Origin of the sequence: Rhizorhabdus histidinilytica, from assembly GCF_900167915.1 — a bacterium.
GTDB lineage: Bacteria > Pseudomonadota > Alphaproteobacteria > Sphingomonadales > Sphingomonadaceae > Rhizorhabdus > Rhizorhabdus histidinilytica.
This window is the reverse complement of sequence record NZ_FUYM01000006.1, coordinates 54710-109042: the sequence shown is the minus strand read 5'-3', so window position 1 is coordinate 109042 and position 54333 is coordinate 54710. Positions and strand designations below refer to the sequence as shown.

General features: G+C 68.7%; 56 protein-coding genes and 1 tRNA gene (2 of these 57 only partly in view). 35 read left to right on the top strand and 22 right to left on the bottom strand.

All coding sequences use genetic code 11. The annotated features are described in order from the left end of the window. From chrA to B5X82_RS14460, 4 genes are all read left to right on the top strand, one after another. Nucleotides 1-1003, top strand: partial view of a chromate efflux transporter gene (chrA, locus tag B5X82_RS14470; RefSeq protein ID WP_079648877.1) — the 3' portion only. The gene continues 395 nt to the left of window position 1, outside the view; only the last 1003 of its 1398 coding nucleotides appear in the window; the start codon falls outside the window, past its left edge; the stop codon is at nt 1001-1003. Between the two features lie 20 nt (nt 1004-1023). After that, nucleotides 1024-1692 (top strand): superoxide dismutase, encoded by a 669-nt coding sequence (locus B5X82_RS14465; RefSeq protein WP_235862699.1) that lies wholly within the window; start codon nt 1024-1026, stop codon nt 1690-1692. 573 nt (nt 1693-2265) lie between these two features. Continuing rightward, complete coding sequence (locus B5X82_RS26410) at nt 2266-2586, top strand: hypothetical protein (RefSeq protein WP_139385110.1); 321 nt, start codon at nt 2266-2268, stop codon at nt 2584-2586. Between the two features lie 120 nt (nt 2587-2706). Next, nucleotides 2707-3051, top strand: coding sequence for a low molecular weight protein tyrosine phosphatase family protein (locus tag B5X82_RS14460; protein WP_079648875.1), 345 nt, complete (start codon nt 2707-2709; stop codon nt 3049-3051). 918 nt (nt 3052-3969) lie between these two features. Here B5X82_RS14460 and B5X82_RS14455 read toward each other — a convergent pair. After that, nucleotides 3970-4046, bottom strand: a tRNA-Pro gene (locus B5X82_RS14455). A gap of 111 nt (nt 4047-4157) precedes the next feature. On the opposite strand from B5X82_RS14455, the gene maiA reads away from it, so the two are divergent. The 4 genes from maiA to B5X82_RS14435 all read left to right on the top strand — a co-directional run bounded on the left by maiA (nt 4158) and on the right by B5X82_RS14435 (nt 7755). Next, entirely contained in the window at nt 4158-4796 is a 639-nt protein-coding gene (maiA, locus tag B5X82_RS14450; protein ID WP_079648874.1) for a maleylacetoacetate isomerase, read from the top strand. Beyond that, nucleotides 4793-5752, top strand: coding sequence for a DNA-methyltransferase (locus B5X82_RS14445; RefSeq protein WP_079648873.1), 960 nt, complete (start codon nt 4793-4795; stop codon nt 5750-5752). The genes maiA and B5X82_RS14445 overlap by 4 nt, the downstream gene beginning before the upstream one ends. An 87-nt stretch (nt 5753-5839) precedes the next feature. After that, the gene (locus B5X82_RS14440) at nt 5840-6991 is read left to right on the top strand and encodes an LLM class flavin-dependent oxidoreductase (RefSeq protein ID WP_079648872.1); all 1152 of its coding nucleotides are present in this window, start codon (nt 5840-5842) and stop codon (nt 6989-6991) included. After that, nucleotides 6988-7755 (top strand): SDR family NAD(P)-dependent oxidoreductase, encoded by a 768-nt coding sequence (locus B5X82_RS14435; RefSeq protein ID WP_079648871.1) that lies wholly within the window; start codon nt 6988-6990, stop codon nt 7753-7755. Before B5X82_RS14440 ends, B5X82_RS14435 begins: the two co-directional genes overlap by 4 nt. A 160-nt stretch (nt 7756-7915) precedes the next feature. On the opposite strand, the gene B5X82_RS14430 is transcribed toward B5X82_RS14435, so the two are convergent. Continuing rightward, complete coding sequence (locus tag B5X82_RS14430) at nt 7916-9037, bottom strand: helix-turn-helix transcriptional regulator (protein ID WP_079648870.1); 1122 nt, start codon at nt 9035-9037, stop codon at nt 7916-7918. Nucleotides 9038-9078: 41 nt separating this feature from the next. On the opposite strand from B5X82_RS14430, the gene B5X82_RS14425 reads away from it, so the two are divergent. Further along, nucleotides 9079-9966 (top strand): alpha/beta hydrolase, encoded by an 888-nt coding sequence (locus B5X82_RS14425; RefSeq protein ID WP_079648869.1) that lies wholly within the window; start codon nt 9079-9081, stop codon nt 9964-9966. Between the two features lie 109 nt (nt 9967-10075). On the opposite strand, the gene B5X82_RS14420 is transcribed toward B5X82_RS14425, so the two are convergent. Beyond that, the gene (locus B5X82_RS14420; protein WP_079648868.1) at nt 10076-11770 is read right to left on the bottom strand and encodes an FAD-dependent oxidoreductase; all 1695 of its coding nucleotides are present in this window, start codon (nt 11768-11770) and stop codon (nt 10076-10078) included. 127 nt (nt 11771-11897) lie between these two features. Here B5X82_RS14420 and B5X82_RS14415 point away from each other — a divergent pair, with 127 nt between their 5' ends. Next, entirely contained in the window at nt 11898-12518 is a 621-nt protein-coding gene (locus B5X82_RS14415; protein WP_079648867.1) for a nuclear transport factor 2 family protein, read from the top strand. Further along, complete coding sequence (locus B5X82_RS14410; RefSeq protein ID WP_079648866.1) at nt 12518-13588, top strand: alkene reductase; 1071 nt, start codon at nt 12518-12520, stop codon at nt 13586-13588. Before B5X82_RS14415 ends, B5X82_RS14410 begins: the two co-directional genes overlap by 1 nt. Here the strand turns inward: B5X82_RS14410 and B5X82_RS14405 are convergent, their stop codons facing one another. Genes B5X82_RS14405 through B5X82_RS14395 form a run of 3 tightly spaced genes read right to left on the bottom strand, consistent with a single transcriptional unit; the run spans nt 13589 to nt 15565 of the window. Beyond that, nucleotides 13589-14236, bottom strand: a complete 648-nt coding sequence (locus tag B5X82_RS14405) for a Dabb family protein (protein WP_079648865.1) — start codon at nt 14234-14236, stop codon at nt 13589-13591. It abuts the gene before it with no gap. Further along, on the bottom strand, nt 14229-14567 hold the full coding sequence (locus tag B5X82_RS14400; RefSeq protein ID WP_079648864.1) for a hypothetical protein: 339 nt from the start codon (nt 14565-14567) through the stop codon (nt 14229-14231). The genes B5X82_RS14405 and B5X82_RS14400 overlap by 8 nt, the downstream gene beginning before the upstream one ends. Further along, nucleotides 14564-15565, bottom strand: a complete 1002-nt coding sequence (locus B5X82_RS14395; protein ID WP_079648863.1) for a quinone oxidoreductase family protein — start codon at nt 15563-15565, stop codon at nt 14564-14566. Before B5X82_RS14395 ends, B5X82_RS14400 begins: the two co-directional genes overlap by 4 nt. A 173-nt stretch (nt 15566-15738) precedes the next feature. Here B5X82_RS14395 and B5X82_RS14390 point away from each other — a divergent pair, with 173 nt between their 5' ends. Genes B5X82_RS14390 through B5X82_RS14375 form a run of 4 tightly spaced genes read left to right on the top strand, consistent with a single transcriptional unit; the run spans nt 15739 to nt 19433 of the window. Further along, nucleotides 15739-16566, top strand: a complete 828-nt coding sequence (locus tag B5X82_RS14390) for an SDR family NAD(P)-dependent oxidoreductase (RefSeq protein WP_079648862.1) — start codon at nt 15739-15741, stop codon at nt 16564-16566. 16 nt (nt 16567-16582) lie between these two features. Then, nucleotides 16583-17482 (top strand): NAD-dependent epimerase/dehydratase family protein, encoded by a 900-nt coding sequence (locus B5X82_RS14385; RefSeq protein WP_079648861.1) that lies wholly within the window; start codon nt 16583-16585, stop codon nt 17480-17482. Between the two features lie 53 nt (nt 17483-17535). Continuing rightward, nucleotides 17536-18195 carry a TetR/AcrR family transcriptional regulator gene (locus tag B5X82_RS14380; RefSeq protein ID WP_079648860.1) on the top strand — a complete coding sequence of 220 codons (660 nt, stop codon included), beginning with the start codon at nt 17536-17538 and terminating at the stop codon, nt 18193-18195. Between the two features lie 59 nt (nt 18196-18254). Beyond that, complete coding sequence (locus B5X82_RS14375; protein ID WP_079648859.1) at nt 18255-19433, top strand: cytochrome P450; 1179 nt, start codon at nt 18255-18257, stop codon at nt 19431-19433. Between the two features lie 25 nt (nt 19434-19458). Here B5X82_RS14375 and B5X82_RS14370 read toward each other — a convergent pair whose 3' ends face one another. Next, nucleotides 19459-19983: a nuclear transport factor 2 family protein gene (locus B5X82_RS14370; protein ID WP_079648858.1), complete on the bottom strand. Its 525-nt coding sequence runs from the start codon at nt 19981-19983 to the stop codon at nt 19459-19461. Nucleotides 19984-20163: 180 nt separating this feature from the next. Between B5X82_RS14370 and B5X82_RS14365 the strand changes: the two genes are divergently transcribed. Then, nucleotides 20164-21912: an N-acyl-D-amino-acid deacylase family protein gene (locus B5X82_RS14365; protein WP_079648857.1), complete on the top strand. Its 1749-nt coding sequence runs from the start codon at nt 20164-20166 to the stop codon at nt 21910-21912. 85 nt (nt 21913-21997) lie between these two features. Next, a complete protein-coding gene (locus tag B5X82_RS14360; protein WP_079648856.1) occupies nt 21998-22525 on the top strand; it encodes a VOC family protein in 528 nt (175 codons plus the stop codon). Nucleotides 22526-22603: 78 nt separating this feature from the next. Here the strand turns inward: B5X82_RS14360 and B5X82_RS14355 are convergent, their stop codons facing one another. Beyond that, a complete protein-coding gene (locus B5X82_RS14355) occupies nt 22604-23497 on the bottom strand; it encodes a hypothetical protein (protein WP_079648855.1) in 894 nt (297 codons plus the stop codon). Nucleotides 23498-23664: 167 nt separating this feature from the next. On the opposite strand from B5X82_RS14355, the gene B5X82_RS14350 reads away from it, so the two are divergent. Then, nucleotides 23665-24090 carry a nuclear transport factor 2 family protein gene (locus tag B5X82_RS14350; protein WP_079648854.1) on the top strand — a complete coding sequence of 142 codons (426 nt, stop codon included), beginning with the start codon at nt 23665-23667 and terminating at the stop codon, nt 24088-24090. 31 nt (nt 24091-24121) lie between these two features. Here B5X82_RS14350 and B5X82_RS14345 read toward each other — a convergent pair whose 3' ends face one another. From B5X82_RS14345 to B5X82_RS14335, 3 genes are read right to left on the bottom strand one after another with little or no spacing between them, the layout of a single operon-like run. Continuing rightward, nucleotides 24122-24889 (bottom strand): SDR family NAD(P)-dependent oxidoreductase, encoded by a 768-nt coding sequence (locus B5X82_RS14345; protein ID WP_079648853.1) that lies wholly within the window; start codon nt 24887-24889, stop codon nt 24122-24124. Next, nucleotides 24880-25779: an SDR family NAD(P)-dependent oxidoreductase gene (locus tag B5X82_RS14340; RefSeq protein ID WP_079648852.1), complete on the bottom strand. Its 900-nt coding sequence runs from the start codon at nt 25777-25779 to the stop codon at nt 24880-24882. Before B5X82_RS14340 ends, B5X82_RS14345 begins: the two co-directional genes overlap by 10 nt. Beyond that, nucleotides 25779-28172, bottom strand: coding sequence for a TonB-dependent receptor (locus tag B5X82_RS14335; RefSeq protein WP_079649081.1), 2394 nt, complete (start codon nt 28170-28172; stop codon nt 25779-25781). Before B5X82_RS14335 ends, B5X82_RS14340 begins: the two co-directional genes overlap by 1 nt. Nucleotides 28173-28470: 298 nt before the next feature. On the opposite strand from B5X82_RS14335, the gene B5X82_RS14330 reads away from it, so the two are divergent. Next, on the top strand, nt 28471-29241 hold the full coding sequence (locus B5X82_RS14330) for an SDR family NAD(P)-dependent oxidoreductase (RefSeq protein WP_079648851.1): 771 nt from the start codon (nt 28471-28473) through the stop codon (nt 29239-29241). A gap of 19 nt (nt 29242-29260) precedes the next feature. On the opposite strand, the gene B5X82_RS14325 is transcribed toward B5X82_RS14330, so the two are convergent. The 5 genes from B5X82_RS14325 to B5X82_RS14305 all read right to left on the bottom strand — a co-directional run bounded on the left by B5X82_RS14325 (nt 29261) and on the right by B5X82_RS14305 (nt 33349). After that, entirely contained in the window at nt 29261-29992 is a 732-nt protein-coding gene (locus tag B5X82_RS14325; RefSeq protein ID WP_235862698.1) for a helix-turn-helix domain-containing protein, read from the bottom strand. Nucleotides 29993-30175: 183 nt separating this feature from the next. Next, nucleotides 30176-30976, bottom strand: coding sequence for an SDR family NAD(P)-dependent oxidoreductase (locus tag B5X82_RS14320; RefSeq protein ID WP_079648849.1), 801 nt, complete (start codon nt 30974-30976; stop codon nt 30176-30178). Continuing rightward, nucleotides 30973-31425: a nuclear transport factor 2 family protein gene (locus tag B5X82_RS14315; RefSeq protein WP_079648848.1), complete on the bottom strand. Its 453-nt coding sequence runs from the start codon at nt 31423-31425 to the stop codon at nt 30973-30975. Before B5X82_RS14315 ends, B5X82_RS14320 begins: the two co-directional genes overlap by 4 nt. Further along, nucleotides 31422-32588: a sulfotransferase family protein gene (locus B5X82_RS14310; RefSeq protein WP_079648847.1), complete on the bottom strand. Its 1167-nt coding sequence runs from the start codon at nt 32586-32588 to the stop codon at nt 31422-31424. Before B5X82_RS14310 ends, B5X82_RS14315 begins: the two co-directional genes overlap by 4 nt. A 20-nt stretch (nt 32589-32608) precedes the next feature. Next, nucleotides 32609-33349, bottom strand: coding sequence for an SDR family NAD(P)-dependent oxidoreductase (locus B5X82_RS14305; protein ID WP_079649080.1), 741 nt, complete (start codon nt 33347-33349; stop codon nt 32609-32611). 207 nt (nt 33350-33556) lie between these two features. Here B5X82_RS14305 and B5X82_RS14300 point away from each other — a divergent pair, with 207 nt between their 5' ends. The 6 genes from B5X82_RS14300 to B5X82_RS14275 are packed head-to-tail and all read left to right on the top strand — an operon-like array spanning nt 33557 to nt 38675. Next, nucleotides 33557-34351, top strand: a complete 795-nt coding sequence (locus B5X82_RS14300) for an SDR family NAD(P)-dependent oxidoreductase (protein WP_079648846.1) — start codon at nt 33557-33559, stop codon at nt 34349-34351. Nucleotides 34352-34353: 2 nt separating this feature from the next. Beyond that, nucleotides 34354-35106 (top strand): SDR family NAD(P)-dependent oxidoreductase, encoded by a 753-nt coding sequence (locus tag B5X82_RS14295; RefSeq protein WP_079648845.1) that lies wholly within the window; start codon nt 34354-34356, stop codon nt 35104-35106. A 13-nt stretch (nt 35107-35119) separates the two neighbouring features. Beyond that, complete coding sequence (locus B5X82_RS14290) at nt 35120-36361, top strand: NADH:flavin oxidoreductase (RefSeq protein ID WP_079648844.1); 1242 nt, start codon at nt 35120-35122, stop codon at nt 36359-36361. After that, nucleotides 36351-37127, top strand: coding sequence for an SDR family oxidoreductase (locus B5X82_RS14285; protein WP_029992943.1), 777 nt, complete (start codon nt 36351-36353; stop codon nt 37125-37127). Before B5X82_RS14290 ends, B5X82_RS14285 begins: the two co-directional genes overlap by 11 nt. Then, nucleotides 37124-38212, top strand: coding sequence for a DUF1214 domain-containing protein (locus tag B5X82_RS14280; protein ID WP_079648843.1), 1089 nt, complete (start codon nt 37124-37126; stop codon nt 38210-38212). The genes B5X82_RS14285 and B5X82_RS14280 overlap by 4 nt, the downstream gene beginning before the upstream one ends. Further along, nucleotides 38205-38675 carry a nuclear transport factor 2 family protein gene (locus tag B5X82_RS14275; RefSeq protein WP_079648842.1) on the top strand — a complete coding sequence of 157 codons (471 nt, stop codon included), beginning with the start codon at nt 38205-38207 and terminating at the stop codon, nt 38673-38675. Before B5X82_RS14280 ends, B5X82_RS14275 begins: the two co-directional genes overlap by 8 nt. A gap of 157 nt (nt 38676-38832) precedes the next feature. On the opposite strand, the gene B5X82_RS14270 is transcribed toward B5X82_RS14275, so the two are convergent. From B5X82_RS14270 to B5X82_RS14250, 5 genes are read right to left on the bottom strand one after another with little or no spacing between them, the layout of a single operon-like run. Continuing rightward, nucleotides 38833-39582, bottom strand: coding sequence for an SDR family oxidoreductase (locus B5X82_RS14270; RefSeq protein ID WP_079648841.1), 750 nt, complete (start codon nt 39580-39582; stop codon nt 38833-38835). Between the two features lie 2 nt (nt 39583-39584). Continuing rightward, complete coding sequence (locus B5X82_RS14265; protein WP_079648840.1) at nt 39585-39953, bottom strand: nuclear transport factor 2 family protein; 369 nt, start codon at nt 39951-39953, stop codon at nt 39585-39587. Nucleotides 39954-40007: 54 nt separating this feature from the next. Further along, entirely contained in the window at nt 40008-40805 is a 798-nt protein-coding gene (locus tag B5X82_RS14260) for a CoA-transferase subunit beta (protein ID WP_079648839.1), read from the bottom strand. A gap of 10 nt (nt 40806-40815) precedes the next feature. Next, nucleotides 40816-41697: a CoA transferase subunit A gene (locus tag B5X82_RS14255; protein ID WP_235862697.1), complete on the bottom strand. Its 882-nt coding sequence runs from the start codon at nt 41695-41697 to the stop codon at nt 40816-40818. Continuing rightward, nucleotides 41694-42587: a VOC family protein gene (locus B5X82_RS14250; RefSeq protein ID WP_079648837.1), complete on the bottom strand. Its 894-nt coding sequence runs from the start codon at nt 42585-42587 to the stop codon at nt 41694-41696. Before B5X82_RS14250 ends, B5X82_RS14255 begins: the two co-directional genes overlap by 4 nt. A gap of 166 nt (nt 42588-42753) precedes the next feature. On the opposite strand from B5X82_RS14250, the gene B5X82_RS14245 reads away from it, so the two are divergent. The 8 genes from B5X82_RS14245 to B5X82_RS14210 all read left to right on the top strand — a co-directional run bounded on the left by B5X82_RS14245 (nt 42754) and on the right by B5X82_RS14210 (nt 51387). Further along, nucleotides 42754-43455 (top strand): TetR/AcrR family transcriptional regulator, encoded by a 702-nt coding sequence (locus tag B5X82_RS14245; RefSeq protein ID WP_235862696.1) that lies wholly within the window; start codon nt 42754-42756, stop codon nt 43453-43455. A 126-nt stretch (nt 43456-43581) separates the two neighbouring features. Beyond that, complete coding sequence (locus B5X82_RS14240; protein WP_079648836.1) at nt 43582-44595, top strand: zinc-dependent alcohol dehydrogenase; 1014 nt, start codon at nt 43582-43584, stop codon at nt 44593-44595. Further along, nucleotides 44588-45838 (top strand): sulfotransferase family protein, encoded by a 1251-nt coding sequence (locus B5X82_RS14235; RefSeq protein ID WP_079648835.1) that lies wholly within the window; start codon nt 44588-44590, stop codon nt 45836-45838. Before B5X82_RS14240 ends, B5X82_RS14235 begins: the two co-directional genes overlap by 8 nt. Continuing rightward, a complete protein-coding gene (locus B5X82_RS14230; RefSeq protein ID WP_079648834.1) occupies nt 45835-47052 on the top strand; it encodes a hypothetical protein in 1218 nt (405 codons plus the stop codon). Before B5X82_RS14235 ends, B5X82_RS14230 begins: the two co-directional genes overlap by 4 nt. Before the next feature lie 11 nt (nt 47053-47063). Beyond that, nucleotides 47064-47822: an SDR family NAD(P)-dependent oxidoreductase gene (locus B5X82_RS14225; protein WP_079648833.1), complete on the top strand. Its 759-nt coding sequence runs from the start codon at nt 47064-47066 to the stop codon at nt 47820-47822. Then, nucleotides 47819-48670, top strand: coding sequence for a sugar phosphate isomerase/epimerase family protein (locus B5X82_RS14220; RefSeq protein ID WP_079648832.1), 852 nt, complete (start codon nt 47819-47821; stop codon nt 48668-48670). Before B5X82_RS14225 ends, B5X82_RS14220 begins: the two co-directional genes overlap by 4 nt. Next, nucleotides 48663-49784, top strand: coding sequence for a Gfo/Idh/MocA family protein (locus B5X82_RS14215; RefSeq protein ID WP_079648831.1), 1122 nt, complete (start codon nt 48663-48665; stop codon nt 49782-49784). The genes B5X82_RS14220 and B5X82_RS14215 overlap by 8 nt, the downstream gene beginning before the upstream one ends. A gap of 67 nt (nt 49785-49851) precedes the next feature. Further along, complete coding sequence (locus tag B5X82_RS14210; RefSeq protein ID WP_079648830.1) at nt 49852-51387, top strand: FadD3 family acyl-CoA ligase; 1536 nt, start codon at nt 49852-49854, stop codon at nt 51385-51387. Nucleotides 51388-51437: 50 nt separating this feature from the next. Here B5X82_RS14210 and B5X82_RS14205 read toward each other — a convergent pair whose 3' ends face one another. Next, complete coding sequence (locus B5X82_RS14205; protein WP_079648829.1) at nt 51438-52511, bottom strand: Rieske 2Fe-2S domain-containing protein; 1074 nt, start codon at nt 52509-52511, stop codon at nt 51438-51440. Between the two features lie 103 nt (nt 52512-52614). Between B5X82_RS14205 and B5X82_RS14200 the strand changes: the two genes are divergently transcribed. After that, a complete protein-coding gene (locus tag B5X82_RS14200) occupies nt 52615-53472 on the top strand; it encodes a LysR family transcriptional regulator (protein ID WP_176152564.1) in 858 nt (285 codons plus the stop codon). Nucleotides 53473-53474: 2 nt separating this feature from the next. Further along, nucleotides 53475-54333, top strand: partial view of an alpha/beta fold hydrolase gene (locus B5X82_RS14195; protein ID WP_079648827.1) — the 5' portion only. 107 nt of this gene lie beyond the right edge of the window; only the first 859 of its 966 coding nucleotides appear in the window; it begins with the start codon at nt 53475-53477; its stop codon lies beyond the right edge, outside the window.

Genomic DNA, 54333 nt, shown 5'->3' with positions numbered 1-54333 from the left:
GGCGGTGCTCGCGATCGTCGTGCAGGCGGTGCTGCGGATCGCCGGCCGGGCGCTGAAGAACCCGGTCATGATCGCCATCGCCGCGACGGCGTTCGTGGCGCTGTTCCTGTTCTCCGCGCCGTTCCCGCTGGTCGTCGTCGGGGCCGGCGTCATCGGCTTCGTCGGCGGGCGCAGGGGCGTGCCGGCCTTCGCGGTCGGGGGCGGCCACAAGGCCGCGGGCGGCGCGATCGTCGCCGACGAAGACACGCTGCTGGGCGAGGAACTGCCCGCCCACGCCACGCCGACGCTGGCCCGCACGCTCGTCGACGCGCTCGTCTGGCTGGCGCTGTGGCTGGTGCCGGTGGCGCTGCTGCTCGTCCTGCTCGGCCGGGACGACGTCTTCTCCCAGATCGCGCTCTTCTTCTCGTCGATGGCGATGGTGACGTTCGGCGGTGCCTATGCGGTGCTGTCCTATGTCGCGCAGGAAGCCGTGCAGACCTATCACTGGCTGCAGCCGCGCGAGATGCTCGACGGCCTCGGCATGGCCGAGACGACGCCCGGCCCGCTCATCATGGTGCTCCAGTTCGTCGGTTTCCTCGGCGCCTATCGCGAGGCGACCGGGATGTCGCCGCTGCTCGCCGGGACGCTGGGCGGCCTGCTCGCGACCTGGGTGACCTTCGCGCCCTGTTTCCTGTGGATCTTCCTCGGCGCGCCGTTCATCGAACGGATGCGGAGCAATCGGGCGATGGCCGGCGCGCTGTCGGCGATCACGGCGGCGGTCGTCGGGGTCATCCTGAACCTCGCCATCTGGTTCGCCTTCCATACGCTGTTCCGGCAGACGGTCCGGCTGACGGCGGGCCCGCTCGCGGTCGATCTGCCGCGGGTGGCGAGCATCGACCTCTGGGCGTCGTTGCTGTGCCTCGCGGCGGTCGTCGCGATGTTCCGGTGGAAGGCCGGGGCCTTCACGACGCTGGCGATGACCTCGGCGGCGGGCATCGCGCTGCACCTCTTCGGTATGATCTAGGGAAGGGCCTTCGCATGTCGATGAATCGCAGAACCCTGATGGCGGCGACCGTTGCCGCCGGCGCGGCAGCCGGCCTGCCCGCGCTGGCCCAGGCACCGGCCGATGCGTTCACGCCCCAGCCCTTGCCGTTCGACCCGACCGCCGTTCCCGGCCTGTCGGCGAAATTGCTGACCAGCCACCACGACAATAATTATGCCGGCGCGGTCAAGCGGCTGGGGGCGATCCGGCAGGCGTTCGCCGCCCTCGACCCCGCCGCCGCGCCGGGGTTCACGATCAACGGCCTGAAGCGCGAGGAGCTGATCGCCTGGAACTCGATGATCCTGCACGAACTCTATTTCGCGGCCCTCGGCCGGCCGACCCGGCCGGGAACTGCGCTCGCTGCCGCGATCGAGCGGGATTTCGGCAGCCATGGCCGATGGGCGGCCGAGTTCGGTGCGATCGGCAAGGCACTGGGCGGGGGATCGGGCTGGGTGCTGCTGACGTGGAGCAACCGCGACCGGCGCCTCGTCAACCAATGGGCGGCCGACCATATGGCGACGCTGGCGGGCGGCACCCCGCTGCTGGCGCTGGACATGTACGAACATGCCTATGCGATCGACTATGGGGCGAAGGCCGGCGCCTATGTGGATGCCTATATGGCGGCGATCGACTGGTCGCACGCGGACCGGCTGTTCGCCCGCCTGGGGTAGCTTCCTATCCTGTTCTCCTTTGATGGTGGGGTGCCTCTAAAGAGGCACGATCACTTTCAATCTAGCCGCGCCGGAACGGATCGAAAGGTGCTGGTCGATGACCGTTTGCGAAAACCCGTAGCCTGATGGATGGAAGCTAGGCCATGTTCAGCTTCTTCAACAAGATCACTTTCGACCCGGGAAGTGGCCGACCCCAATCGCCCCGGTCTTTTGGCAGTTGATGACCTTCTATGTCGTCATGGGTTGGCTTAACGCTGTAATCATTTTGGCGGCCGCACTGCTGGTCTGAGAGTCCGAGTTATCATTAACGCTGATGGTGGCGGCTTTATTCCTGATCGGCTTTGTCGAGTGGTGCAGGCGTCAGATCAGGGGTGCCCAAAAGCGGTTTCGACAGATGGTTCAAGACTATGAGGATATGTTGGACAAAAGCCGCCTCGGATGATTGCTTTCCACCCCATTCCCGATTTCACCAGAGTGGATCAAACGGCCGGAAGCGACCCAACCCAGACATTAACCTAACTTTCTTCGATGACCGAAAGCGGACATCATGGAGCGGGGTTGCTGGGGGCCGGTATGGACGTGAAGATTATTTTTGACGAAGCTTTCAGTGGTGAGGCTGACGGAGCCGTGTGGATTATCGACACGCCATCAAACCGGCGTTGGTACGCGGCAGGCCATGGCGCTTGTCCGGGAAGTGCCATCTTCCAAACCGACCGATACCCAATCCGCGACGATGCTGTCATTCGCATGATTTGGAACGCGCAGGAGCATAACCCCGATTGGACTGCGCTCACGGTCATTGGAGCAGCCTTGACCCATCGCATCTCTGACAAAGTTGGTGGCGACGGCCGTTTAACCGAGGAGACGGCAGGTTTCACGTTGAGCCGCCCGTAAACGGACGGACAGCAATCCGCCCGTTCCAGACATTTGCCATTTCGGATCGAACGGCGGGAAGCGGGCCGGTTGTAGGCTTTCGCCCATTCTATAGGATCGGAAGATCGCTGGAGAAATAGAATGAAACGCTTCTTGTTTGTTTGCAGTCAGAACCGGCTTCGAAGCCCTACCGCTGAGCAAGTGTTTTCCACTCGCAAGGATATTGAGGTGGCATCGGCAGGCACGAACAACGACGCAGAAAACCCACTGACAAATGAACTGGTCGAATGGGCGGATTTCATCGTGGTTATGGAGCGATCTCACCGCGCCAAGGTTCAGAAACGTTTTCGCGACGCTCTCGGCAATAAGCGTATGATTTGCCTCAATATACCAGACGATTACGAATTTATGGGCTCTGACTTGGTCCGACTTCTAGAAGCACGCATGGCTCGCCATCTTCCAATGCACCAAGCGCCTGAGAACTGAAGCGGCTTTCCACCCCTCTCCGCACATCAACCACCGCAATGGATCGAAAGGCGGATGGCATGCCATTGCGGGCACTCACGAACCTAAGATAGCAATCTCCTCCTCAAGGCGCTTGAAAGGAAGCTAGTGCATTATGTGATAATCGCTGTGATCGTCGGCTTGGCTACGGCTTTTTGGGCGCGGGTAAATTATCGGCGGCCACCGGACAAGCTGTTGACCGTGGAGGGTAGCATTGCTCCCGGCAAAATCAGTGCCGCAGCGATAACATTGCTAGGGGTGGCTTTGGCCATTTTAGGGCTGGCATCGCTACTAAATGGCATTGTCATGCCAGGGGTAATTTGCTCCGCAATCGGCATTGCTCTTGCGGCTTTTATGAGCCCTTCTCTGGTCCACATACATGACGTTAGCTGGGATATGACAGGTGTGAATGGGCCGTGTCGGCTTTTCGGTCCGACCTTGGGACGACCTCGCACGCACATTCGATGGGAGGATATTACCGCCGCCGGAAAGACTGCTACCAGCTATTGGTTCATTCAGTCCAACGATGGTCGACGAGTTTATTGGAGCTACCTCTATCCAGGGTATGGGCATTTTGTGGAGAACATACGGTCAAGGCTCCCCCACCTCACGCTGCCTGACGATCTAAGATAATCGGACATACGGCAGAAAGTCGGCCGAGAAACTCGCCCGGACCTTGTGAGGCGGGGTTACGACGCTTCATCGCTATCTCAGGATGACAGGACCAATTCGCTCATTCTGAATCGGACGCAAGGGCGACGCCTCCCGAATCAATCCTAAATGGATCGATCGCGATCTGTGATGGAGCGAAAGCTGAGGATCAGAGTGCTAGGTTTATGTGCTACGTCATGCTGCGTCAGAAATCGGTTAAAATGCTGATTTAACATAATTTTCTGACAATGGTCGGGGAGACAGGATTCGAACCTGCGACCCTCTGGTCCCAAACCAGATGCGCTACCAGCCTGCGCCACTCCCCGACGCCGCGCCGCTATAGGGAGGTCGGGGCGGGCGCACAATCATTTGTGGCGTTCGCCGGGCGATGACAGCGTCGCCGCGCGCCGCTAAGGATCGCGGCGGGAAGGTAACACATGAAACTGTACAGCTATTTCCGCTCCTCGGCCGCCTATCGCGTGCGCATCGCGCTCAATCTCAAGGGCATCGCCGCCGAGCAGCAGGCGGTCCACCTGGTCAAGCCCGATCCGCTGCCGGCCTTCCGCCGCGACGTCAGTCCGCAGGGACTGATCCCGGCGATCGAGGATCAGGACGGGCTGATCGTCCAGTCGGTCGCGATCATGGAATATCTGGAGGAGCGCCAGCCCGATCCGCCGCTGCTGCCGCAAGGACTCGCCGAGCGCGCCTATGTCCGCGCCGCGGCGCTGCTGGTCGCCTGCGACATCCATCCGCTCGCGAACCTGAGGGTGCTGCGCTACCTCAAGCATGAACTGGGCCACGACCAGGACGAGGTCGATACCTGGTATCGCCACTGGGTCGAGGACGGGCTCGGCCGGCTCGAAGCGTTCGTCGCCGGCAGCGGACGCAGCGGTCGCTTCGTCCATGGCGACGCGCCGAGCATGGCGGATTGCTGCCTGGTGCCGCAGCTGTTCAACGCGCGGCGGCTGAACTGCGCGATCGACGCCTTCCCGACGCTGCTCGCCATCGACGCCGAATGCGCCGGGCTGGAGGCGTTCCGCCAGGCGCACCCGTCGGTCCAGCCCGACGCCGAATGAGCGGGACCGGGGGCGGGATCGAGGGCTGCGCGGCGGCGATCCCGATCCTCGATCCGGTAGCGCTGGGGCAGGCCGACTGGGCCGCGGCGGACCTGATCGTCCGTGCATCGGCGCGGGCCGCGCTCGATGCGATGCCGGCCGGATCGGCGCATGTCGCGGTGACCAGCCCGCCCTATTACGGCCAGCGCGACTATGGCGTCGACGGCCAGATCGGCATCGAGCCCGACCCCGACGCCTATGTCGCGGCGCTGGTCGCGGTGTTCCGCGCGCTACGCCGGGTGCTGCGCGACGACGGGACGTTGTGGCTGAACCTCGGCGACAAATATGCGGGCGGCGTGCTGCTCGGCATGCCGTGGCGGGTCGCGCTGGCCCTGGTCGCGGACGGCTGGAAGCTCCGCTCCGACATCGTCTGGCACAAGCCCAACGCGATGCCGCATTCTAACAAGCGGCGGCCGACCCACGACCATGAATATGTCTTCCTGCTCTCCAAGACCGACGACTATCGCTACGACGCCGATGCGATCCGCGAGCCGCACCGCACCTTCGGCCCCGACAGCCGGATGCGTGGCGGGCGCGGCCATTTCGGCCGGCGCGGCGGTACGCCCGAGCGGGGCAAGAACGGCGGCGACGCCAACCTCCATGACGGCCGCTGGGACCAGGCCTTCCACCCGCTCGGCCGCAACCGGCGCACCGTCTGGTCGGTGCCGCTCGGCAAATATCGCGACGCGCATTTCGCGGTCTTCCCGCCGGCGCTGATCACGCCCTGCATCCGCGCCGGCAGCCCGGCGGGCGGCGTCGTGCTCGATCCCTTCTTCGGCGCGGGGACCACCGGGCTGGTCGCGCGGGCCGAGGGCCGGCGCTTCGTCGGGATCGAGCTGAACCCCGATTATTGCGCGATGGCGCGCGACCGCATCCTGGCGGGCGGGCCGGCTGGCGCAGGCAGGGTGCCGGCATAGTCTGAACAGACGATGCCGGCCGATCCGGCGCCCTGTAGTTTCGCCTCCATGCTGCCGGATATCGGCGGGTCAAGGAGAGCGAACGTCATGAAATTCTCGATCATCTACGAAGCGCAGATGGCGGACACGTCCCCCGAATCGGAGGTGCGCTGCTTCAACGAGATCGTCGAGCAGGTGATGCTCGCGGAACAGGTCGGCTTCGACAACGTCTGGTGCGTCGAGCATACCGCGCTGACCCAATATGCCCATATGTCGGCGCCGGAGACGATGCTGGCCTTCCTCGCCGGCAAGACCAGCCGGATCGGTATCGGCCATGGCGTCGTCTGCCTGCCGCCGGCGATGAACCACCCGGTCAAGGTGGCCGAGCGGATCGCCACCCTCGACATCCTGTCGGGCGGCCGCGTCCATTTCGGCATGGGCAAGGGCGGCACCCAGCAGGAGGCCGGCACCTTCGGCTACGACCTGGCCGAGCTGCAGCCGATGATCGACGAGTCGATGTACCTGATCCCCAAGATCATGACGCAGGACGAGATCGAGCATGACGGCAAGTACATCAAGATCCCGCGTCGGCCGATCCATCCGAAGCCGCTGCAGACGCCGCATCCGCCGCTCTATTATGCCTGCACCCGCGAAGCGACGCTCGAGCTGGCCGGCAAGCGCGGCATCGGCGCGCTGGTGCTGGGCTTCTCGGGTCCCGAGGAGATCGCCCGCAAGAACGCCGTCTATCGCGAGAATTTCCGCAACCGGAAGGTCGAGGACCAGGTCGGCGTGGTGCCGACCGAGCATCTCGCCGCCTTCTGCGCGGCCTGCGTGCTTGACGACCGCGACGAGGCGCGCCGCATCGGCCTGCGCGGCCAGCGCTTCTTTGCCGAGGCGATCGCCCACTGGTACCAGGGTGGCCCCAAGCCGTCGACCGACGACCTGTCGGCGGAGGAGCAGGAGGCCGCGTTGAACCAGGGCAAGGAGGCGGTCGTCGCCTATCTCTCCGAAGAGAAGATCACGATCGGCGACGAGCATACCAGCAACTATTCGGTCGCCGAGGATGCCTATGGCAATGCCGACGACTGCATCCGCTACGTGACCCGGCTGCAGGAGGCCGGCGCCGACGAGGTGCTGTTCTTGTTCCAGATGGGCACCGTCCCGCACGCGTCGATCCTGGAGACGATCCGCAACATCGGCACCAAGGTGATCCCGCATTTCCGCGCCCAGGCGCAGCAGGCGGCGGTCGCCGCGGAATGAGCGGGGGCGGCTTCGAGGGCCAGGTCGCCCTCGTCACCGGCGCGGGATCGGGCATCGGGCGCGCCGCCGCCCGTCGTTTCGCCGCCGAGGGCGCCGCGGTGGTCGTCGCCGACCTGAACGGGGAAGGCGCCGCCGCGACGGCGGCGCTGATCCGGGAGGCCGGCGGCCGCGCGACTGCGGTCACCGCCGATATCGCGAGCGAGGCCGACAACCAGGCGATGTTCGACGCCGCCGAGCGCGACTATGGCGGCATCGACCATGCCTTCCTCAACGCCGGCATGCTGCAGCCCTATGTCCCGTTCGAGCAGGTGACGACGGCGCTGTTCGACAAGCTGATCGCGGTCAACCTGCGCGGCGCCTTCCTGGGGCTGCAGCTCGCGCTGGCGCGGTTGCGGCCGGGCGGGGCCTGCGTCGTCACCGCGTCGGCGGCCGGCCTGATCGGCTTCTCCGAGGCGGCGGCTTATGCGACGTCGAAGCACGGCCTGGTCGGGCTGGTTCGTTCGGCGGCGCGCGCCTTCGCCGACAAGGGGCTGCGCGTCAACGCGGTCTGCCCCGGCATGGTGCTGACCCCGATGAACGGGATCGCGCAGGACGACGCCCTCGCCGAGGAGCTTTCGCATCCCGGCTATCGCGGCGGCCTTTCCGCGCAGCATATCGCGGAGGTCGCGCTGTTCCTGATGTCGAACCGCGCCGCGGGCGTGAACGGACAGGCGCAGCTCGTCGATTCGGCGCTGCTGTCGTCCTTCCCGCCCTTGGACCTCTAGAGCATCGAGCGTTTGATGTGACGCATCCGTCCGCTCATCCTGAGGAGGGACTGGCCTCGGCGAAGGCCCGTCTCGAAGGATATCATGTCCTTCGAGATGCCATTTCGCCTTCGCTCGATGGCTCCTCGGGATGAGCGGTCCAGATAAACCGCACGATGCTCTAGGGCGCGGGGCGCGACAGGCTGGGCAGGCTTTGATGCACGAGCTGGACGAGCTGGCTCTGGCGCTTGACCCCGGTCTTGCCGAAGATCGAACGCAGGTGCGCGCGCACGGTGTTGGCGGAGATGCCGAGCCGGGCCGCCACCTCGGCCGGCGCCAGCCCCTCGGCGAGATGCGCGGCCACCGCCGCCTCGCTTTGGGTCAGGCCGAGCAGGTCGCGGATCGCCTCGGCCGAGATGCGTGGCCCGTGGGTCGGATCGGTCAGGAACAGCACCGCCGCCGGACCGCCGCCCGCCGACACGAATTCGGGGGCCGGCGCCTGGCCGACCACCAGCAGCAGGTCGCCGGTGCCCGACGGGCGCTCGATCCGCAGCGTCAGCGGGCCGTTCTCGTCGCTGCGGGCGAGGCGCGCCTGGAGCTGGCGGCCGATCTCCATATCGTCGAAGGCCAGGGCGTCGCCGCGCAGCGCGATCCCGTCCTGCTCCGCCAGGATGGTCGAGGCCGGCGGATTGAGGCGCAGCACCTTGCCGCGCCGGTCGAGGATGATCACGCCGACCGCCATCTGGGCGACCGCACCCGCATAGATGCGCTGCTCGGTTTCGCCAGCCGCGAGCCGCTCGAACAGTGCCAGCGCGATGCGGAGATGGGGAACCAGCTTCTCCAGCCGGCGGCGGTCGGCAGGCTCGAAGCGCGGCCGGTCGGCGGCGCGGGTCAGCCGCAGTCGCAGCTCGAGCCGGCTCGCCTCGCCGATGTCGACGCCGAGGATCTCGTCGCTGGTCTGTTCGAGGAAGGCGCGGAAGGCGGTCTTGCGGTCGAGCGTGGTGGCCGGCACGAAATCGCGGAAACGCGCGACCTTGCCCTCGGGCAGGCCGACGAACGGATCCTCGGCGAACAGGCGGCTGTTATAGTCGGCGCCGACGCCCGGATCGGCGTTGGGGGTCAGGATCATACCAGGCTGGTCGGCCTGGCGCGGGGTGAGGATCAGCGTGGCCCAGGTCGCGCCGGAGGCCTCGCCCAGCCGTTCGAGGAAGGCCGACCATGGCTCCTCGTCGAGCAGGCTGGCGAACAGCGCGGCGAGCACGCCGGGCATGTCGGGATATTCGTCGGGCAGCGGGTCCGGCATCAGGAGAGGGGAATAAAGTGATTGATCCGGTCTTGCAGCAAATGATTGAGGCGATGGCGGCGAGCGGCTTCGCCTTGCCCGACCCGCTCGAGGCGACGGCGATGCGCGCGCTGATGGACAATCCCTTCCCGACCGCGCCGGTCGAGATCGCCGAGGTGCGTGACGTGGAGGTGGACGGCGCCGCCGGCCCGATCGCGGCGCGGCTCTACCATCCCCGCCCGGGCGAGACGCTGCCGGTCGCGGTGCTGTTCCATGGCGGCGGCTGGGTGGTCGGCACGCTCGACACGCATGACGGGCTGGCGCGCGTTCTGGCGCGCGACGCGGGCTGCGCGGTGCTGTCGGTCGCCTATCGCCTCGCGCCCGAGCATCGCTTCCCGGCGCCGGTCGACGACTGCATAGCGGCGGTGAAGGGGCTGGCGGCCAGGGCGGCGGGCTTCGGCGTCGATGCCGGCCGGCTTGCGCTGGTCGGCGACAGCGCCGGCGGCAACCTCGCCGCGGCGGCGGCGCTGGCGCTGCGCGGTGGCGCGGGCGCCCCACGCGCGCAGGTCCTGTTCTATCCGGTGATCGACAATGATTTCACGACGCCGTCCTATCGGGCCAATGCCGCGGGCGGCTTCCTGACCAACGAGATGATGGCCTTCTTCTGGGACGCCTATCTCGGCGCGGGCGACCCACACGAGCTGGCCATGCCGATCCGCGCCGCCGATGTGACGGGCGTCGCCCCCGCGACGATCATCCTCGCCGGTAACGATCCGCTGCACGACGAAGGCGCCGCCTATGCCGCGAAGCTGCGCGCCGCCGGGGTTCCGGTCGACCTGCACGACTTCCCGGGCGCGATCCACGGCTTCGCGAGCTTCTTCGGCATCGCCCCGATCGCCGACGAGGCGGTCGCAGTGGCGGCGGCGGCGCTGCGCCAGGCGCTCGGCTGATCGGATCCATTTCGGATCAGAACATTCCGTTCGTGTCGAGCGAAGTCGAGACACGCTCCGAGAGCGAACGTCCCTCGACTTCGCTCGGGACGAACGGATCATTTTAGGCTCAACCCGGCTCGTTGGCGCGCACCGCATCGGCCGCCGCCAGCCAGCCGAAGGTCATCGCCGGCCCCAGCGTCGCGCCGGCGCCCGGATAGGAATAGCCCATCACCGAGGCGGCGAGGTTGCCGACCGCATAGAGGCCGGGGATCGCGCCGCCCCCCTCGGACAGGACCCGTCCGGTGCCGTCGGTGACGAGGCCGCCATTGGTGCCGATGTCGCCGAGGTGGATCGGGATGGCGTAGAAGGGCGCCTCGGCGAGCGAACCCAGGGTCGGATTGGGCGCCACCCGCGGATCGCCGTAGAGCCGGTCATAGGCGGCGTCGCCACGGCCGAAATCCTCGTCGCGGCCCTGCGCGACCATCATGTTGAAACGATCGACCGTTGCGCGCAGCACCGTCGGATCGACCTGCATCTTCGCCGCCAGCGCCTCGATCGTCGGCGCCTTGACCAGCACCTTGCGCACCGCCGCGGACAGCATCCAGTCGGGAAAGCCCGGGATCACCGGACCGGCCGGATAGCGCGCGCGATAGCGGCTGTCGAACACCAGCCAGCTCGGGTCGGTGGCCGCGCCGGGCGCGTTCTTCGCCATCATCGCCTCGCCGAACCGGTGGTAGGACAGCGCCTCGTTGGCGTAGCGGCGGCCGGCCTGGTTGACGATGATCGAATAGGGCAGCGCCCGCTCGACCGTCGACAGCCGTCCGCGATCCTCGCCGGGGATGCGGAAGACCGGCGCCCACCAGGCCGAATCGAGATTGCGCACCGCGGCGCCCAGCTTCTGCGCGGCGAGCAGCGCGTCGCCCTCGTTGTTGACCTGCGATCCGCTCGCCTGCGGCTGGGGCGCGCCGGGCAGGTGCGCCGCGCGCATCGCCGCGTTGCGCTCGAACCCGCCGGCGGCGAGGATCACCCCGCGCCGCGCGCCGATCCGCAGCTCGCGTCCGTCGTGCCGCACGGTCGCGCCCGCGACCCGCCCCTTCTCCTCGATCAGGCCGAGCAGGGGGCTGTCCAGCCAGACCTCGGCGCCAGTCCGGTCGAGCGCCTTGCGGAGCTGGGCGAGCAGCGCGGTGCCGAGCGTCAGCCGCCGGTCGCGCGGGCTGCGCAGCCGCTGCGGAATGTCGAGCCAATAGCCGGCCATCACCTTGACGATCACCTTCATCCAGCCCTTCGGCCGGAACAGGACCATGTGGGTCTCCGCCAGCTTCCAGTTGATGCGGCCCCACAGGCTCGCGGCGGGGGAGGCGCGCTGCATCGTGTCGAATGCGGCGCGGTCCATCGTCCGCGCGTCGACCTCGCCCGGCATCAGATGGGTGCGATAGCCTTCGCGGCTGCCCTCGGTCTCGGGATAATAATCGGGATAGGGAAGCGCGGCATAGTGGACGTCGGCCTCGCGCTCGACCCATTCGAGCATGCGGTGCGCATTGTCGACATAGGCACGGATCTGCTCGTCGCTGACGTTCGGCGCGGTCAGCCGGCGGACATAGCCGAACGCCTCGTCGAGGTCGTCGGGGTGGCCGGCCTGCGCCGCCAGATGGCTGCCCGGAATCCAGATGCCGCCGCCCGAGGTGGCGGAGGTGCCGCCCCACAGCGCCCCCTTCTCGACCACCAGCACCTCGGCGCCCGCCTTGGCCGCGCGCAACGCCGCGACCAGCGCACCCGCGCCTGTCCCCACCACCAGCAGGTCCACTTCCCGATCAAATGCCATGTCCCCTCCGGTCCTCTTCTTCTATGCTGCGGCGGAATCTGCACTATGCGAAATTATCTGAACGTGTATCAACGCAAAGTGATAGATTCCAGTGGAATGATGATATGGTCTGCGTGGAGAGGATGCGGTGAACGACGACATTGTGAAGCGCCTCGACCGACTCGAGTCGATCGACGCGATCCGCCAGCTGGCGGCGAAGTACAGCCTCGCGCTCGACATGCGCGATGCCGATGCCTGGGTCGGCCTGTTCCCCGAGGACGTGAAGGTCGGCAACGGCGAGACCGGCCGCGCCGCGCTCCGCACCTGGTTCGACGATACGATGCGGCAGCAGTTTGACGGTACCTCGCATCATATCGGCGGCCATATCATCGAGTTCGACGATCCCGATCATGCACAGGGCGTCGTCTATTCCAAGAACGAGCATGAGACCGGGCCCGAGTGGGTGATCATGCAGATGATCTACGTCGACCGCTACGAACGGATCGACGGCCGCTGGTATTTCCGCCGCCGGCTGCCGCTCTACTGGTACGCGACCGACCTGAACAAGCCGCCGATCGGCGGGCGCAAGATGCGCTGGCCGGGCCGCGAGCCCTATGAGGGCGGCTATCACGACTATTTCCCGTCGTGGAAGCGCTTCTGGGAACGCAGCGGCCCCGACGAATCGCCGGTGGCACCGCCCGCGCCGCTGGAGAAATTCATCGAGACGATGCGCGGCGGCGCCGGCGCTCCGAAGGTACGGGTGCGCTGATGCCGGCACCGACGCTGTTCGATCCCGTCGCGCTCGGCTCGCTCCGGCTGGCCAACCGCATCGTGATGGCGCCGATGACGCGCAGCCGTGCCGACGAGGGCGATCGCCCGACCGACCTTCACGTCGATTATTATGCCCAGCGTGCCGACGCCGGCCTGATCGTCAGCGAGGGCATCCAGCCCTCGATCGTGGGCAAGGGCTATGCACGCACACCCGGCCTCTATGACGATTCGCAGGTCGCGGCCTGGCGCAAGGTGACCGACGCGGTCCACGCGCATGGCGGGGTGATCGTCGCGCAGCTCATGCATGTCGGGCGGATAGCGGCGGCGGCCAACCGGCCGGCGGGCGTCGACGTTGTCGCCCCCTCGGCCATCGCGGCGAAGGCGACGCTGTGGACCCCCGGCGGAATGTCGGGGACGATAAGCCCGCGCGCGCTGGAGACGCATGAGATCGCCGGCGTGGTGGACGATTATGCGCTCGCGTCCGCGCGGGCGATCGCTGCCGGCTTCGACGGGGTCGAGCTCCACTGCACCTCGGGCTATCTGCCTGCCCAGTTCATGGCGACCGGCGCCAACCGGCGCACCGATCGCTATGGCGGCTCGGCCGCGAACCGGGTCCGCTTCGTGGTCGAGACGATCGAGGCTCTCGCTGGCCGGATCGGTGCGGGCCGCGTCGGCTTCCGCATCTGCCCCGGCAATCCCTTCAACGATCTGCACGACGAGGACCCGGCGGAGACCCATGCGGTGCTGCTCGATGCGATCGGCGGGCTGGGCCTCGCTTATTGCCACCTGATCGAGATGGCGACGCCGCAGGGCGTCGACCATCGCGCCCTCGCCGCCGGACATTGGCGCGGGCCGTTGATCCTCAACGAGAGCATCGACCAGGCGAAGGCCGAGGCGCTGGTCGGCGCCGGAATCGCCGACGCGGTCTCCTTCGGCCGGCCGTTCATCGGCAATCCCGACCTGGTGGCGCGCTTCCGCGACGGCCATCCGCTGGCCGATTTCGACCCGACGACGCTCTATGCCGAGGGGCCGACCGGCTACACCGACTATCCCGCCTATCGCGCCTGATCAGGCGGCGATCACCGGCCTGTCGATCGCGCAGAAGCTGTGGACGAGCAGCGGGTGGACCAGGAACTCGGTATATTCCGGGTCGAACCAGCGCTCGACATGCGCCCAATGCGCCGGGTGCATCATATAGGCGCCCTCCAGGCCCGCCCGGTCGGCATATTCCTGCTCCCAGACATGGGTCCAGCCGTGCAGCCCGCTCGCCTCGTCGGCGGTGGCGAGCTGCCAGCGGCGGATCGAGCGGATCGCGCGGGGCATGGCTGCGGTCTGGGCGCCGAAGGCGGCGAGCCGCTCCGGGGTCGGGTCGATCGCGGCGCGGAACAGCGCGACGCGATAGAGGCCGCCGCCGTCGACGAGCCCGCCGACCTTGCCGGTCGCATAGCCGACCGCGTCAAGATGGGTGGTGACCGCCGGATCGGCGAGCAACTCGGCGGCCGGCGCCCAGGCGGCGCTGCGCAGCGCCGCGTCGCAAGCCGCGCGATGGGCGAAGCTTGCCCGCCAGATCGCGTCGCCGCCATTGTAGACGCCGGGCAGGGTCGGCGCGAACAGCAGCGCTTCGGCGCCGATCGCCGCGCCCGCCTCGGCGATGGTCGCCATCGCCGCGTCGCGATGGCCTGGGGCGAAGGTCGGGATCAGCAGCCGGTTATACATCGGCGAGCGCCTCCAGCGCCTCGGCGGGGGCATAGGTGCCGCGCCTGCGCGACAGGATGAAGGGCGGGGCCTGCTCGTTCCACCAGCGGGCGACCGCCGCGTCGCCGCGCGCCCGGTGCTTGGCAGTCCAGACCGCGCCGGCATGGTCGGCCTGCCACACCAGCAGCAGCCGGTTGGGCGCGTCGTCGAGCCACATCGCCGGCTCGACCATGCGATGCACCAGCTTCAGCCCGCGCGCCTCGTTGCCCGGCGCATAATGGGTCATATAGGCGTCGAGGAACGCCGCCCCCATGCCGGGTTTGGTCTCCACCTCGTCGACGATCCAGATCATGCCAGCGTCTCATCGACGGCGAGCAGCAGCTTGCCGCGGACATGGCCGTCGGCGACGCGGCGCTGCGCCTCGCTCGCCTCGGCGAGCGGCACGACCTCGATCTGCGGCGGCCGGATGCGGCCGGCGGCGAGCGCCTCGACCAGCGCGGCGAGCTGGCGCTCCTGCCGTTCGAAGCTGGCGATGGTGGGGACGATCCGCACGCCGCGCTCGGTGGCGCGCGCCGGATCGGGCATCGGCTCGTCGGCGATCAGCGTGCCGATCGGTGCGACGATGCCGCCGGGACGGACCATCTCGATCGAATCGAGCAGGCTGCCCTGGCCGACCGTGTCGACGACCAGATCGACCCCGTCGGGCGCCCAGGCGGCGACTGCCTCGCGCACGCCACCCCGGCGATAGTCGATCGCGAGGTCGGCGCCGAGGCCGCGGACATAATCGAGATTGGCGGGGCCGCAGGTCGCCGCGACCTTCGCGCCCGCCATCCGGGCGAGCTGGACCGCGAAGCCGCCGGTGCCGCCCGCGCCGCCGTTGACCAGGACATGCTGGCCGGCCTTCGCTCCGCCCACGTCGAACACCGCTTCCCAGGCGGTGATCGCCGCGGTCGGCAATGCCGCCGCGTCCTTGAGGGCGACATGGTCGGGCAGCTTGACCACCCGTTCGCGGTCCGACCGGACATATTGCGCATAGGAGCCGCGCTCGCCCTTGCCCTGGTTGGAAGCGGTGACGACGCGGTCGCCGACCGCCAGGCCGGTCACGCCCGCGCCGACCTCGGCGACGATTCCGGCAGCGTCGAAGCCAACGACGAAGGGAAAGACATAGTTGAAATAGCGCGACAGCCAGCCCTCACGCGCCTTCCAGTCGGCGGGGTTGACCCCGGCATAGGCGACCCGGACAACGACCTGGCCCGGCTCCGCGCGCGGCCGTTCGATCGTCGCGAGCTCGAGCACCTCGGGGCCGCCGAAGCGGTTCAGGACCATCGCCTCCATGGTCGAATCGGACATCGCCTCATTCCTCTCTGGATCGCTTATTTCGCAACATTGTGACTGTATGAAAACGCAAATGCAAAGATAAAGTCATATTATATCACATGATGCGTTGTGGAACCTTGCATCGGGCGGCATCTCATATTAGCCAATGGCCGACCGCCGGAGAGCGGCCGCGAGAGGAGACGCCGATGTTCGACTTCACAGGCAAGGCCGTGCTCGTCACGGGCGGCGGCGCCGGCATCGGGCGCGCCACGGCGGAAGCGTTCAAGGCGGCCGGCGCACGGGTCGCGACGATCGAGATCGATCCCTCCCGGGCCGAGGAGGCGCGCGCCGCGCTGGGCGACGACGCGCTGGTCGTCGTCGGCGACGTCACCGACGCCGCGGCGGTGGCCGATCTCTCCGCGCAGGTCGACGCCGCGTTCGGCGGGCTTGACGTCCTCGTCAACAATGTCGGCGACTTCCTGATGCTCGCCAAGCCGTTCGACCAGCTTTCGGACGCCGAAATCGCCCGGCTCTACGCGACCAACCTGGGCCAGGTGTTCGGCGTCACCAGGGCGATGATCCCGCTTCTGCGCCGCAAGGGCGCGGGCGGCAGCATCGTCTCGGTCTCCTCGATCGAGGGGTTTCGCGGCATCCCCCATTGCGCGGTCTACGCCGCGTGCAAGGCGGGGCTGACCGGTTTCACCCAGAGCCTGGCGCTCGAACTCGGCCCGGAGGGCATCCGCGTCAACCTGATCGCGCCCGAGACGACCGATACGCCGCAGGTGCCGGTGTCGCTGATGATCCCGGAGGAGCATCGCCGGCACATCCCGAACTGGATCCCGCTCGGCCGCTTCGGCACGCCGCAGGACATGGCGTCGGGCATCCTGTTCCTGGCGAGCCCGCACGCGGCGTGGATCACCGGCACCGCGCTCCACATCGACGGCGGCGCGTTGGCGGCGGCGGGCTGGTACCGCGATCCGCGCGGCACCTGGACCAACCTGCCGGTGCTGTCCGGCAACGGCCTCAATTTCTGATCCGAAAGGGATAGGCATGAAGATTCTCGTCGTCGGCGGCGCCGGCATGATCGGCGGGCGCACCGCGCTCTACCTGCAGGGCAGGGGGCATGAGGTGGCGATCGCCGGCCGCAACGCCCCGGCCGCCGGGACGCCGCTCGGCCGGCTGCCCTTCCTGCGGGTCGACTATGTCGCCATGGATTTCGACCGCGCCGCGCTCGGCGCCTTCGACGCGCTGGTGTTCGCCGCCGGCAACGACGTCCGCCACCAGCCGCAGGACGGCGGCGACGCCTATTGGCACGAGGCCAATTCGATCGGCGTCCCCCGCTTCTTCGAGGCCGCCCGGGCGGCGGGCGTCCGCAAGGCGGTCAACATCGGCAGCTTCTATCCGCAGGCCGCGCCCGAGCTGGTCGCGACCAACGCCTATGTCCGCTCGCGCAAGGTTTCCGACGAGGGCGTCGCCGCGCTCGCCGGCGACAATTTCGTCGCGATGAGCATCAACGCGCCGTTCGTCGTCGGTTCGGTGCCCGGCCTCGTCGTGCCGATGTTCGCGGCCTATACGCAATATGCCGAGGGCAAGTTCGCGCCGATGCCCGAGTTCGCGCCGCCGGGCGGCACCAACTTCATCTCGACCCAGTCGCTTGCCGAGGCGGTCGAAGGCGGGCTGGAGCGGGGCGCTGCCGGCGCCTCCTATCTGGTCGGCGACAAGAACATGTCGTTCCAGGACTATTTCGGCGCCTTCTTCGAAGCGGTCGGGCGCGACAAGCCGCCGGTGCGCGACGAGGAGCATCCGATGCTGCCCGACGGCGCGATCTTCTTCGGCCGCGGCAACAATCTGTTCTACGAGACCGATCCGCAGGTCGCGACGCTGCTCGGCTATCGCCGCAACGACGTCGTTCCCGCGATCCGCGAGATCGTCGCGCAATATCGAAGCTGAGTTGAGGCGGTGGGGGTGCTTGATTCCCGGCGCCCGAGCGGGACAATAAGGGGGTGAACGCCGATCCCAGTCCCGCCCGCCAGGCCGGCCGCCCCCGCCGGCTGACCCTCGACCGCCTGCTCGACACCGCGATCGAGCTGGGCCTCGCCGACCTCAACATGAAGGAGCTCGCCGCCCATCTCGGCGTCGGGATCGCCACGCTGTACCGCTATGTCGAGAATCGCGACGCGCTGATCCGGCTCGCCGCCGGCCGCCAGGCGACCCGTTCGGCGCCGGTCGACAGCGGGCAGCCCTGGCGGGAGATCGTGCTCGATTATGCCGCCGCGCTGTTCAGCTCGGTCGGGCAGCAGCCCTCGCTGATCATCGAGTTCGTCGAGGCGCGCTGGGGCATCGCGGTCGAGCTGGAGTTCGTCGACGGCTTCCTCGGCGCGCTGGAACGGCGCGGCTTCGCGGCCGACGAGGCGATGGCGCTTTATCGCGCAACGGCGAAGATCGTGCTGGGCGCGGCGGTCGCGGCGGGCCATTTCGCCGCGCTCGCGGCGCGCGGCACGACCCAGGCGCGCGAGCTGCGGCTGGCGCTGGGCAGCTTCGAGGCCGACGAGCTGCCCCACCTGCGCGCCGCCGCCGATGATTATGCCGACGAGGCCGCGGCAACCGCCTGGCGGCCGATCCTGGAGGCGGTCCTCGACGCGATGGAGACGCGGCGCGGCTGAGCCGGTTGTCCGCTTCGGACAATAATGATAAATCGGTTCCGATATTGGGAGCCGATGCCATGGATCCGACGATCTCACCCGACGAGCGGCGCACCGCTTTCGGCCGAATCCCGTCCCGCGTAGCGGTCGAGCGCGACGCGGCCGGGGTGTGGCATGTTCGCGGCTTCGCCGCCGCGCGCGCCCTTCTGCGCGGTGATTCGACCCGGCAGGCCGGCTTCAAGGCCGAGCTGGTCGAACGGGTTCCCGGCCGGGGCAAGGTCCCGATCCTGTTCCTCGAGGGCCGGCCGCATCATGAGCAGCGCCGGCTGACCGCACCTTTCTTCACGCCGCGCGCCGTCGACACGCGCTACCGCCCGCTGATGGCGCGGCTGGCCGACCGGGTGATCGCCGATTTCCGCCGGCAGCGGCGCGCCGAGCTCAGCGCGATGGGGATGGAGATGGCGGTCGGCGTCGCCGCCGAGGTGGTCGGCCTGACCGACAGCCGGCGGCGGGGCCTCGATCGGCGCATCAACGCCTTCTTCGCTGGCGGGCTGGAGCAGGGCGGCGGGTGGCTGCGCCGGATCCGGCAGGCGCTGGTGGCGCAGTTCCGCCTGCTGCGCTTCTACTGGATCGACGTGCGGCCGAGCATGGCGGCGCGGCGCGCGCGGCCGCGCGAGGACGTGATCTCGCACCTCCTCGCCCAGGGCTATCGCGGCACCGAGGTGCTGACCGAATGCATCACCTATGGCGCGGCGGGGATGGTCACGACGCGCGAGTTCATCACGGTCTGCGCCTGGCACCTGATCGACGATGCGGCGTTGCGCGCCCAGTATCTGGCGGCCGACGAACCCGCACGCCATGCGCTGCTGGAGGAACTGCTGCGACTCGAACCGGTCGTGGGAACGCTGTTCCGGCGGACGACCTGCCCGGTGACGCTCGGCGAGGCGGAAATCCCGGAAGGGGCGATGGTCGCGGTCGACGTCCGCGCGGTCAACGCCGACCCGGCAGTGAGCGGCGAACGCCCGCTCGCCAAGCAGCCCGGCCGCTGCCCGGCCCAACGTGCGGGCGCGCCGGTGCTGAGCTTCGGCGACGGCGCCCATCGCTGCCCCGGCTCCTTCCTGGCGATCCAGGAGACCGACATCTTCCTGACCAGGCTGCTCGCCGTCCCCGGCCTGCGCTTCGAGCGGGAGCCGCGGGTCGGCTGGAACGACCTCGTCACCGGTTATGAGCTGCGCGAGGCGTGGTTGGCCTGCGAGTGAGCCTGAGCCTGAGCAGGCGTCTTCGTCAGCCCGCCACCACCGCCGCCGGCCCCTCGGTCAGCGCGACGGTGTAGACGCGGCGCGCGACGCGCCAGCCGGCGGGGGTGCGCCGCAACTCGTCGGCATATTGGCCCCACATCGAATAGAGCGCGCCCTCCTGCGCGCCCCGGCCGCGATGGACGGCATAATAATGGACCTTCGCCCGGGCCTCGTCGCCGTCGACGCCGATGCGGAAGTTGAGGACATTGTGGTGGGTCGCGCCGCAGCTCGACTGCGGACCCAGATTGGCGTGCATCGATGCAATCAGGCTGGCGCGGTTCGGGCTGATCACGCCGGGGCCAAGCGCCTGGCTATAGTCGCCGACGCAATCCTCGGTGAACACCTCGTCCATGCGGTCGAAGCTCTTCGAATCGACGATCTCGCAATAGCGGACATAGACCTGCTCGATCGCGTCCTTGTCGATCAGCTCCTGCAGCGACATGCCTTCCCCTTCCTCCCTACTGCGCAGAATATCGGCGCGATGGCCGCTGCGGTTGGCGACATGGATCATCTGATGATCGCTTATGCGTCGCGATATGATCCTCTGATGTCCGCATCATGGGGCGCTTTCTTGTCGCCTGTCCAGCCGGGGGATAGCCTTTGAACCCAGAGCAGAAGCCGATGGGCGCGGCAGGTGACCGCATCGGCATCGTCAGATGAGACGACACACCGAAAATATGGGAGAGGGTCCATGTCCAGCATGCTGATCAAGAATGGAACGATCGTCGACGGCACCGGCGCGCCGCGGCGTGCGGGCGACGTCCGCATCGAAGGCGACCGCATCGTCGAGGTCGGCGCGGGGCTGTCGCCCCGGCCGGGCGAGGAGCTGTTCGATGCGACCGGCTGCTACGTCACGCCGGGCTTCATCGAAAGCCACACCCATTATGACGCGACGATGTGGTGGCAGCCCGATCTCGATCCGCTGCCCGGCAACGGCGCGACCACGGTGATCCTCGGCAATTGCGGCTTCACCGCCGCGCCGCTGTCGAAGGAGAAGGCCGCGCAGCTCGAGATGATCAAGATCTTCTCTTTCTTCGAGGACATCCCGCTGAAGCCCTTCCTCCAGAACGTGCCGTGGGATTGGGAGAAATGGTCGGAATACAAGGCGTCGATGGCCAAGAACATCACGCTGCCGGCCAATTACTCGGCGTTCGTCGGCCATATCGCTCTGCGCCTCGCCGCGATGGGGATCGAGGCGTGGGAGCGGGCGGCGACCGGCGAGGAGATCGCCCGGATGGCCGAGCTGCTCGAGGATGCGCTCGCCGCGGGCGCGCTCGGCCTGTCGGACAATCTGCACGACCATGACGGCGATGACCGCGCCATCCCGACGCTGCTCGCCGACGACGCCGAGTTCGAGGCGCTGTTCGCGGTGATGGAGCGCTATCCGGGCACCACCTACCAGTGCATCATCGACACCTTCATGCGGAAGACCGGCCCGGAGAGCCTGGTGCGGCTCGGCCGGCTGACCAAGGGGCGCGGCATCCGCATGCAGATCGCCGGCGCGGTCCCGACGCTGGAGTTCCAGAAGGACATCCTGCCCGCGCTGGAGAAGACCCTCGGCGAACTGCGCGCCGACGGGGCCGACATCTGGCCGGGCTATGCCCATGTCTCGCCGACCAGCACGCTCAGCCTGATCAAGTCGCTGATCTTCGCCCAGTCGAACGACTATGTCTGGCACGAGGTGGTGCTGGCCGAGACCCATGAGGAGAAGGCCCGCCTGCTCGCCGATCCCGATTGGCGCGCCCGTGCGCGGGAAAGCTGGGACACCAAGGCCTGGCCGCATTCGCCGATGAACAACCCGCAGGACCTCTACCTGCTCGACAGCGAGAACGGTACCGGCCCGGTCGGCGGCACGCTCAAGGAATTCGCCGACAGCCGCGGCCTGCACCGGTCGGATGCGATGGCGCAGTGGATCCTGGAGAACGGCACCCGCTCGACCGTCCACATGGCGCCCTTCCCCAAGGACGAGGAACTGACCGTCCAGCTGATGAACGACCCGAAGTCGGTCGGCAACATCTCCGACGCCGGCGCGCATCTGCAGATGCTGTGCGGCGGCGGCGAGAACATCCTGCTCTTCACCAAATATGTGAAGGAGGAGATGATCTCGCTCGAACAGGCGATCCACATCAAGACCGGCAAGCTGGCCGACTTCTTCGGCCTGCACGACACCGGCGAGATCAAGGCCGGCCGCCGCGCCGACCTGGTGGTCTTCGACCTTGACGAGATCCGCTATCGCGACATGGAGAAGCGCTTCGACGTGCCCGACGGCGACGGCGGCACCACCTGGCGCTTCACCCGCCAGGCCGCGCCGATGAAGCTGACCCTCGTCAACGGCGTCAAGACCTTCGCCGATGGCCAATATACCGGCAACCGTCCGGGCCAATATCTGGCTCCGACCGAGGCGCCGGCCGACCAGCGCGCGTTCGAGGCGGCCGAATAAGCCGACCTTACCCGCGAGCCACGACGAGACCCGGAAGCGGGGGGCGGAAGCCTCCCGCTTTTGGGCGTCCATGGAAAGGATAGACATGAGCCAGGCCCGTTTCGGCGCCTTCGACCAGATCGGTTTCCTGGTCGACGATCTCGATGCGGCGATCGCAAGGTGGATGGCGCATTCGGGGGTCGGCCCCTGGACCGTCTTCCGCAACGTCATGCTCGAAGGCGCGTATCGCGGCGTGCCGACGACGGTCGGGATCGACGTGGCGCTCGGCTATCAGGACGACATCCAGATCGAGCTGATCGAGGCGACCGACGCCGCCGCCTCGCCCTATCGCGCGGCGGACGGCAGCCGGCTGCTCGGCCTCCATCACCTCGCCCGCATCGTCGACGACCTCGACGCGGCGGTGGCGACGGCGCGGGCCGGCGGCATGGTGCCGGTTTTCGCGGCGCGGAACCCTTCGACCCGGGTCGCCTATCTCGAAGTGCCCGGCGATCCCGGCACGCTGTTCGAGTTCATCGAGGGGCCGGGCCTGCGCGAGATGTGCGATGCCGGGATCGCGGCGGCGCGCGCGTGGGACGGCAGCGCGGCGGTGACGGTGATCGACCTGGCGAGCTGAGGGGCGGCGAAGACCAAACGACAGGGGCGGCGCCCACCCCCCTCGTGGACGCCGCCCCGCTGGTCGCCGAGATAGGGACTATTCGGCGGCTGTCGCCATCGCCTGGTCGTCATTGGCGATGCGCGGATCCTCGCTGACCGCGGTCGTCCAGGCCCATTCGCCGGGAGGCGGCGGGTTGGTGATGCCATATTCCTCGCGGATGTCGCTGACCTTCCAGTCGAGATAGTCGCGATAGGGGATCAGGAAGAGCGGGTGCTTCCACGCCCGGCCCTGCGCCGCGCCGATATCCTCGGCGTCGAGCTCGACCTTGAACGCCTCCGGGTAGAAGAGGCCGCTTTTCATCGTCGTCTTCGCCTTCAGATAGGCGCTGACCCGGTTGAAGAAGGCCGCCAGCTCGGGCCGGAAATAGCGGTAGAGCGCGCGCGCATTGGCCGCGAGCAGCGCGACCTCCCCGGCATGGTTGGTCTCGAAGCCGGTGATCATGTGCTCGATGTCATGGGTGTGGGTCCGTTCCTTCATGTAGAAGTCGAAGTCGGTCTTGATCTCCATCCCCTGATAGAAATGGTCCATGTTGTAGCCGCTGTGGACGACGAAGTCGTAGATCACCGCGCGCAGCGTGCCGGGCTCGGCGCCCTTGAGCTCCTCCGTGGTGAACAGCGAGACCTTGCGGCCTTCGAGCCAGGTCTTGAACTCGGGCAGGCGCGCCTTCTCTTCCTCGAACAGCTGGAAGATGCGGGGCCAGTCCTCGAGCTCCATCAGGATCTTGACGACATTCGGGATGAAGGCGGTGTTGGGCAGGTCCGGCCCGTTCCGGCGCAGCATCTCCTGCGCGATCAGGGCGCGCAGTTCGCCATGGTTGAGATAGGGCGAGGAGCTGATCAGCGTCGAGCTCTGCGTCGTATATTGGATGTCGCTGGCGTTGTAATAGGCGAAGTCGGCGTCGCTGACCTTCGAGGCGATGTCGTTGTCCATGTCCGCTCTCCTGCAAGCTGTCCGCCGGCCTCTCCATGCCGGCGTCGCGCTATTTCGGAACCTATTTCACTTATTCCCGCCGGGCAAGGAAAATGCGTCGTGCGGATGGCGAAACGCGTCGATATTTCCTAGGATTTCCTGCGCAAAACGGGAAAATGGAGAGAATCATGGAATGCGACCGGCTGGCCATCGGCAACCAGCTTGCGCGATTCGCGCGGATCGTCGACTCGCGCGATTGGGACGCGGTGGGGGAGGTCTTCGCCGAGGATGTGAGCTTCGACTATGGCGACGGGCGCGAGCAGAGCGGGATCGCCGCGATGCGCGAGCAGTTCCGCGTCTTTCTGGGCGGCTGCGGGCCGTCGCAGCACCTGATCGGCAGCATCGCGATAGAGCTGGACGGCGATGCCGCGATCAGCCGGGCCTATGTCCAGGCGCGCCACCAGGGGCGCGGCGACAAGGGCGACCGGATCTTCGATACCCATGGCGACTATGTCGACCGCTGGGCCCGCACCCCGGCCGGCTGGCGCATCGTCCGGCGCGACGCGCACTGGTCGATGCATGTCGGCGACCCGAGCGTGCTCGGGCCAGGCTGAGGGGCGGCGCCGACCGGACGCGGGACGATGGTCAGGGGCGGATCGACGCGCCGCCGTCGACCGCCAGCACCTGGCCGTTGATCCATTCGCCGTCGGGCGAGAAGAGCATCGCCACCATGGCGGCGATGTCCTCGCTCTCCCCCAGCCGCCAATGGCGGTGCGCGGCGAGGACCTGTTCCTGGAAGGCGAGCGGCATCGACCGCTTGATCTGGTCGGTCAGCACCATGCCGGGGGCGATGGCGTTGGCGCGCACCCCCTCCTTGCCCCAGCGGCTGGCGATGTGGCGGACCAGCGCGTTCACCGCCGCCTTGGTCATCGCATAGGCGACCCGTTCGGGCTCCCCCATATGCGCGGCGGAGGAGGAGGTGACGACGAAGGCGCCGCGATTGGCGACGAGGTGCGGCAGCGCGTGGCGGGCGCAGGACAGCACCCCGCGCATGTTGACCGCGACGGTCGCGTCGAAGACGTCGAGCGGGATGGTCAGCGCGTCGCCGTCCTCGCGGATCGCGACCATGTTCGCGGCGTTGGCGTGGATGAAGTCGAGCCGGCCGTAGGTATCGACCGCGGCGGCGACCAGCCGGGCGACCGATGCGTCGTCGGCCTGGTCGTAGCCGATGCCGGCGACCCGTCCGCCTTCGGCCGCGATCGTCCGCGCGGCCGCGGCCGCCGCGTCGCCGTCGAGATCGCCGAGCAGCACCGATCCGCCCTCCTGCGCCAGCCGGCGCGCGGTGGCGGTGCCGATGCCGCCCGCGCCCGCCACGACGGCGACCTTGCCTTCCAGCCGGCGCATCAGGCCCATTCCGCCATGCCGGTGATCGCGGGGTGCGACCAGGCCGGCGGATCGGCCGGCGGCAGCGGATCGCGCCCGTCGAGCGTCCGCACCGCGAGCCCCGTATCGTGCGGCCACTGCATCGAATAGGCGATCCGCCCGGTCCGTTCGGCGGCGGGAAGGTGGCACATGTCGAGCACCGTCGCGGCGAGATAGGCGACGTCCTCGGTCGGATAGTCGCCGGGGATGAGCTGGTCGGCGCCGGGCGTGCGGATCGCGGTCGACGGCGCGACGACGTTGACCGCGATATTGGCGTCCACCAGCTCGGCGGCGAGACCCTGGCTGAAGCGGTTGAGCGCCGCCTTGACCGATGCGTAGACGGTGTCGCCGCCGGCGCGCGCATAATCGGGATAGGGGCGGGTGGGCGGCAGCGCTGTGACCGACCCGATGTTGACGATCCACCCGCCGCCGTTGGCCCGCATCCGGGGCGCTGCCGCGCGGCACAGCGCGAACGGGACTTCGAGATAATGGAGCAGGGTTCGGCGGAAGGTGTCGTCGCTCATCGCCTCGACCCGCGCATAATCGGCGAAACCGGCATTGTTGACGAGGATGTCGAGCCGGCCCGCGGCGGCGGCGGCCCGCTCGATCAAGACGTTGCGGTCGCCTTCGTGTTCCAGGTCGGCGGGAAGGGCGATCGCCCGGCCGCCGGCTGCCTCGATCAGTGCGACCGTCTCGTCGAGCGTCCCGGCGACGATCTGCTCGGCGCCGAAGCGCTTCTGCACGGCGGGGGCGCCGGCCGAGCGCGCGGTGACAACCACCGTCGCGCCGGCCGACGCCAGCCTCTGTGCGATTGCCCGGCCGATGCCGCGGCTGGCCCCGGTGACCAGCGCGGCCCGGCCGTTCAACTGCGGCTGGACCATCAGAAGGCGAAGCCCAGTTCGACGCCGTAGGTGCGGCCGCGCTCATAGCTGCCGACCAGCGACAGCACCGGCGCGCCGAACGAGATGTAATGCTTGTCGAACAGGTTCTGGCCGAAGGCCGAGAGCGACGCCTTGGTCCCGCCGATCGGGATGTCGACCAGCCCGAAGCGCCCGTCCACCAGCCAATAGCCGGGCTGGCGGTTCTCGTTCTCCAGCACGACCTGGCCCGCCAGGTTCACGAACGGCGTCGAGGTGAGATAGTAGCTGCTGCGATAGCGGCCCTCGATCCGACCCTGGAGATGGCTGCCGTTCGAGAATTCGGGCGCGTCATATTGCGCCGCGACCCGCGCGGTCCATTTCGAGTTGTAGGTGGTGCGCGCGACGTCGGCGACGTCGACCCCGTTGAGGATGAACGTCTTGTAGTTGAGATCGGCGTAGCCGACATTGCCGCTGAGCACGAGGCCGCGGACCGGGATGACGTCGGCCTCGACCTCGAAGCCCTTGATCGACGCCTTGCCGGCATTGTCGAAGAACTGCCGGCCGTTGATGAAGTTCTGCGTCTGCAGGTCCTTATAGTCGCTGTAGAAGGCCGCGACGTTCAGGCGGACGCGGTTGTCGAACATCTGCGTCTTGGCGCCAAGCTCATAGGAGACCAGCGTCTCCGGCTTGTAGGGGATGCCGCTGAGGATGCCGCCCGCCACATAGCCGCTCGATATCTTGGCATAGGCGGTGGTCTGGTCGGTCGGCCGCCAGGTCAGGATGCCGGTATAGTTGAGCTTCTTGAAGCTGACATTGTACTTGCCGACGCCGAGCTGGCCCCCCTGGCCGCCCGATATGGCGTTGATCGCGAGGTCGCGGTCGTCGATCGTGTAGCGAAGCCCGCCGGTGACGTCGACGCGATCGCCGAGGTGGACGGTGAGCTGGCCGTAGCCCGCCCAGGAATCGTTGATCGACACCGTGTCGGTGACACCGCTGCCGAATGCCGCGTCAAGCGGGCTCGGCACCACCAGGCCCCCCGGAACCGGTTCAAGGATTCCGAGGATGTCGGTCGCGGGCGAACGCTCGTGGAAATAGAAGGCGCCGGCGGTCAGCTCGTAATGCTCGCCATCGAGCTGGATCTGGAATTCCTGGCTGAACTGCTTCTGGCTGGTCTTGCGCGCGGTGAGCAGCGAGAAGAAATAGTCGTTCGGTCCGGGAATGTTGGCCGGATTGAACAGCGCCGCCTGGATCTGCGCCGGAGTCAGCCCGGGGGTGATCAACGCGCCGAGCTGCCCGAAGGTGAAGCGCAGCCCACCCGACGACGCCAGGTCGTAGATGTTCGGGTCCTGCCTGAACTTGCGATAGGCGGTGATGCTCTTCACCGTCACGAGATCGTTGGGCTTGACCGCCAGGGTCAGGCTGTGGCCCTGGGTCACGACATGTTCCTCGCTCGTCGCATTGGCGACCGCGGAAAGCCGGGCATTGGGGGCGATGTTGGTGATGCCGCCGAAGAAGGGCTGCAGGTCGACGATCGGCTGGAGCAGCGCGCCCGACGAATCGGGGATCACGCCCAGGCTCTGGATCGCGCGGCCGGTGGTGCGGGCGTCGGTATAGTCGAAGCGATAATCGGCGGTGAGGTTGCCGAATTCGCCCCGGATGGCGAGCTGTCCGCCGTCGATGTTGCGGCGGCCGAGCTTGCGGGCGAAGGTCTCGGTGCCGAAGCGCGGATCGCGCAGCGCTAGGTTGATCGTCTTGCCGCCGATCAGGTTGGTGTAATCGCCGTCGATCTGGTCGTGGAGATAGGCGAGCTTGACCGAGAAGGGACCGAAAGCGGGCAGGTTGATGACCGCCTTGCCGCGGATCGCATCGCCATTGCCGTAGGAGCCGGTGGCGCGGATGCCGAACTCGCCGGTCGGCTCGGCGCTGACCAGGCTGATCGCGCCGCTGGTCGCGTTGCGGCCGAACAGCGTGCCCTGCGGACCGCGCAGCACCTCGACCCGCTGGATGTCGGCGAGGTCGAAGATCGAGCCGACGGTGCGGCCGATATAGACGCCGTCGAGATAGATGCCGACCTTCGGATCGACCGCGTTGTTCGACACGCCTGAGGCGACGCCGCGGATCGCGATCGACGGGTTGCTCTGGAGGCCCTGGTTCTGGATCTGGAGGCTCGGCGCGAGGCCGGCGAGGTTCTTCACGTTGGTGACGCGCAGATCGTCGATCTGTTCTGCGCTGATCGCGGTGACCGCGACGGGGACCTTCTGCAGGCTTTCCGCGCGGCGCTGCGCGGTCACGACGATCTCCTGCAGGCCGTTGACGCCTTCGGCATCGGCGGCTGCGGGGGCGGTCTGGGCGGCAGCGGTGGTGGCGAACAGAGACACGCCGGCCAGTGCCAGCGCGGTTATGGTGAAGCGCATGTAATCCTCTCCCGGATCGACGCTGTTATTGTCGGCCGCGCCGCGCCCGTATCGGGTTCGCGCCGTCGGCTTCGAGCAGTGGAGCGGTCGTGCGACGATGGCCGCCACGCCGCCGCGGTGGGCTCAGCCCGTCTCGTCGCGATGCGTCGACATTCTTCCCTCTCCCTTTCGACTTGCGCTGAATAATGATCTATCGTTTACGCAAGTGGGGAATGTATCGTCACTGGAACAGCCAATCCAGTCAAATTTGGACCGCTATCGACGAATTTCGATAATGACCGTGGAAGAGGAGCACAGGATGACGCAGGCGATGGCCGGCAAGGTGGTGATCGTGACCGGCGGTAGCGACGGTATCGGCCGGGCGACGGCGGTCGAACTCGCGCGCGAGGGCGCGCATGTCGTGATCTGCGCACGCCGCAAGGATGTGCTGGCAGAGGCGCATCAGGCGGTCGCCGCGGCCGGATCGGTCGAATCGCACGTCCTTGACGTCGGTGACGCCGAGGGCTTCGCGGCCTTCGTCGCCGGCGTCGCGACTCGGCACAGCCGGCTCGATGGGCTGGTCAACAATGCGATGGCGGTCAGCTACAAGATGATCGCCGACCTCACCCTGGACGACTGGCGGCATGATTTCCGCATCAACGCCGATGCCGTGTTCATCGGCACCCAGGCGGCAATGCGGGTGATGATCCCGCAAGGGTCGGGCGCGATCGTCAACATCTCCTCGCTCAACGGCTTGCGCGCGATGCCGGCGATGGCGAGCTATTCGGCGTCGAAGGCGGCGCTGGTCCATTTCAGCGCGGTTGCCGCGGCGGAGGCGGCGCCGCATGGCGTCCGCGTCAACGTCGTCGCGCCCGGCCAGATCATGACCCCGGCGACCGAAGCCTTCGCCGCCGCCGATCCCGATCGCAACGCGCGCGTCTCGGGCGCCATTCCGATGGGGCGCGGCGGCCGGCCGGAGGAGATCGCGCATGCGGTGCGCTTCCTGCTGTCGGACGACGCTTCCTTCATCACCGGGGCCTGCCTGCCCGTCGACGGCGGCAAGCTGCAGCAGCTCTACGTCCCGGCCTGACGCCGGGCGTGCGGGGCGGTCAGGGACCGATCAGCGGGCGCATCGAGCGCGCGACGGCGAGGATGGCATGCCATTCGCCGGGCAGCGCGGCGGTCCGACGGTCCTCCAGCTCGATCGCGCGCAGCTCGCCGCGAAAGCGCTCGATCAGCTCGCGGACGCGGGCGGCGCCGAGCGGCGACAGCTTGCAGGTCTCGGCGCCGAAGATCGTCGCCGGGTCGCCATAGTCGATGGTGACGAACAGCTGCTTCAGGTGGCGTTCGAAATGGCGGCGCATCGGCGCGCGCTGCCAGGCGTGCGACGGGCTCAGCCGCGCGCGCAGCCGCCCGCCGGGCAACCGGTCGACCAGCGCCAGCCGCTCGAGCCGGGCGACGTGCCGTTCGACCACCTCGGGCGGGATGCGGAAACCCTCGGTCGCCTCGCTCGGCGGCCAGCCGTTGACGATCAGGAAGAAGACCGTCGACAGGCCCGAATCCTCGGTCAGCGCCTCTTCCTGGGCCAGCGTCAGATGGTCGTCGGTCTGCGCGGTCAGGCGGCTGTCGTCGGCCAGCTCGGTCAGGCTGGTGTCCGCCAGCCGGCACAGATGGGCGAGCGTGTTGAAGCTGAGGCCGCGGCCGTGGAGCCAGCGCTTGACCGTCGCCGATCCGACGCCGAGCTCCTCGGCGAGCCGCGCCTGGGTCCATCCCGCACCGCGCAGCGCCCGTCGCAGCGCCGCCAGCAGCGAGGCCGCCTCGCCGTCGACGGGATCATTCAATGAGGCATCTGGCATCGTCCGATGATCCATGGGGGGAGAGTGCGAGCGACGGCCCTGGGAGGCAAGCCTAATCTCGGCCTTGCGATATCCAGCCGTCTCTCGACGCGGACGGAGGGATTTCCACCCCTTACTGGTCCGGTCATCGGTGACGATGGCCGGATCTTTCTATTCGGGGATCGCGGCTCAGCGGCCGCCGTTGACCGGGATGTCGATGCCGTTGACGAAGCCCGCACGCGGATCGGCGAGGAAGGCGACGGCATGGGCGATGTCGGCGGGATCGCCGATCCGGCCGGCGAAGTTTGAGATCATCCCATCCTGGACGTGGCGGGTGATCGAATCCCAATCCTCTTCCCAGCCGTTCGCCTGGGCCATCTGCTGGAGCCAGCGGTCCGGGCCGGTCGAATGGGTGAGGCCGGGGCTGATGCTGTTGGCGGTGATGCCGGTGCGCGCCAGCGCCATGGCGAGGCTGCGGGTCAGCGAACGGATCGCGAGCTTCGACGCCTGGTAATCCGGGATGATCGCCATCGGGAAGTCGGCCGATTCGCTCGACAGCTGGATCAGCCGGCCCCAGCCGGCCTCGCGCATTCCCGGCACCGCCAGCCGGACCAGCCGGACGATCGAACCGACATTGGAATTGTAGGTCGCGTTCCAGGTGTCGGCGTCGGCGTCGAGCCAGGCAGTGGTGCCGCCGCCCGCCGATTCGCCGCCGGCATTGTTGACGAGGATGTCGATCCCGCCGAGCGCCGCGACCGCGCCGTCGAACACCGCCTGGGCGCCGGTGTCGTCGGACAGGGTGCCGGCCACCGCATGGACGGCGCCGCCCGCCTCGGCGACCCGTTCGCGCGCCGCCGCGAGCCGCGCTTCGTTGCGGCCGTGCAGGCAGACGGCCGCGCCGTCCTGGGCGAGGCGGAGTGCGATGCCCTCGCCCAGCCCCGCGCTCGATCCGGTGACCAGCGCGCGCTTGCCGTCGAGCGGGCGGCTCATCCGTCATGCTCCAGCTTGATGCGGGTCAGCCGCGTTGCCGACATCAGCCAGCGGTCGCCGACCTTGGTGTAGCGATCGGCATAATGGCCCCAGCCGTGCATCCGGCCGGCGGGCAGGACGGGATGGCCCTCGGGTATCCAGAGCCAGTCCTCCATCGACCAGATCGCCTTCGCCTCGGTGGGGGAAAGCACGTCGATCCGCGGCATATAGCCGAAATGGGCGGTCTTCACCTGCGCCAGCACATAGGCGTTGTTCGCGGCGAAGGCCCTGGGATCGTGCGACAGCAGGTCGGGATTGTGCGGCTCGACCGCCTCGCGCATGTCGGTTTCCGCGTCGGGCGTGAAATTGGCGACCAGCGCATCCCAGTCCTGTTCGTCGATGCAGCGGAAATATTCGGCCTTGCAGCGCTTCACGCCCTCGATGGCGAGCAATGTGTCGATCGGGTTCATGCCGCCGCCCTCTCGCCCAGATAGGTCGCGCGATAGTCGGCGAAGTCCCGCTCGACCTGCTCGCGGGTCAGCCCGAAATCCTCGAGCGCATAGCGGTGCGGGGCGCGGTCCTCGCGCTTGTTGGCCTCGACCCACTCGGCCATGCCGGCGACGATCTCGGGGGTCACCTCGATCCCCGCCTCGCCCAGCACGCGACGGCCTTCCTCGACCGGCCGGGTGGTGGTGTCCGTGTAGCGGACGTCGATGAAGCTGGCGGAGCCGGCCCGCGCGCGGACCGACATGAACAGATCGAGCAGCTCGGCAAGCCGCTTCTCCCAGAAGGCGCCGATCTTCCGCCGGTCGACGGTCGAGGCCATGTGGTAGAGCGTCGTCATCATCGAGCAGTAGGACGGCACGGTCTGCACCGGGTCGCGGTGCGTCATCACCACCTTCGCCTCGGGGAAGGTGTCGAGCACGCCGTCGAGCGCCATCAGGTGGCCCGGCGTCTTGAGCACCCACTTCGCCCCGCGCCGCGCCGGATCCTGCCATTGCAGCGACTGGAGGATCTGCTTGAGGTCGGCATAGCAGCGGGTGCGGCTGTTCTCGACCAGCCAGCGGGCGTAGCTCGGCACATGGTACATCCCCTCGATCATCGTCGAGGAGAAGAGCAGGCCGAGGATGATCAGCTCCTCGTCCGACTGGTCGATGCTCATCGGGTGGATCGACATCAGCTCGGGCGCATGGTCGAGCATATAGGCCATATAGTGGCTCGCGGCCTCGCGCCGCGCCTCGGGCTTGCCGCGCTCCTCGCCGGGGAAGGGGGCGTAGTTCTGCGCCTCCCACCATTTCACCCCGGTCATGCCGGGGGCCGAGGACAGCATGCGGTGGAGCATCGTGCTGCCGGTGCGCGGCAGGCCGACCACGACCGCCGCGACGTCGACCTTCTCGTCGAGGATCTCGGGATGGCGCTTGATCAGGTCGACATGGCGCAGCCGGTTGGCCAGCGCGGTGACGATCATCGTCTCGGCGCCGGCGACGCCGACCTCGGTCAGCTCGGCCTCGTCGTTCAGCACCGGGATCAGCGCATCGAGATTCTCGAAGATCCAGGGATCGCCGAAATCGTGGAGTCCGGTGGCCTCCTCGGCGCGGGCGGCCAGCGTCGCCCGATCGCTCACTCTGCTCATTGCCTATTTCTCCTGATCGGTCAGACGCCGTAGCCGCCCGCCACCGCGAGCTGCTGCCCCGTGGTGTAGCCCGCGCGGGCGGAGGCGAGGAACGAGACGGCATGGCCGATCTCCTCCGCCGTGCCCCAGCGCTTGAGCGGCAGTTGCGCCTGCACCTCCTTGACCCATGCGTCGTCGAACTGGCCCTGCGCCAGCAGCTCGTGGAACATGCCCGCGTCGATCACGCCGACCAGCACGCTGTTGGCGCGGATGCCGTGGCGGCCCTCCTCCTTGGCGATGCCGCGCACCAGCGACTCGTTGGCGGCCTTGGGCGCCACCGACAGGCCGTCGCGCGGCGGCCAGTAGAGGTCGCCCGCCGATCCGAGGTGGACGAAGGCGCCGCCGCCCTCGGCGCGGAAATGCGGGATCAGCGACTGGGCCGCGGCGAAGAAGCCGTTCACCTCCACCGCGATCGCGCGCTTCCATTTCTCCAGCGGCGTCTCGGACAGGTGGAGCTGATCGACCAGCGGGCCCGCCGCCCAGACCAGTGCATGGACCCGGCCATGCGCCGCGATCGCGGCGTCGCGCGCGGCGTCGATCGTCGCCGGATCGGTGGCGTCGACCGGATGGAGCGTCACCGTGCGGCCATGGCCGCGCAACTCCTCCGCCAGCGCCTCGGCGGCGTCGCGCTTGCTGCGAAAGCAGAGCGCGAGGTCGCTGCCGTCGCGGGCGAGCGCGCGCGCCGACGCGGCGCCGAGTCCGCCCGTGGCGCCCAGCACCATGGTCGCGCCGCTCGGGAATATCTGCTCGCTCAAATTCGCCTCTCCTTCGGCTGTCGCGGTCCGCAATGTGCGGCTCTGTATCGGTTGTCTGCATGAATTGCAGATTCATATGGCTAAATCAACACGCATAGCTTGACATGTTGACGTGAAATGTCGAGGCTTGCGTAGCAGAGCCGGGGAACAGCCGGCCGTCGACGGAGGGACCGAATGGCAAGACTCGCAGGCAAGGTAGCGATCATCAGCGGCGCGGCACAGGGCATGGGCGCGGCGACCGCCCGCCTGTTCGCGGCCGAAGGCGCCAAGGTCGTCATCGGCGACGTGCTCGACGAGAAGGGGCGCGCGGTTGCCGCCGAACTCGGCGCCGACGTCGCGCTCTACCAGCATCTCGACGTGCGCGAGGAGGAGCAGTGGGCGGCGATCGTCAAGGCCGCCGTCGATCGGTTCGGCAAGCTCGACATCCTCGTCAACAACGCCGCCGTCACCCATTTCGGCGCGTCGGAGGAGCTGCGCAAGGAGGATGCGGAGCGCGTCCTCGGCATCAACCTGATCGGCACGATGATGGGCGTGAAGCATGCGGTGCCGGCGCTCAAGGCCAATGGCAAGGGGGTGATCGTCAACATCTCCTCGGTCGACGGCCTGCGCGGCTGCAACGGCCTGATCGCCTATACCGCCAGCAAATGGGCGGTGCGTGGCATCACCAAATCCTATGCCTATGAATTCGGCCCGCTCGGCATCCGCGTCGTCTCGATCCATCCGGGCGGCGTGAACACCGAGATGGGCAATCCGGGACATGAGTCGGTCGAGACGGTCAATGCCCGCTCGTTCCGCCGGGTGCCGTTGCAGCGGATCGGCGAGCCCGAGGAGATCGCCCGCGCGACCCTGTTCGTGTGCAGCGACGAGGCGAGCTACATCTCGGGCGCCGAGATCGCCGTCGACGGCGGCTGGACCGCGGGCCATTACGAGCCGGCGCTGCCCGGCTGCCCCGACCATCTGAGGGGCTGAGCATGGCGGCGCTCGACGGCAGGACCGCGATCGTCACCGGTGCGGGGCAGGGCGTCGGGCGCGGCATCGCGCTGGCGCTGGCGGCCGCCGGCGCGCGGGTCGCGGTCGTCGGCCGCACGCTCGACAAGGTGCAGGGCGTCGCGGCCGAGATCGGCGACGCCGCGCGCGCCTTCCGCTGCGACGTCAAGGACGCGGCCTCGATCGACGCGCTGGTCGCGGCGGTTGCGGAGGCGTTCGGCGGTATCGATATCCTCGTCAACAATGCGCAGGAGGTGCCGCTTGGCCCGCTCGCAGAGGTCAGCGACGAAGCCTTCGCCGCCGGCTTCGAGTCGGGGCCCCTCGCCAGCTTCCGGCTGATGAAGGCGTGCCGTCCGCATCTGAAGGCGTCGGGCCAGGGCGTGATCGTCAACCTCGCCACCTCGGCCGCGGTCCGCTGGGACATGAGCGGCTATGGCGCCTATGCCGCGGTCAAGGAGGCGACGCGGATCCTCACCCGGGCGGCGGCGGCCGAATGGGGCGTCGACGGGATCCGGGCGCTGACGATCGCGCCGCACGCCGATTCACCGGGGCTCAAGGCCTGGATCGAAGGCCGGCCCGAGGAGGCGGAAGCCTTCTTCCGCACCATCCCGCTGCGCCGCATCGGCCGTTGCGAGGAGGATATCGGCCGGGCGGTGGCGGCGCTGTGCGGCCCCGAATTCAGCTATTTCACCGGCGCCACCGTCCCGCTCGACGGCGGGCAGGCCAATTTCGACTGAGGGGACCGGGATCATGAGCATCGCCTTCACTCCCGTGACGGTCGGCCCCGTCACCCTGCCCAACCGCTTCATCCGCTCGGGCGCGAACGAGATGATGACGCTGCGCTCGATCCCGACCAGGTCGCTGCTCGAATTCCACCGGCGGCTGGCGGCCGGGGGCGTCGGCATGACCACGCTCGCCTATATCGCGGTGTCGCCCGACGGGCGGACCTTCGCCGGCCAGGGCGTGCTCAACGCCGCCAGCGTGCCGCATTATCGCGCGATCGCCGACGCGGTGCATGGCGAGGGCGCGCTGATCTCCGCGCAGATCACCCATGGCGGCAGCTTCGTCCAGCACAAGGAACTGTCGACCCCGCGCGCCATGTCCTCGTCGGGCGGCATCGACAAGATGGGCGTGCTGATGGGCCGCTTCTTCCAGCGGCGGATGACCCGCGCCGACATGGACATGGTCCGCGACGAGTTCGTCGCCGCGGCGCGGCTGGCGGTCGAGGCCGGGTTCGACGCGGTCGAGCTGCACATGGGCCACGGCTATCTGCTCAACCAGTTCATCTCGCCGCTCTCGAACAAGCGGCGCGACGCCTATGGCGGCAATGCCGAGAAGCGGGTGCGCTTCCCCGCCGAGGTGTTGGCGGCGGTCAAGCGCGCGGTCGGCGACCGGATCGCTGTGCTCGCCAAGATCAACCTCTATGACGGCGCCAAGGGTGGCGCCACGGTCGAGGACGGCATCGTCACCGCCCGCGCGCTGGAGGCGGCCGGGGCCGACATGCTGGTGCTGTCGGGTGGACGCAACATCGAGTCGAGCTACGTCATGTTCTCGAGCCCGCTGCCCTATGACGACCTGGCGAAGATGCAGGGCGGCTGGCTCGCCAAGCTGCAGTTCAAGCTGCTCAAGATGGCGACGCCGAAGACGGTCCGCTTCTCCGAGCTCTATTTCCTCGACGCCGCGCGGCGGGTGCGCGCGGCGGTCGGGTGCCGGCTCGGCTATCTCGGCGGCGTGTTGTCGCTGACGGCGGCCGAGCAGGCGCTGAACGAGGGTTTCGACGCGGTCGTCATGGCGCGCGCGCTGGTCCACGATCCGGCGCTGGTCGCGAAGTGGCGCGCCGACCCCGCCCATCGCTCGGCCTGCAACGCCTGCAACCGCTGCGTCGCGGCGATGTACGGCGGCGCGGGCACCTATTGCACCGAGACGGGCAACGCCATCGATATCAGGCTCAACGGCCTCCACGCAGGAGAGGAATGGACGGATGCTGCTTAAGGACAAGGTGATCGTGATCAGCGGCGTCGGGCCCGGCATGGGCCAGTCGCTCGCCAGGATCGCGGCGGCGGAAGGCGCCAAGGTCGGCCTCGGCGCCCGCAACAAGGCTTTCCTCGACGAGGTGGCGGCCGACATCCGGGCGAAGGGCGGGGAGGCGATCGCGCTGCCCACCGACGTCACCAGCGCCGAGCAGTGCCAGGCGTTGGCGAAGGCCACGCTCGACGCGTTCGGCCGCATCGACGGGCTGATCAACTCCGCCTATGCCCATGGCGAATGGAAGCCGACCGACATCGCCAATGTCGAGGAATATGCCGACGTCTTCAACGTCAACTGCGCCGGCGCGCTGCGCATGGCGCAGGCCTGCCTGCCCGGGCTGAAGGCGTCGAAGGGCGCGATCGTCAACGTCTCGACCATGTCGACGGTCAATCCCTTCCCGGGCGAGGGCGCCTATTCGGCGGGCAAGGGCGGCATGAACGCGCTGACCCGGCACATGGCGAAGGATTTCGGCCAGCACGGCATCCGCGTGAACGTCACCCGCATGGGCTGGATCGGCGGCGCGCCGGTGTGGGGCCATATCGACCGCGAGGTCGCCGCCGGCCGCGACCGCGACGAGGTGATCGGCGAGATCACCCAGCGCATCCCGATCGGCATCATCCCGCCCGAGGAGGATTGCGCCAAGGCGGTGCTGTTCATGGTCTCCGACTATTCGAAGGTGGTCTCCGGCGCGTCGCTCGACGTCAACGGCGGCCAGTATATGGCGCCATGAGCGGCGCCGACCGCGAAGCGCCGGGCGAGGCCTGGCGCCAATTCTGTCGCCGGCTCGAAAAGGCCGGCGACCTCGTGTTCAACGCCGAGGTGGCGGGAACGCCGATCGACCAGGTCGAGGGCTATCGCTATCTCTCGCGCCTGCTGCGCATCGCGCTAGAGATGCACATGGAGAATGCCGATACCGATTTCCCCGGCTTCTACCAGGCGTCGCACCCGACCGCGAAGATCGGCGCCGACAATCCCGACAATCTCTACCTCAACGCCTCGATCAGCGGCGCGCGGCGCTACCGCATCACCGGCCAGCGCGGCAGCGTGCCGATCCTGAGCTTCGGGTCGAAGGCGAACCGCTATGCGGTCGACGGGACGATGGCGTCGACCGGCGAGCTCGACGCGGCGGACATCCGGTTCGAGCCCGACGGCAGCTTCGAGATCATCGCGTCGAAGGAAAAGGCGAACGGCAACTGGCTGCCGCTGGCCGACGACACCTCGATGCTGCTGGTCCGGCAGACCTTCCTCGATCGCGACAATGAAGTGCCGGCGACGGTCAGGATCGAGGCGATCGATGCCCCCCGCGCGACGCCCGAGCCGCTGACGCTCGGCAAGCTCGAACAGGGCTTCGATCGGGCGGTCGCCTTCGTCGAGGGGACGGCCAGGACCTTCCTCCACTGGGCCGACCTGTTCAAGGCCGAGCAGCTCAACCGGCTCGCCACCACCGACCAGACGATGTTCTTCAAGGCGGGCGGCGATCCGACGATCCATTATCTGCACGGCTATTGGAAGCTGGCCCCCGGCGAGGCGCTGGTGATCGAGACGCCGGTGCCCGACTGCACTTTCTGGAACTTCCAGCTCGACAATATCTGGATGGAATCGCTCGATTACCGTTTCCACCGAATCCATGTGAACAAGCACAGCGCGCGGACCAATGCCGACGGATCGGTGACGATCGTCGTCGCCGCGCGCGACCCCGGCTATGGCAACTGGATCGACACGGCGGGACATGACCATGGCACGATGCTGCTGCGCTGGACCGGCGCGACCGAGCATCCCGTGCCGCAGACCAAGGTGGTGAAGCTCGATGGCTAGTCTGGAAGAACGCATCGCGCGGCTGGAGGCGGAGAGCGAGATCCGCAAGCTCAAGGCGCGCTACCTCAACGCCTGCGACGCCAAGGACGTCGACGCGATCCGCGCCTGCTTCACCCCCGATGCCGAGCTCGACTATCAGCCCGTCGGGAAATTCGGCCCCGACGGGCTGATCGAGGCCTTCACCCGGATCGCGGTGGGAAGCCCGATCGTCGACGTCCACCAGATCCACAATGGCGAGATCGAGATCGTAGACGCCGACCGCGCCACCGCGCGCTGGAGCCTGGGCTTCTCGACCTATGATCCGCGCACCGGCGGCTTCCGGCTGATCGGCAGCTTCTATTACGACGAATATGTCCGCACGGCCGACGGCTGGCGGGTGTCGAAGTCGCGCCACGAGCCGCGCACGATCGTCGACGGCACGATCGGCGAGGGCGGCGTCACCGCGCGGTCTATATTGGGCTGAAGGCCGGACGCACCTACTTCCGCTCATCCTGTGGAGCCATTGAGCGGAGGCGAAGTGGCGTCTCGAAGGAGTGGTCCTTCGAGATGGGCCTTCGCCAAGGCTCAGTCCCTCCTCAGGATGAGCGGCAGGGTGTTGATATAGCTGACGGAATCCCGGCTCAGCGCGCCAGGAAGCCGCCGTCGATCGCGAGGGGGTGGCCGGTGATGAAGCTGGCCTTGTCCGACGCCAGGAAGACGACGCCGTCGGCGATCTCCTCGGCGCGGCCGATGCGGTTCATCGGGTGCATCTGCGCCATGAAGCTGCGCGCTTCGTCGCTCATCGCCTCATTCTCGGTCATCGGCGTCGCGATCGCGCCGGGGCAGACGCAGTTCACGCGGATGCCCTCGGCCGCGTAGCGCATCGCCGCCGATCGGGTGATGCCGACCACGGCGTGCTTGCTGCCGCAATAGCCGGCGCCCGACAGGCCGACCATGCCGGCGACCGAGGCGGTGTTGATGATGGAGCCCGACTTCTGCGGCGCCATGTGGCGCAGCTCGGCCGCCATGCACAGCATCACGCCGCGCTGGTTCACGGCGACCACCTTGTCGTACAGCTCGACCGATTCCCACGGGGTCGTATAGTCCTCGAGCGACACGCCGGCATTGTTGAAGGCGATGTCGAGCCGCCCCCATTTCGCGACGACGCCGTCAACGGCGGCGTCGACCGCTGCCTGATCGGTCACGTCCAGCGACAGCGCATAGGCCTCGCCGCCCGCGGCGAGGATCGCGCGGACGGTGCCCTCCGGGTCCTTGAGGTCGGCGACCGCCACCTTCGCGCCCTCGGCGGCGAAGGCGATCGCGGTCGCGGCGCCGATGCCGCCGGCGCCGCCGGTGACGAAGGCGATCCGGTTTTCGAGCAGCCGAGCCATGGTCAGAATCCCTTCATGTTGGTGGGGCCGAAAAAGGCCTGCATCGATACGACCTTGCCGTCGGGGCCGAAGCGGAACAGGTCGATCACGTCGACCTGCATGCCGGGCTTGGCGAAGCCGACATGGAAGGCGAAGGCGGCGGTATCGCCGGCGACGCGCACCGGCCCGTCGAGGTGGAGCTTGGCGCCGGTCTGCATCGACTTCGTGTAGAAGGCGCGGATCGCCTCATGGCCGACATGCGGCGGAGTGCCGACCGGATCCTCGACCGTGGCGTCGGCCGCGAACAGGGCGACCACCATCTCGGGGTCGCCCTTGTCGAACGCCTCGACATAGCTCTGTACGGCGCGAACCATCTGGTCTGGGCTGGTCATGTCGGCTCTCCCGAAAAGTGCGATCATTCTCGTTCTGGATATGGCGCGCGGAGCTCAGCTCCGCTTGCCGGGCGGATTCCCCTTGAGCACCGTCGCGCGGATATTGTGGGGATCGAGCCGCGCAATGATGGCGAGCTGTTCCTCGGTCGGCGCCGGGGTGACGGGCGGCGTGCCGTCGACCAGCAGCTCGAAGCCGGTCGCCTCGCGCACCTGGTCGACCGTCACGCCGTCGTGCAGCGACACCAGCCGGATCGCATGGTCGGGCCCGCCGAAGTCCATCACGCACAGGTCGGTGACGATGAAGCGCAGGTCGACGCCGCTGAAGTCCGCGCCCTTCAGCCGCCGCGCCGGGTTGTAGCCGACGCTCGACACCGACTGGACCTCGCCGGGGACGAAGATGCGCGTCGAATGGGCCGGCACGAACATCGAGTTGATGTGGTGGATCGTGTTGCCGGGGAAGCCGCGCGCGCCCAGCATCTGGACCTTGGGCTTGTCGAAGGTGCCGCCGACATAGGACAGGTTCATCTGCCCGAAGCGGTCGATCTGGATCGGCGAGACCAGCGCGTGGCGCCGTCCTGTCCACACCGCGCTGTCGAAATAGCGCGAGAAGGGCAGGTAGCCCGACGGCTTGCGGTCGTCATAGCCGCGCGGGCCGATCGGCACCGGCTCCTCGACCAGATAGGCCTCGCCGTCGGTCATCAGCAGCTCGGGGCTGTGGGTCGTCTTGGCGAGCCCCGCGGCGACGCGCGGGATCGGGCCGATGCCGGTGGCGACGATCTCGCCATTGTTCCGGAACACCTCGGAACAGGCGACGATCAGCAGTTCGGACAACATATGGTCGGGCGCGGTCATCGCCAGGTCCTCAGAAAATCGGGAGGGGCAGCTTGGCGATGGCGTCGCCGCCCGCCTGCGCCAGATAATGCGCTTCGTCGGGGCCGATCGTATCGGCCCGGTAGCGTGCCCAGCCGTCCTCCTCGCCGGCGCTGGCGACATAGGCCTTGAGCGCGGCCATGTCCCAGCCATAGGCGGGCGGCATCGAGGTGGGATGGGCGCCGTGCCGCGCCTCGACGACGTGCTGCACGAAGCAGCGCTCGACGATGTTGGCCTTGGCGTCCTCGGGATGGCTGAGATCGAGCCGGTCGACGACCTCCTCGGCCGACACGACGACCTCCTTCGCCGCCTTGGCGAACCATTCGTCATAATAGGTGTCGGGGCCGAGCGCCTGGATATTGCCCATCCGGTCGGCGCGGTGGACGTGGATCAGCGCGAGATCGAGCGGCACCGCCGGCATCGCCAGCAGCACCTCGCCGTCGTCATAGGGCGAGGTCACGGTGCGGAAGCCGCCCTGGTCGAACACGTCGGTGCCCAGGCCGACGCGGGTCGGCAGGAAGGGCAGGCGCAGCGCGGCGGCCTTCAGCCCCCATTGCAGCATGCCCTCGTCGAGCTCGAGCACCTCGAGGCCGCCGGCCTCGCGCGCCTTGCGGAAATAGGGTTCGAGCGGGATCGCGTCGAGCGAGACGAAGCCGTAGATCAGCTTGCGCACCTTGCCCGCCGCCAGCAGCATGCCGACGTCGGGCCCGCCATAGGCGACGACGGTCAGGTCCTTGACGCCGCTGCGCAGCAGCGCGCGGACCAGCGCCATCGGCTTGCGCCGCGGGCCCCAGCCGCCGATCCCGATCGTCATGCCGTCGCGCAGACGGCCGACCACCGCCTCTGCAGTGGTGCGCTTGTCCAATGTCGTCACGTTCCGAAATCCCATGTGTGGCCCCACAGGTCCTCCTTGATCGTGAAGGTCGGGGTCACCGTCGTCCAGTCGGCGGTCTGGGCGCCGCCGCAGCCGAATTCGATGTCGAATCCCGATGGCGTCCGCATGTAGAAGCTGATCATCTTGTCGTTGGTGTGCCGGCCGAGCGTCGACGAGATGTGGACCCCCGCCGCCTGCGCGCGATCGAGCGCCAGCCCGACATCGTCGATCGAGGGCACCTCGACCATCGTGTGGATCAGGCCCGACGGCGCCGGGAACTCGCCGACCGCGACGGTGTGGTGGCGCGGGCCGGTGGCGTGCATGAAGCTCATGCCCAGCCCCTGTTCGGGCCCGCCGGGGAAGAAGACGCGCATCTCGTCGCTGTCGCCGAAGCCGAGCAGCTCCTTGTAGAAGCGGCGCGTCTCGTCATAGCAGTTGGTCGGCACCACGACATGGCCGAAGCCCATCTCGCCGGTGACGAAGGCGGGGACGCCGGCGGGCGACACGAACGGCGTGCCGGCGACGACATTGCCCCATACCAGCTCGATGCGGTTGCCGGCGGGATCGGCCAGCGACACCATGCCGCGGACGTGGCGCTGCGCGATCGTCGCCGCATCGGCCTGTTCCAGCGCGACGCCGGCCTTGGCCAGCCGGTCGACGGTCGCCTGCCACTGCGCCTCGTCGGGGCATTCGAGCCCGGCGCACAGATAGCGGTCCTGCTCGCCCTTCTCGATGCAGAAGCGCCACGGGCGCCCGTCGAGGCGGAGCAGCAGCCGCTCCTCGTTCGAATCGGGCGTCGCCGCGGCGCCCACCACGCCTTCGGCGAAGCTGCGCCAGGCCGCCAGGTCGCGCGTCTCGACGCGAATATAGGCCAGCGATCGGACCGCCATCGTTCCTGCCTCCCCAAGGGTCTTGCTCTACTGCCGCCCGGCCTATCAACAGCGGGAGGGGGTTTCAAGCGCTTTACGTTAAAAAATCGGCTTATCAATACGCACATTGTTATCATGTGGGCGATTATTTGCAATCTCGCGGAGGAAATGCCGTGGGATTGCGCTTATGTCGCGGCTGGCGCATGGTGGCGGGACGATGGGCGAGACCGCGACGGACATGGATAGTGCCGGGGATCGGAGCAGGCGGCCGGGGCCGCGATCGGGTGTGCGTTCGATCCGGCAGGAGGCGCAGGTCGCGTCGAGCCGGCGCGAGATCGTCGACGCGCTGCGCGACCTGCTGCGCTCGCGCCGGTTCGACGAGCTGTCGGTCGAGGACATATTGGCCGTGTCCGGGGTCAGCCGGGCGACCTTCTATCGCCACTTCAAGTCGCGGCGCGACGTCGTCGTCTCGATGTACGAGGCGACGATGGAGCGGGCGATCCCGCACTTCCGGCTGCTCGCCAGGGTCGCGGCGGGCCGGTTGCCGGCGATCCGCTGGGCGCGGCAGGCCGTCGAGTTCTACCGCGCCGAGGGGCAGATTTCGGTGCTGATCCACGGCCTCGCCGCGACCGACGAGGCCTTTCACGAGAAGCTCCGCCAGGATCGCCAGATGCTGATCCGGCTGCTGGCGCCCGACGTCCCCGCCTTCGCGGCGGCGCTGGGCGAGGACGCCGCCGCGCGCCGGCAAAGGGCGCGCGCCGACATCTTCTTCATGATGCTCGACCGCATCAGCGCCGAGATCACCCTGTTCGCCGCGCTGGCCGACATGTCGGAATATGAGGTGGTGCTGGCCGAGCGAATCGACGCCTTCCTCCACGGATCGGCCTGAACGCCGCGGAAATGCGCAGCGCCGGCGGCGGCGGTGATCGTCAATTGACAATACAAATTGTATCGTTGATGATTTGCGTAGAAGATTCGTTGAAGAAAAACGCATACCTCATTAGGAGAGGGGTCGATGAAGGCAGTTCGCATTCATGGCGTGGACGATGTACGCATCGATGAGGTCGCGGACCCGCTCGTCGGGCCGCGCGACGTGCTGGTGCGCGTACGACGCTGCGGGCTGTGCGGATCGGACCTCGGCTATATCAAGGCGGGTGGCGTCGCGATGCCCGCGACCGAGCCGTTCGGCATCGGCCACGAGCTGTCGGGAACGATCGAGGCGGTCGGCGCCGAGGTGCGCGGTATCGCACCCGGCCTGCGCGTCGTGGTCAATCCGATGGGCGACGGCAACGGCATCGGCGCCGGCCTGCCCGAAGGCGCCTTCGCACCGCTGCTGCGTGTCTCGAACGCGACGCTGGGCGGCGCGGTCCATGCGATTCCCGATCATGTCGGCTGGGACGCCGCCGCGCTGGCCGAGCCGCTGGCCGTGGCGCTTCACGCCGTCCACCGTTCGGGCGCGTCGTCGGACGACCGGGTCGCGCTGTTCGGGGTGGGGCCGATCGGGCTCGGCATCGTCTTCTTCCTGAAGCGGCTGGGCGTCCGCCATGTCGTCGCGATCGACCGGTCGGCGGCGCGGCTCGAACGGGCGCGGCGGCTGGGCGCCGATCTCTGCATCGACGCCGACACCGCCGACGTCGCCGCCGCGCTCGGCGACGCGCATGGCCGGGGCAACCTGTTCGGCTGGCCGACGGTCGGCACCACCCTCTTCTTCGAGGCGTCGGGTGCGCCCTCGGTGCTGCCGTCGATCGTCGGCATGGCGCCGTTCCACGCCCGCGCGGTGATGGTCGCGGTCCACCACCAGCCGATCGCGATCGACTGGAAGATGGCGCTCGGCAAGGAGATGAGCTTCGTCACCTCGATGGCTTATCCCGACGAGTTTCCCGAGGTGATCGCCGCGCTGTCGGAGCCGGGCTTCGACGCCGACGCCTTCATCAGCCACCGCCTGCCGCTGAGCCGCTTCGACGAGGCGCTGGCGGCGGCGCGCGACACGGCCGTCTCGGCCAAGGTGATGGTGGCCTGCGATGCCTGACATCCGCATCGACGACCTCGCCGAGCCCCGGCTGACCGACCGGCAGCGGGCCGCGCTCGCCGCCGCGCCGCCGGTGACGATGACGGTCGAGGCGGTGCTCGACGCCGCCCGGGCAGCGACCGGCCTGTCCGATTTCGGCGCCGAAGACTTCCGCGAGCGGCTGGCGATCTGGCTGGCGAGCTATGAAGAGGACCGCGACCTCGCCGCGCTCGGCCGCGCCACGCTGTTCGGCGAATGCGTGCGCTATGCCTCGGCGCGGCTGCGGATCGAGGATCTCTGGCGCCGCCATCCCGAGATCGCGGCGGCCGAGATCGACCGCCCGATCATGGTCGCGGGCCTGCCGCGATCGGGCACCACCCATCTCGTCAACATCCTGGCCGCCGATCCGCGCCTCCGCTCGACCCCGCTGTGGGAGACGATGGAACCGATCCCCGGCCCCGACGACGTCGGCGATCCCGATCCGCGCCGCGAGCGCACCGCCGCCATGTGGGGCGCGTTCGAGGAGACGCTGCCGTTGATGCCGGCGATGCACGAGATGGCGCCCGACCATGTCCATGAGGATATCGAGCTGCAGGGCCCGGACTTCTCCTCCTACCTGCCCGAATGGCTGAGCCGGCCGGCGCGCTGGCGCGACCATTATCTGGCGAGCGACCAGACCGCGCACTACGCCTATGCCAAGCGGGTGATGCAGGCGCTGTCCTGGCTCAAGGGGCCGGCGCGCTGGGTGGTGAAGTCGCCGCCACACATGGAGAACCTGCCCGCGCTGGCGGCGGTCCATCCGACCGCGATCGTGCCGGTCACGCATCGCGACCCCATCGCCGTGCTGCAGTCGGCGATCACCATGATCGCCTATGGCGACCGCATCCGCCGTGTCCGGCAGGACCTGCCCGCGCTTGCCGCCTGGTGGATCGACCGGATCGAGGTGCTGTTGCGCCGCTGCGTGCGCGATCGCGACGCTGTGCCCGCCGCCCGCTCGATCGACATATTGTTCCACGACTATATGGCCGACCAGAAGGCCACCGTCGCGAAAGTCTATGCGCTCGCCGATCTCGAGATGACGTCCGAGGCCGAGGCGCGGATCGACCATTTCCTCGCCGCCAATCCGCGCAACAAGCATGGCCGCGTCGCCTATGACCTCGCCGGCGACTTCGGGGTCGACGTCGGCGCGGTGCGGGAGCGTTTCGCTTTCTATTACGACCGCTTCCCCGTCCGGAAGGAAGCCGTGCTGGGAGAAAGGCTGTGACCGCATCCGAACGGCTCCTGTCGGGCCGCGCCTTCGACGATTATCTCGACGTCGTCCGCATCGCCGCGCGCACCGTCGAGACGTTCGGCGCGGAGGTCGACGATCTCGACCGCGCCGAATGGTATCGCTTCGTCACCCGGCTGATGCGCAACGGCTTCGAGCGCTTCGTCGAGAATTGCGAGCCCGATCGGCCGCGGCTGCGCGATGCGCCCTGGCGGCAGGCGATCAACTTCCAGTCGCCCGACCAGGACCATCTGCTCGCCGAGTTCGTCGACGGGCGCCATGACTATCTGATCACCGGGAATCGCGGCACCATCCCCTATTTCGTGATGGCGAGCTGGACCGCGCCGCAGCCCGCGCAGCCCGGAGACCGCGACTGGGCGCCGCAGGGCGTCGACGGGCTCGCCACCTTCGACCCGGCGACCCTCACCACCACCGGCTTCCTCCAGAGCGACGCGATCCCGTTCGACGCCAATGGCGATTTCGAGGTGGTCGTCAGCCGCAACCGCCCGGCCGACGGCCGTGCTTGGCTGCCGATCACCGAAGGGTGCGTCGGCCTGCTCGTCCGCACCGTCTATCATCTGCGCGAGGAGACGGTGTCGCCGACGATGCGGATCGCACGGCTCGACGGTGCGGTGCCGCGCGCCGTGACGCCGGCCGACATGGCCGACGCGCTCGCCAAGGCAGGGCAGGTGGTGCTCGCCTATGCCGAACTGGTCCGCCGCTGGTGGCAGGACAATCTGGCCCAGCGGCCCAACCGCATCCGTTTCAGCCGCGCGGTCTATCTGTCGAACGGTGGCGTGCCCGACCGGCACCATGGTTTCGGTACCTGGGTCTGCGGATCCGACGAGGCGCTGGTGCTGCGCTTCACGCCGACGCCGTGCGACTATTGGATCTTCCAGCTCTGCACCATCTGGCAGGAGAATCTCGACAATTACGAGGACGGCGGCGGCCATGTGCAGAAATATCGCGCCGCCTATGAGCCCGACGGATCGGTGACCGTCGTGGTTGCGGCCGAGGACCCCGGGATCGGCGGCAATCATGTCGACCCGTTCGGCCATCGCCATGGCGGGATGAGCCTGCGCCTGATCAAGACCGAGGGCGAGCCACCACCCGTCACGCTGTGGCGGCTGCCGGCGGCGCGGCTGAAAGCCGAAGGGCGCGCCGCACTCGACGGCATCGCGCCGATCGTCAGCGGCGAGATCACCGATTGAGGGAGGAGGATATGGGCTGGAGCGACATCGACTTCGACTATGCCGGGGCGCGGGTGCTGGTCACCGGCGGGACCAGCGGGATCGGCGCGGCGATCGCCGGCGCCTATGCCGATGCGGGCGCGCAGGTGACGATCACCGGCACGCGCGGCTCGCCGGCCGATTATGACGAGGATCTGTCGCGCTTCGACTATCGCCAGCTCGACGTCGAGCGGGGCGAGCAGGTCGACGCGGTGGCGGCGGGCGTCGACAGGCTCGACATATTGGTCAACAATGCCGGGCTCGCGCTCGGCTCGCTCGGCTTCGACGAATGGGACCCGGCGGTGTTCGAGCGTTCGGTGGCGATGCACCTGACCTCGGCGTTTCGCATGGCGCATGGCTGCCGCGCCGCGCTGGCGCGGAGCGAGCGGCCGGCGGGCGCATCGATCATCGGCATCGCGTCGATGACCTCCTATTTCGGCATCGGCATGATCCCGGGCTACGGCTCCGCCAAGACCGGCATCCTGGGCCTGACCCGGGTGCTGGCCGCCGAATGGGCGTCGCAGCGCATCCGGGTCAACGCGGTCGCGGCGGGGCTGACGCGCAGCCGGATGACGGCGGGCGCGTTCGAGGCGCCCGAATGGACCGCGCCGACCCTCCAGCGCACCCCGCTCGGCCGGCTTGGCGAGCCGAAGGATATCGCCGGCGCGGTGCTGTTCCTGTCGAGCTCGGCGGCCTCGTGGATCACCGGGCAGATAGTGCCGATCGACGGCGGCTTCACGATCGCCGGATGACCGCGCCGCAGCTCATCCTCGCGGCGGGCACCGTCCAGGCGGTGCCCCTGCTCGACCGGCTCGCACCCGCCCGGGCGGCGGGGTTCGCCGGCATCTCGATCTTCGCCGCCGACCTGGAGGCGCTGGAGGCCGACGGCGTCGGCCTGCCCGAGGTCCGCGCGCGCATCGCCGATGCCGGGCTGTTCGTGTCGGAGGTCGAGATCGTCGGCAACTGGCTGCCGGGCGCGCCGACCAAGGCCAACCCCGCCTGGCTCGCGGCGCTGCTCGACCGGTCGACCGGCGAGCGGCTGACCGGCCTCGCCGACGCGGTCGGCGCGCGCGGGATCACCGTCGCCGAATTGCAGGGTGTGGCCTGTGATCCCGCGACCGCGGCCGATGCCTTCGCGCGGCTCTGTGAGACGGCTGGCAGCGCCGGGCTGCACGTGGCGCTGGAGTTCGTACCGACCGGGGGCATCCCCGATCTCGCGACCGCCTGGGCGATCGTCCGCGCGGCGGGGCGGGCCAATGGCGGCCTGCTGGTCGACAGCTGGCATTTCTTCCGCAGCGGATCGGACCTGGCGCTGCTCGCCGGCCTGCCCGCCGACGCGATCAGGAGCATCCAGATCGGCGATGCGCCGGCAGTGCCCGAGGCCGATCTCGACAGTGAGATGGTACGCGGGCGGCTGGTGCCGGGGGAGGGCGCGCTCGACCTCGCCGGCTTCGCCGCGGCGCTGCGCGCCACCGGAACCACGGCGCCCTGGTCGGTCGAGGTCTTTTCCGACCGGCTCGCAGGCGAACCGATCGACATCGTCGCGCGGCGCTGCGCCGACGCGGCGCGGATATTGCTGCAAGGAGAGGCCAATGGCTGAGGAGCGACCCGGCGCGGTGGTGGTGGGAACGGGCTTCGGCCTGTTCACCCATGTCCGCGCGCTGCGCGAGGCGGGATTCGAGGTGCGGGCGATCGTCGGTCGCGATCGGGCGCGGACGGCGGAGCGCGCCGCGCCGCTCGACATCCCGCTTGCGACCGACAGCCTGGCCGAGGCGCTGGCCGATCCGGCGACGCTGCTCGTCACCGTCGCGACGCCGCCGCACGCCCATTATCCGGTGGTGATGGAGGCGATCGCGGCCGGCCGGCACATCGTCTGCGAGAAGCCCTTCGCCCGCGATCTGGCGCAGGCGCGCGAGATGCGCGACGCCGCCGAGAGGGCGGGGGTGATCCACATGCTCGGCGCCGAGTTCCGCTTCGACGCGGCGCAGGCGCTGCTGCGGCGGATCGTCGCCGACGGCGCGATCGGCGCGCCCCGCCAGTTCCTGCGCATCTACCACCAGCCGGGCCTTCAGGATCCGGCCGAGAAACTGAGCGACTGGTGGGAGGATGCCGACCAGGGCGGCGGCTTCCTCGGCGCCTTCGGCACCCATATGATCGATCAGGTGCTGACCACGATCGGGCCGATCCGCCGCCTGTCATGCGTGTTGCAGACGCTGGCGCCCGGCCGCCCCCACATGACCGCCGACGACAGCTATGTGTTGCAATTCGAATGCGACAGCGGTGCGAAGGGTACGCTGATGGCGGCGATGGCCGCTCCCGGCCCGCTGGTCATGGCGACCAAGATCGTCGGCACCGAAGGGGGCGCCTGGATCCAGTCGGGCGCCAGTTTCGGCGATCCCGAGGAGGTGTGGGTGATGGACGCGGCCGGATCGCGCCGCATCGCCATGCCCGACGATCTCGCCTTGCCGCCGCCCGAGCCCTTCCCGGTCGCGGAACTGATCCAGACGGAGCAGGACCGCTGGCATACCATGGGGTTCGACGTGATACCCTATGCCCGGCTGTTCGGGGAGATGCGGCGGCGCATCGCCGGCCAGGCGATTGGCGCCCGCGAGCAGGCAGGCAGCTTCGACGACGCGGTGCGCAACCAGGCGGTGCTCGACGCGGCGCGGCGATCGGCCCGGCTGGGGGCCTGGACCGACGTGGAAAGCGACTGAGCGCGGCGCGCGCATGGATGGGCCCGGGGCGAGCGATCGCCGGGCCGGAACGAAGGATCGAACGAGGATGGTACTGCCGACGACATTGACGATGGGTGTTCTGCTCGACGAGGCGGCGGGGCGCTGGGGCGACCGGCCGTTCGTGCGCGAGGAGGACGGCGGCGTCCTGTCCTTCGCCGGCTTCCGCCAGGCGGCGCGCGCCGTGTCGCGCGCCCTGCTGGCGCGGGGTGCGCATAAGGGCGATCGGATCGCGATCTGGGCGCCCAACAGCGGCGCCTGGGCGATCGCCGCCGCGGGCGCGACCCAGATCGGGCTCGAGCTGATCCCGCTCAACACCCGCTTCAAGGGCGGCGAGGCCGAGGATATCCTGCGGCGGGGCGAGGTGCGCTGGCTGTTCACCGTCCGCGGCTTCCTGGGCCTCGACTATGCGGCGATGCTCGAGGGGCGCGACCTGCCCCGGCTGGAGGAGGTCGTGTTCCTCGACGATCTCGGCGCCTGGCTTGGGGCGAAGGATGGGGCGGGCGACGCCGACGTCTCAGCCGCGATCGTCGCGGTCGGCGGCGACGACACCGTCGACATATTGTTCACATCGGGCACCACCGGCCGGCCCAAGGGGGTGATGAGCAGCCATCAGCAGAATCTGCGCACCTTCCAGGCGTGGAGCGACGCGGTCGGGCTGCGCGAGGGCGACCATTATCTGATCGTCAATCCCTTCTTCCACACCTTCGGCTACAAGGCGGGCTGGGTCGCGGCGCTGCTGCAGGGGGCGACGATCTTCCCCGTCGCGCAGTTCAACGCCGCGCATGTGCTGGCGACGGTCGCGGCCGAGCGGATCACGGTGCTGCCCGGGCCGCCGACCATCTTCCAGTCGCTGCTCGACGAACCGGCGCGCGGCGCCGTGGACACGGCCAGCCTGCGGCTCGCTGTGACCGGCGCCGCCAGCGTGCCGCCGGTGCTGATCCGCCGCATGCACGACGAGCTCGGCATCGACGAGGTGCTGACCGCCTATGGCCTGACCGAGGGCAGCGGCTGCGTCAGCGCGACCCAGGCGGGCGATCCGGTCGAGCTGGTCGCGTCGACCTGCGGCCGGCCGATCCCCGGGGTCGAGGTGCGGCTGGTCGACGGGGAAGGCCGCGACGTGCCGACCGGCGAGCCGGGCGAGCTGCTGGTGCGCGGCTTCAACGTGATGAAGGGCTATCTCGACGATCCCCGGGCGACCGCCGAGACGATCGACGGGGAGGGCTGGCTGCGCACCGGCGACATCGCGACGCAGGACGCGCGCGGCTATCTGCGCATCACCGACCGGGCGAAGGACCTGTTCATCTGCGGCGGCTTCAACTGCTACCCGGCCGAGATCGAGGCGCGGCTGCTCGAACATCCCGACGTCGCGCGGGTCGCGGTCGTGGGGCGCCCCGACGAGCGGATGGGCGAGGTCGGCCACGCGGTGGTGGTGCCCCGGCCGGGCGCGGCGCGCGACGGCAAGGCGCTGCTCGCCTGGTGCCGCGAGCAGATGGCCAATTACAAGGTGCCGCGCAGCGTCGAATGGGTCGACGAGCTGCCCGTCAACGCGGCGGGCAAGGTCCAGCGCTTCCTGCTGAAATGACCGGCGCGGCGGCCCGGAGCTTCGTCAGCCGGGCCGCGCGGGCGGAGCGATCAGGCGACCCGCTTCGCCGGATCGCGCTTGTCGACGACCGTGTGGCGGCCGTTGACGCGCTTCTGGAAGTCGGGCGCCTGGGCGATCGGGTTGTAGAACTGCTTGTACCACAGGCGGCACTTGTCGGTCGGGCCGTCGCCCCGCACCATCATCGGCGACAGGCAGGCGCGCTTGTGCGTCCAGATCTCGAAATCCTGCGCGAAGGCGACGCGACTGGCCTCCTGATAGGCGCGCGCCATCGGCACGTCCTCGTCGGTGGCGGCGCGGCCCATGTCGACCATCAGCGCGTGCCAGACGTGGATCTTGCCGTCCTCGACCGGCGTGTGCGCGATCAGCATGTGGGTCGGGAAGGTACCGCGCATCGACGACTGCAGGATCGCCGGCCCGGTGTACCAGGTGTCGAGCTCGAGCAGGCCCTCGCCCTCCTGGACCAGGGTGCGGTGGCCGGCGCCGAACATCTGCCACTGCACATGGTCGTCGAACTCGTTATAGAAATACTGGATGTCGCGCGATCCGTGGATCGGCACGAAATGGGCGAAGTCGGTCATGTTGTCGACGACCTCGATCGGATGCTGGGGCAGCTCGCCCAGATCGTCGATCGCCCAGCGGACCCAGTTGGGATCGTCCCACTGCGCGAACGGCGGCAGCTCATGGTCAGGCGCGTTGCCCTCCATGTCGTGCCACATCCAGATGATGCCGGCGCGCTCGACGACCGGCCAGGTCTGGATCTTCGCCGCCGCGGGCGGCTTCTGGTCCGAATAGGGGATCTGGTTGCAGCGGCCGTCGGGCCCGAAGCGCCAGCCGTGGAAGGGGCAGCGGATCGACTCGCCCTCGATCCGCTCATTGTCGCGGACGATGTAGCTGGTCTCGTTCCGGCCGAGATGCGCGCCCATGTGCGGGCAATAGGCGTCGACGAGGTGCGGCGTGCCGCTCTCGCCGCGGTAGAGCACCATGTCGCGCGCGAAGAAGCGGACCGGCATCGGCGTGCTGCCCAGCTTCGACGCGTCGGCGACCATGTGCCAGCCGCGGGCGAAGGTGTTGGGGCCGAGGCGATAGTCGGCGGTGGTGGCCATCCAAAACTCTCCTGTGACATGACGGGAGCCATCCCGTTCCCGTGCAGGATACCATGGTCCCGGGGACTGGAAGCCGCACTCCGCCTGTGCAAGAATGCACGGCATGGCGATCGAATGGGACGATGTGCGGGTGTTCCAGTCGGCGGTGCGGGCCGGCGACTACAGCACCGCGGCGCGCAAGCTGGACATGGACCGGACCACGGTGGGCCGGCGCTTCGCGCGGCTCGAACGGGCGACGGGCCGATCCTTGTGGGAACAGACCAGCGCCGGCTACCGGCCGACCGAGGCGGGCCGGGCGGTGCTGCGCGCGGCGGCGGCGATGGAGCGCGCGATGGCGCGGCTCGACCGGGACCTGGCCCCGGCCGGGGACCGGATCGGCGGGCCGATTCGGGTGGCCGGCACCGCCGGGCTCGCATCGCTGCTGCTGCCCGCCTTCGGCGCCTTTCTGGACCGGCATCCGGCGGTGTCGCTGGAGGTGGTCGGCGCGCGCGATGCGATCGCGGCGATCCAGCAGCGGCAGGCGGACGTCGGCCTCGCCATCGCGCGGACCAAGCCGCGTGACCTGGCGGGGGAACGGATCGGCGGCTTCGGCCAGGCCCTGTTCGCGCGGCGCGGCGCCGATCCGGCGCGCGCGGTGGTGTGGGGCCATGCGATGATGCTCGCCAATCCCCAGCCCTGGGCGCGGCTCAACGCCAAGGACGAGGCCGGCCGCTGCGTCGAGGTCGACGGCATCGCCGCGCTCCACGACGCGGTCCGCGCCGGGCTCGGCCGGGCCTGGCTGTGGGAACGGCTGGCGGCGCGCGATCCGGCGCTCGAACGGTTGCCGGGCACGGCGCCCGCGGCGGCGGCCGCCGACATCTGGGTCGTCCACCGCGCCGACCTGCAGGTCGAGCCGGCGGTGGCGGCGCTGATCGAGGCGATGCCCGGCATCCTCGCCGGCACTTTCGAAGGAGAAGGCTGAGCATGGCCGACTGGACGCATCGCCACGCCCGCATCAACGGCATCGCCATGCACTGGGTGGAGCAGGGCGAGGGGCCCGCGATCGTACTCTGCCACGGCTTCCCGCACATCTGGCTGAGCTGGCGGCACCAGATCCCGGTGCTCGCCGCCGCCGGCTGGCGGGTGATCGCCCCCGACATGCGCGGCATGGGCCAGACCGAGGCGCCGGCCGACCACCGGCTTTACGACGCGCCGCACATCGTCGGCGACCTGATCGGCCTGCTCGACCATCTCGGGCTCGACCAGGCGGTGTTTGCCGGGCTCGATTTCGGCATCTTCGCGATCTACGACCTCGCCTATCTCCACCCCGATCGGGTGCGGGCGGTGATCGCGCTGGAGAATCCGGCCTATCCCGATTCGCCCGACAAGGCGCCGCTCGTCGAGGCGGCCGAATGGGCGAAGGAGCATTTCGTCCATATCGACTATTTCCGGCCGGTCGGCCCGGCCGACGCCGCGCTCGACGCGGCCCCGCGCGAATTCCTGCGCAGGGTGCTCTACGCGCTGTCGGGCGACTTCCACTATCTCGACGTGTGGAAGCATCCGCCGGGCACCGCCTATCTCGACGCGCTGCCGGAAGCGCCGCCGCTGCCCTGGCCCTGGCTCTCCGAATGGGAGCTCGAATGGTACGTCGCCGACTATGCGCGCAGCGGCTTCACCGGCGGGCTCAACTGGTATCGCGCGATGGACCTGCGCTGGGCGCAGCGCGCGGCGTGGCGGCATGCGCCGACCACCCGGCCCTTCTTCTTCATCGGCAGCGAGAACGACGTCGACCTGGAGGCGTGGCACGGCGACGATCCGCTGGGCGCGATCCCGCGCTATCACG

Excerpts from the sequence above, each read along its gene's own strand:
- B5X82_RS14465 (WP_235862699.1), top strand. The coding sequence starts at position 1,024 with ATGAATCGCAGAACCCTGATGGCGGCGACCGTTGCCGCCGGCGCGGCA.
- B5X82_RS26410 (WP_139385110.1), top strand. The coding sequence starts at position 2,266 with ATGGACGTGAAGATTATTTTTGACGAAGCTTTCAGTGGTGAGGCTGAC.
- B5X82_RS14460 (WP_079648875.1), top strand. The coding sequence starts at position 2,707 with ATGAAACGCTTCTTGTTTGTTTGCAGTCAGAACCGGCTTCGAAGCCCT.
- maiA (WP_079648874.1), top strand. The coding sequence starts at position 4,158 with ATGAAACTGTACAGCTATTTCCGCTCCTCGGCCGCCTATCGCGTGCGC.
- B5X82_RS14445 (WP_079648873.1), top strand. The coding sequence starts at position 4,793 with ATGAGCGGGACCGGGGGCGGGATCGAGGGCTGCGCGGCGGCGATCCCG.
- B5X82_RS14440 (WP_079648872.1), top strand. The coding sequence starts at position 5,840 with ATGAAATTCTCGATCATCTACGAAGCGCAGATGGCGGACACGTCCCCC.
- B5X82_RS14435 (WP_079648871.1), top strand. The coding sequence starts at position 6,988 with ATGAGCGGGGGCGGCTTCGAGGGCCAGGTCGCCCTCGTCACCGGCGCG.
- B5X82_RS14430 (WP_079648870.1), bottom strand. The coding sequence starts at position 9,037 with ATGCCGGACCCGCTGCCCGACGAATATCCCGACATGCCCGGCGTGCTC.
- B5X82_RS14425 (WP_079648869.1), top strand. The coding sequence starts at position 9,079 with ATGATTGAGGCGATGGCGGCGAGCGGCTTCGCCTTGCCCGACCCGCTC.
- B5X82_RS14420 (WP_079648868.1), bottom strand. The coding sequence starts at position 11,770 with ATGGCATTTGATCGGGAAGTGGACCTGCTGGTGGTGGGGACAGGCGCG.
- B5X82_RS14410 (WP_079648866.1), top strand. The coding sequence starts at position 12,518 with ATGCCGGCACCGACGCTGTTCGATCCCGTCGCGCTCGGCTCGCTCCGG.
- B5X82_RS14405 (WP_079648865.1), bottom strand. The coding sequence starts at position 14,236 with ATGTATAACCGGCTGCTGATCCCGACCTTCGCCCCAGGCCATCGCGAC.
- B5X82_RS14400 (WP_079648864.1), bottom strand. The coding sequence starts at position 14,567 with ATGATCTGGATCGTCGACGAGGTGGAGACCAAACCCGGCATGGGGGCG.
- B5X82_RS14395 (WP_079648863.1), bottom strand. The coding sequence starts at position 15,565 with ATGTCCGATTCGACCATGGAGGCGATGGTCCTGAACCGCTTCGGCGGC.
- B5X82_RS14390 (WP_079648862.1), top strand. The coding sequence starts at position 15,739 with ATGTTCGACTTCACAGGCAAGGCCGTGCTCGTCACGGGCGGCGGCGCC.
- B5X82_RS14385 (WP_079648861.1), top strand. The coding sequence starts at position 16,583 with ATGAAGATTCTCGTCGTCGGCGGCGCCGGCATGATCGGCGGGCGCACC.
- B5X82_RS14375 (WP_079648859.1), top strand. The coding sequence starts at position 18,255 with ATGGATCCGACGATCTCACCCGACGAGCGGCGCACCGCTTTCGGCCGA.
- B5X82_RS14370 (WP_079648858.1), bottom strand. The coding sequence starts at position 19,983 with ATGATCCATGTCGCCAACCGCAGCGGCCATCGCGCCGATATTCTGCGC.
- B5X82_RS14365 (WP_079648857.1), top strand. The coding sequence starts at position 20,164 with ATGTCCAGCATGCTGATCAAGAATGGAACGATCGTCGACGGCACCGGC.
- B5X82_RS14360 (WP_079648856.1), top strand. The coding sequence starts at position 21,998 with ATGAGCCAGGCCCGTTTCGGCGCCTTCGACCAGATCGGTTTCCTGGTC.
- B5X82_RS14355 (WP_079648855.1), bottom strand. The coding sequence starts at position 23,497 with ATGGACAACGACATCGCCTCGAAGGTCAGCGACGCCGACTTCGCCTAT.
- B5X82_RS14350 (WP_079648854.1), top strand. The coding sequence starts at position 23,665 with ATGGAATGCGACCGGCTGGCCATCGGCAACCAGCTTGCGCGATTCGCG.
- B5X82_RS14345 (WP_079648853.1), bottom strand. The coding sequence starts at position 24,889 with ATGGGCCTGATGCGCCGGCTGGAAGGCAAGGTCGCCGTCGTGGCGGGC.
- B5X82_RS14340 (WP_079648852.1), bottom strand. The coding sequence starts at position 25,779 with ATGGTCCAGCCGCAGTTGAACGGCCGGGCCGCGCTGGTCACCGGGGCC.
- B5X82_RS14335 (WP_079649081.1), bottom strand. The coding sequence starts at position 28,172 with ATGCGCTTCACCATAACCGCGCTGGCACTGGCCGGCGTGTCTCTGTTC.
- B5X82_RS14330 (WP_079648851.1), top strand. The coding sequence starts at position 28,471 with ATGACGCAGGCGATGGCCGGCAAGGTGGTGATCGTGACCGGCGGTAGC.
- B5X82_RS14320 (WP_079648849.1), bottom strand. The coding sequence starts at position 30,976 with ATGAGCCGCCCGCTCGACGGCAAGCGCGCGCTGGTCACCGGATCGAGC.
- B5X82_RS14315 (WP_079648848.1), bottom strand. The coding sequence starts at position 31,425 with ATGAACCCGATCGACACATTGCTCGCCATCGAGGGCGTGAAGCGCTGC.
- B5X82_RS14310 (WP_079648847.1), bottom strand. The coding sequence starts at position 32,588 with ATGAGCAGAGTGAGCGATCGGGCGACGCTGGCCGCCCGCGCCGAGGAG.
- B5X82_RS14305 (WP_079649080.1), bottom strand. The coding sequence starts at position 33,349 with ATGGTGCTGGGCGCCACGGGCGGACTCGGCGCCGCGTCGGCGCGCGCG.
- B5X82_RS14300 (WP_079648846.1), top strand. The coding sequence starts at position 33,557 with ATGGCAAGACTCGCAGGCAAGGTAGCGATCATCAGCGGCGCGGCACAG.
- B5X82_RS14295 (WP_079648845.1), top strand. The coding sequence starts at position 34,354 with ATGGCGGCGCTCGACGGCAGGACCGCGATCGTCACCGGTGCGGGGCAG.
- B5X82_RS14290 (WP_079648844.1), top strand. The coding sequence starts at position 35,120 with ATGAGCATCGCCTTCACTCCCGTGACGGTCGGCCCCGTCACCCTGCCC.
- B5X82_RS14285 (WP_029992943.1), top strand. The coding sequence starts at position 36,351 with ATGCTGCTTAAGGACAAGGTGATCGTGATCAGCGGCGTCGGGCCCGGC.
- B5X82_RS14280 (WP_079648843.1), top strand. The coding sequence starts at position 37,124 with ATGAGCGGCGCCGACCGCGAAGCGCCGGGCGAGGCCTGGCGCCAATTC.
- B5X82_RS14275 (WP_079648842.1), top strand. The coding sequence starts at position 38,205 with ATGGCTAGTCTGGAAGAACGCATCGCGCGGCTGGAGGCGGAGAGCGAG.
- B5X82_RS14270 (WP_079648841.1), bottom strand. The coding sequence starts at position 39,582 with ATGGCTCGGCTGCTCGAAAACCGGATCGCCTTCGTCACCGGCGGCGCC.
- B5X82_RS14265 (WP_079648840.1), bottom strand. The coding sequence starts at position 39,953 with ATGACCAGCCCAGACCAGATGGTTCGCGCCGTACAGAGCTATGTCGAG.
- B5X82_RS14260 (WP_079648839.1), bottom strand. The coding sequence starts at position 40,805 with ATGACCGCGCCCGACCATATGTTGTCCGAACTGCTGATCGTCGCCTGT.
- B5X82_RS14250 (WP_079648837.1), bottom strand. The coding sequence starts at position 42,587 with ATGGCGGTCCGATCGCTGGCCTATATTCGCGTCGAGACGCGCGACCTG.
- B5X82_RS14245 (WP_235862696.1), top strand. The coding sequence starts at position 42,754 with ATGTCGCGGCTGGCGCATGGTGGCGGGACGATGGGCGAGACCGCGACG.
- B5X82_RS14240 (WP_079648836.1), top strand. The coding sequence starts at position 43,582 with ATGAAGGCAGTTCGCATTCATGGCGTGGACGATGTACGCATCGATGAG.
- B5X82_RS14235 (WP_079648835.1), top strand. The coding sequence starts at position 44,588 with ATGCCTGACATCCGCATCGACGACCTCGCCGAGCCCCGGCTGACCGAC.
- B5X82_RS14225 (WP_079648833.1), top strand. The coding sequence starts at position 47,064 with ATGGGCTGGAGCGACATCGACTTCGACTATGCCGGGGCGCGGGTGCTG.
- B5X82_RS14220 (WP_079648832.1), top strand. The coding sequence starts at position 47,819 with ATGACCGCGCCGCAGCTCATCCTCGCGGCGGGCACCGTCCAGGCGGTG.
- B5X82_RS14215 (WP_079648831.1), top strand. The coding sequence starts at position 48,663 with ATGGCTGAGGAGCGACCCGGCGCGGTGGTGGTGGGAACGGGCTTCGGC.
- B5X82_RS14210 (WP_079648830.1), top strand. The coding sequence starts at position 49,852 with ATGGTACTGCCGACGACATTGACGATGGGTGTTCTGCTCGACGAGGCG.
- B5X82_RS14205 (WP_079648829.1), bottom strand. The coding sequence starts at position 52,511 with ATGGCCACCACCGCCGACTATCGCCTCGGCCCCAACACCTTCGCCCGC.
- B5X82_RS14200 (WP_176152564.1), top strand. The coding sequence starts at position 52,615 with ATGGCGATCGAATGGGACGATGTGCGGGTGTTCCAGTCGGCGGTGCGG.